Below are 56,362 nucleotides of genomic sequence, written 5' to 3'. Positions count from 1 at the left end.
GTCGAACTCGTGACGGAGAACATGACCCGGGCGCGGGACTTATGGTCGTGTTTCTCCCCCGAGGAGTCCGGTATCGGCGACGACAGCCTGAGCTACGACACGGACCGATTCGCAAACATCCGTATTCAGGTCGGCCCTGTGGAGGTCTTCGTCCACACGCCCCGCTCGGGCGACAGCCCGTCGGCGGAGGACTGGGCGCGCGTACTGGAGCAGCGCATCCGCTCGGTGCTCGCGGGCCAGGCCCCAACCGCCCGAATCGCGGCGAAGTAGCCGCCGGATCAGGGATTTTCGGCCGGGCCGCATCCCGCTTGGCTCGTCACCTTCGGCTGGTCAGCCGTTGCGAGATTCAAGGGCGGCGATGCGAGCCTTGATTTCGAGCGGACTGCCCCGGATACGAGTCGCACCAGGAAACGAACAAGTTTTCTCATTCAGGTCTGACGTACCCCGTCCTCGACGACCTGGTCCGGGCCCAGCGCGACTGGCTCGCCACCTGCCGGCAGCTCGCCTGTTCTGTCCTCCCGGCAGATCGGCGCCCGGGTCGGTCTGTCCAGCACCGGCTCCGTCGCCTAGCAGCTCGGCCGCCTCGAAGCCCGGGGACTGATCAGCCGCACTGGCCAACACCGCTGGCGTTCCTGCCGCCTGAGCACCTGACCGATTCAGGGGCTGGTGAAGATGTCGTGGGTGCCGATGCGGCGCCAGACGATGTGTGCGCCGCGTTTCCGTTCCGGCCCGTACGACCAGGTGGCACGCCCGGCGGGTCCGGTGCCCATGGACCAGGTGAGCTCGTGTATGCCGGGGAACCCGCTGAGGTGCTTGACGCGGAGGCCGGCGCGGAAGCGTCCCTCGGCGCGCGGATCGTGGACGAAGGCGGTGACGGTTTGGCGGAGTCGGCGGCGCTGTTCTGGGGTGAGGCGGTGACGCTCGGCGGTGGAGCGGGGCAGGGACTCGTATGTAGGCACGGTGATTTCCTCCAGGAAGCACGAAGCCCCCGGCCGGTGGCCGAGGGCGGTGGTGGCTGTTCGTGTTGAAGGGCGTCGGTGATGTGGTGCTCAGTCGTGGCGGTTCGGGGGAGCGGTACGTAGGTACGCGGGTGGAGTCGCCTATGGGTCGAAGTCCGACGCTCTTGCAGGACGAGCTGCGCCGACTGAGCGCCGAGGTGGCTTCGTACTCGACAGTGAGCAGCGTTCTGACCGCAGTTCGGGAGGCGCTGCGGGGGGCCGCCCGCGTCGAATGTTCACGGCTTTGAGCAGCAGCCGGGGACAGGTGATTTCAGGGCGCCAGGTGCCCGCTGCACGTGCTGCCGTGACGGGTTGCCCAAGCCCCTCACGGCCTGACGTCTCCGAACCTGGTGAGCGGACCAGAACGGGTACCCGCGCTTCGGGCGGGTCCACAGCTCGCCTCCTGCACTCAGCGGGTCAACTTCGATAGGCACACGGATGCTGCGGGACCAAGACCGATTCTCGGCAGTTGGTTGAGTACGGCGAAGGACCGGATACTCAGCGATGGATCAGCCACCAGGTGATCCAACTCCCGACGGTCGTGCCGGCGCCGGCCGCGGCTCCGCGCACAAGACCATTGGCGAGTAGCCGCCCGGTCCGGGTGAGCCTGGCCCGGAAACGGTTGACTGCAGCGGGTCCGGTGGTTTCGTCGATGTTCACGATGTCCCTCTCAGGGATGAGCCGCTGCTTCGTTGGTGCGGCTCCGGGGTGGTTGCAGTTCCACGATTCCCCAACCAGGGCAGGTCCGGACGCGTTGGATGGTGTCCGGCGGACATCCGGCGGACATCCGCCGGACACCATTCAACGAGAGCGGGGGCATTGTGGAACTACACGAGCGACGACCGGGCAAGAACCGCTTCGGAACTCCGCGCGGAGACAGCCGGGAGATCAATGACCTCGCGCTCCTGTTACAGGGATGGCTCACGAGTGAGGGTCTCTCCGGACGGACCCTCCTTGCACGGCTGACCCCCGACCATTTCCCCGACCGACGCGTGCCCTCGCGCGATGCTGTCTACAGCGCACTCAACGGAATCGGCCTGGGCTGGCCCTTGATCGCCGCCATCGCCGACATCTGCTCCAGCGATACAGCCACCGAGCAACGCCTTCTCGATCAGGCTCGGCCCTTGTGGGACGCGGACCAGCATCGCCCCACCCCCGTGGTGAATATCCCGGCTGCGTCAACCGCCTCCGATGTCGAGGCGATCTTGGCCGCAAAAGAGAACATCATTGCTCTCCAGCGCGAACTCCTTGGCTGCCAGAAGGTCCTCATGGTCAGCGAACAAGCCCGCCGTGACGCCCACCAGGTCATCCTCGGGCTTCTGGACACCATCCGGCATCAGACCACCGTCATCCAACGCCTCTCCAGCATCGCTACTACCGAAGGCGGCGCACATCTGCGTCCCCAGCTCATCCAGGCTCGGGACACACACGCAGCAGCACACGTCGAACTTGCTCGCGCCGAACAGGACCGAGCGATCTTCGGACACGTGGCCGAAGCCGCCCACCACACCATTGATCAACTACGCGTTGAGCTCAACCGAATCCAGGGAACCGCCCATACCCCCGCGTACGACACCGTTGGATCCACCGCCCTAAAGTTCGACGACGCGTACCTGACGCCCCTTGCAGACGCCGTCGATCAAGCCCGGCGCATCCTCGACCAACGCGAAGAGGCCGTCCGAGCTGCCGTCGCCGACCTCGGCGGACCGGGACACTTCGCTCCGCCCCGGCAGACCCGAGAGACGAGATCGCCAGGCGCTTTCCTCCTGGGCGCCCGAGGGAGAACCACAGCCGCATTCCCCCCGCGTGGGCCGAGTCGCCGCCAGATTCTCATCGGCGGTGGCGCCGCATTGGCTGCGGTGGCAAGCACTCTCGTAACTTTGCACCTCACTGAGACCAACACCGCGGCGGAGCCCGAGGGTCAGCTAATTACTATCTACATGAATGATGAACCCGGCAAGAGTGTTCTGGAGGAGAATTCGAGGCCGCTGAGTGATTGGGGTGCCTTTAATGGTCTTGCAAGGTTTACGTCAGGGATTGACGCCGTAATGCAGGCGCCAGACAATAAGACTCACTATTGGGCATTCTCGGGAGATGAGTACATTCGCATCATGGTGAATGGAGACATTGACGTCAATGCTCGCCTGCTGGGGCCGAAGCCGCTGAGCAATTGGGTTGCTTTCAATGGTCTTGCAGGGTTTACGTCAAGGATTGATGCCGCAATGCAGGTGCCAGGCGACGTAAATCAGTATTGGGTGTTCTCGGGGAGCGAGTACATTCACATCGAAGTGGAGGATGAGACCAGCGCCGACACGCGATTGTCGCAGCCGGAGCCGCTGGGTAATTGGGGTGCTTTCAGTGGTCTCGCGAGGTTTTCGTCAAGGGTCGATGCTGTAATGCAGGTGCCAGGCGACGTGAATCAGTATTGGGTGTTCTCGGGGAGTGAGTACATTCGCATCGCGGTGAACGTAGATACTGCCACCAGTACCCGTCTGTTAGGCCCGAAGCCGCTGAGTGATTGGGGTGCTTTCGGTGGCCTTGAAAGGTTCGCATCGAGAATTGAATCTGTAATGCGGTCGGCAGTAGACCCCAATCGATATTGGGTTTTCTCAAGAGGTTGAGTGCACATGCAAGCTGCCCTCGGCGTTGTGGAGTTCGCGATCTACGCCGTTGATCGCCACTCGGGGCGAAGGGGCCGGGGCTCACCAGCTGTCGATCAATTCCACAAATTGCAGAGCAACGTCACAAAAATGCTGTGCAACCGCTGGCCCAACGCCGCGGCAAGGGCCCCTCGCGCGGGCAGAGCGCGAGGTTCTTCACCCGGCCCGTGCCGAAATCCACAAAGGCCCAGGTGAAATTCCTTCTCACTCGGGCGAAGGTTTCGACCGAGGCCCTGGTCAGGCTGCGGGAGAACGCAGCAGGTTCAGTCGAGCAGGTCGTACTCCCCGGGCGTCCAGTCGGCGACAGGGTGAGCGCCTTTCCCCTATCGACTCGTTCGGGCGTGGTGCCAGTGGCCGGCCACCAGTTCTCGACGTGGTGGGCGTCGACAAGGACGGATTCGCGGTACCCGCCGACGTCGCCGGGGTCTTCGGCGACCGATGTGGATGGGGGTGCCGTCGGGCAGGTCCTTGACGGCTTCGCGGAGTTGCGTGGTGTTCCATACCTGCGGTGTGTGGTCAAAGACGTCGGTCATGCGAACAGCGTGCCGGGCCGGGCGGCGTTGCTGATGGAGACACGGCCCTACCCCGGGCCAGAGCGCTGAGCCGGGGTACAAGGGGCTGGGTTGAAAAGCTGATCACCGGTGGTGACCCAGGCCCAGCCGGTGGACACCGTACCGGGCGGCCGCTGTCAGCCGGCCTCGGGGAGGGCCCAGCCGTCGGGGAGGTTGAACAGGCGTTGCGCCCGGCGTTCGTTCTCCTGCCGGAGCACGGTGGTCCAGGGCCAGGGGTCATCGCGCGGGAGGCAGGGGCAGACCACGCGGTGCGCGATGCGGCACCGGGCTCCGGGGAGCGGTTCGGCGTCCCACAGGTTCATCGCGGTCCCGTCCGTGGTGATGATCCAGCGCCGGCGCGGAGGGACCGTGTGCGCGGGGACGAGGATCCTCGGTTCGAGGAGTACCCAGTGACCGTCGTAGAGGGTGCGGTAGCGGTCCTGGGGCAGTGCACAGTGCGGGCAGTCCGGCGGTTCGGGTGGTGGTGGGGCGGACGCGCCCTCAAGGGCGGCCTGCAGCGTGCTCTCGGGGCGGTCCGGGCAGGGCGTGACGTTCTCGGTGTCCCCCATGCTTCACAGGGTCCGGACGGGCCGTCAGAACGGATAGGGCGCGATCCAGCCGTGCCGGGTGGGGCCATGCAGCCGCCGGCGAGCCCGCAGGCGTCCCACGGGGCTTGTGGCGACCCAGAGTTCACAGCTACGTGGGCCGGGACAAAGTACTCGTCTGACCGCACCTGATCGTCACCACCGACCGCACCAGCTACGGCCCGGACCTCTCCCGGCCTTCACCTCCCGGTTCCGAGAGACCAGTACGCGGCTGGTCGGTGGCGGCATGGTGCCAAGTGTTCGTCCGTTGCGGGACAGACGTCCACCAGCGTGTCCACCTCGACGAGGAGCTCGGAGAGCTGGCCAGGAGGCGGCTGGAGAGCGAGAAAGGCAGTCAGACAGTGGGCCGACCTGTCCCACTGGGACATCAGGCAATGGGCGAGGAAGATGTTGCCCAGTACCGACACGGCACGTCCCGATGACGCTTTCCGCCTTCGGTCGGCGGGGCCGCTGTGTGGCACCCGCCCCAGCAGGCTGGACATCGATCACGGCCAAGGCCTCACCACACCGGTGGGTGGCCGGCCGGGCCGCATTCCCGGTACTGCTCCGCAGGCCGGGAACGCCGTTCACACGGCATCTCTCTTCCGTCACCGGGAGAACACCGAACGGAAGCGCGGCGCCGCCCGCCGGGAGATTCACGAAGCGCCACTAGGGCGGCCCGGCCCGCGCCACGGTCGAAGGCCGCGACGGTGCCGGCCGCCGGGGCGTGTTCGACCTCTACCTCGTCAAGGAGTCCGAGCCGATCTCCGCGACCGCCGCCCGACCACACACCGCGTGTGCGGCGAATGCGGCGCGCGCCCCGACCAGCCCTGCACCCCGTGCGGCGACACCGGCCACGCACTGTGCCAGACCTGCACGCACATCGAGCGGTTCCGCTCCGCCCAGCGCCAGGCCACCGAACGTCGCGTCCATGTCCAGCAAAGGGCCGCCGAGCTCCTGGAACAGGACCTCGCCGTCCTCCACATCACCTACACCGACCGCGGCACCACCACCTCCGGCCGACGCCGCCCACCCTCCGCCCACACCTGTCTGCCACCACGACGGGGGTGTATCGCAAAAGGGCGGTCTTGTCTGTGTCCGGCGACTCCATCAAAGTTGGGGCTTGTTTGTTCCGAGGTGCGGGGCAGTACGAAATCGTCGTCACGCCCCGTCGTCGCGATGTTGTTGGCACGATCAGCTCCGGCCGTGGGCCGGACTGCTCTTCCTGGAAGGACGACTGTGGAAGCTCCGCGTCCCGAGTTGATGATCAATTCTTCTGAACGTCTTGAATCCGTGGTGGCCAAAGTAGTGCAGGAGTGCCAGAACGGGCTGCCGGAACAGGTGATCCATCTTTCGAGCGGCGTCGGGTGGCCGGAACTGCGGAAGCGTCTGAACACGTATGCGCGCCGGATCGAGGCATCCGTCGAGGAATGGGAGAGCGGCCTGCGGATGCGGCTCCCGCGAGCGGTGGTGACGATCGAGAAGGGGGCATCGTCCATCGTGGTCCATGGCCATCGCGCCGGACCGGGCGTTGCTCGCGGTGGCCCGTTGTTACCGGCGCCGGAGCAGGCCGCGGAAGTCTGGCAGCTAGCCGAGTACCTCACGGGTCCGCCGGCCGAGGCCAGCTCCGTACTCACCGGTGACGAGGAACGGCTCAGGACCGCGCTGAAGCACGAGAGCTGGCTGGTGGCCACGCTCGCGTGTGATGTGCTGAACCGGTCCGGGATCCCGGCGGTGCCGCGATTCGTGCGTGACCACGATCCCCACCAAAGCGTCGGAACGGGTGACGCCGACCACGGAGACGGTACGTTCACCGAGGTGTGGGAGGCCCGCATCAGCGTCGACGAGTACGCGCTCTTCGAAGCGGTACACCCGGGCTATGCGGTGCAGATGGTGGAATTGGGCCGCATGGTGCGGTCCCATTGCCGTTCTCTGCCGGACGCGGTGCTCGATGTGGGAAGCGGGCCCGGCCTGCCGACGGTGATGCTGGCCGAGATGTTCCCGGGCGCGCGGATCGACGCGGTGGAGCCCAGCCCGGCGGCCATCCCTCATCTGGTGAAGAACACCGCAGGTCATGCGGTGGCCGTGCACAGGACAGGGATCACCGACTTCGCCGGGCCTCGCGACTACCCGGTGACGGTTTCGGTCGGTGCCTCCCATCACATGGACACCCGTATGTTCCTGCGCGGCCTGAAGCGGCATACGGCGCCCGGGGGGCTGATTGTTGTCGCGGACGAGATGGTCGCTCCGTATGCGTCGGAATCCGAGCGGTCGCGGGCCATCATCGACCACCATTTCGTCTATATGGACCAGGCGCTCGCACACGTTCCGGACTCCCATCTCCCGCCTGCGGAGCAGCGCCGCATCCGGGCCCTGCGCGATACGGACCGACGGGCACCGGAGCGTGTGGCGGACCTCCTTGAAGAAGTGCGTCAGGACCGGTGGCTCCATATCGGGGATGACAGCCCGTGGCAGCGCGTGCGCTTCTGCGTTCTGGAGCTCGAAGCCCTGGTGGCTGGAGTCGACTACGACGTAGAGCGCAAAACCTGGGTGGAGAATTTCATGACCCTGGCTCAGGACGAGGGGCTGGAACCCGTCGAACACCGCCGTGTCCACGCCACGGTGGGAGGCCGTGACCTCGATGCGGGTACCCATGTTGTTGCTTTACGCAATCCCCACCTGCCGCCCATAGCTTCGAGGACATTGTGACTGAACCGCGTCGACGCCCCACGGCCCGTATCCACATCGAGAGCCGTGAGTGCAGCCCGCAACTGCTGGAGCGGCTGACCGGCGCAACGTACTTTCCCGAACGGCTGCTGGGGCCCGCGATCATCAACACAGTGTGCCGTCGCGACGGTCACCTGCTGTATGTGACAGCCCCAGACCTGATCGACGCCGACCAGCAGGTGGACTACTACCTGGGTCTTCTGTCGGGCGACGCTTACGCGGCCGGTACGGGCGAGCTGCGGCGGAAGCGCACCCTGGTCCGCATCGTGCCCCTTGACGATGTCTCACCCCGCTGGCTGAGCAGCAAAGTTCTCGATCCCGTCAGCACGCAGGCGGCCTCTGCGCGAGAGGTGCTGCGGGAGTTCTCGGACACGCACCGGCGCACCGGCGCAGATGTGCGGCTGAGCTATTTCGAGCCGTCCCGACTGCTGGAACAACTGGCCCGCGACCTGGAGGTGCCGGGCACTCAGGCTTCCGCTTCCCATATCCCACTGGGAACCAAGCACGCCGGCCGCCAGATCTTTGCCGCCGCCGGCATCCCGGTACCCGCGGGCAGCAGTGTGTGCCGTGACACTGCGGCACTCGCCGCCGAGGTGGCCAAACTGGTCAGGGCCGGGAAACACAAACTGGTGTTGAAACTCAACAGCACCGCGTACGGCGGGGGCTTGGGCAATGCTCTGCTCGAACTGGATGACGGGATCGCCTCGGCACCCGATGACAGCGTCGAGGAACAGATCTGCCGGGCGCTGCCCCATTCATCCCTGATGGACCCGAAGATCACATGGGACGACTATGTCACCCTGATGAAGGATTCCGGGGTGATCGCCGAAGAGATGATCACGGATGTCCCACTGCCCAGCCCGAGCTTCCAAGGGCGCCTGACCGACAACGGCACCGTGGAAGCCGTGTCCACTCACGACCAGGTCCTCGGTGCCAACGGCCAGAACTACCACGGCTGCACCTTCCCGGCCCACGCCGACTACCGGCAGCTGATCATCGAGTACGGTCTGAGGGTGGGCGAGGTACTGCTGGAGCACGGCGTCAACGGCGGAGACTACGGAGTGGACTTCCTCGCCACGCGATCAGGGCCCGGGTGGCGCCTGCTCGGCTGTGAGATCAACCTCCGTGCCACAGCGACCAAACACCCCTTCACCATGGCTCTGGGCCTACTCGGCGCAGAACCGACAGCGGACGGACGTCTCTTCGTGAACAACACCGAGTACGTCTATGAGGCCTCGGACGCCATCATGGACCAGCGCTACAAGGGGCTGCGCCCGGGCCAGCTCATCGAGGCCGTCACCGGTTCGCCGATCAACTTCGACCCGGTACAGAAGACCGGCGTGGTACTGCACATGATGAGCCCCGTCACGGAGTACGGGAAGTTCGGCGCCCTCTGCATCGGCCGAAGCCGCGCTCAAGCGGCAGCGCTCATGCGAGAACTGCAGGACCTCGCACAGCAGTTGGCTCCGTCGCAGTAGCCACCTGGGCACAGGCAAACCAGGCGTTCGTAGAGGGCGCGGGAGAATGCGGGCGCGGTTATGGACGCAGCTCACGGCGCCTCACAGCGTCGCGGACAGCTGGCGTTCCGCCTCATTGAGGACGAGGCCGGAGAGCGCTTCGGGTCCGCTGATCAGAGTGCGCAGGCCCGGCGGCCCGCCCTGCACGCGCAGGCCCGCGCCGCTCGGTGCGTACGGAGGCGTTCGACGCGATGGCGAGGGGGAGTGGGAGCACGCGGCCGGGGTGTGGCAGGAGACGGACCTGCTGCTGTGGAAGCCGCCCCACGTGCGGCGCGGCGGCAGCAGCCCGCGCCCTGTACTCCGAGACGCCGGTGGGGCCCGGGCTTGGACTGCCGTAGGACGATCCCCGCGACCGCCTGCGCCGCTACACCCTGCGCCACTGACCCCGGCCCGAGAACTGCGTGCTGACAGCGGGGCGGCCGACGACGGCCGTATCCTGTGCCGAGCGATGCGGGAGCCGTCGGCGACGAGGGATGACCGCAGGCGAGGGGACGGGGCGGCCGGCCGCGCGCAGCTCCTCGTTCTCCCGTGCCCTGCGGGCTGTGGCCCTCGCGTTCTTCGCCCATACCCCGATCGGATGCCTTTCCCACGTTGTGGTTGTCGGTGGGAGGAAGTGCCCGTGGACCGCGGCGTACGCGCGGGCGACGGCGATCCCATCCGCCCAGGCCGGGTTCTGCTCGGACCACACCATGCCGAGCTTCTCCAGCTCGGCGACCCGCCCGGCCCCCAGCATCCCTGCCGCGTAAGCGCGGCGCTGCTCGGCGAGCCACTGCCCGAGCGGATACCCACCGACCTCGCCCCAGTCCTCCGGCGTGATGACCGTGTACGGCACCCGCAGCACGGTGTTTCCGGTCTCGCGCAGCCACCGGCCGGCTGCCTGGATCCCGCGCCGCCAGTAGGCGCCTTCCCGGTCGATGACCCGCAACCGCACGAACCGGGCCAGCACGGCGAGGGCGCGGTCCTCACCGAACCGCAGCACCCGGCCGCTGCCCCGTCCCTCACCCCCGTCCCGTCCTCCAGGGCATCCTCGGCACTCTCGCCGTCGTGCTCCTGGTCCTCGTCGTGAGCGTCCTCCCGGCCGCTGCGGACACGGGGATCGGCGAGTGCCTCGATGGTGTCCGTGTCGTGCGCCCGCAGGACCCCGGGGACCTTCGAGAGGTCTTGTAGGCGTCCGACGTCACCATTTCATCGCCGCTTTCGCCCGGACCGAGGAATACCGGCACGATCAAAGTGGCGAGTCTCCCGCGCCCGGGACGGGGCCACAGGGCACGCCCGACCATTTGCACGATGTCGACCATCGTGGGAGCTCTCGCTTCCGTGTCCGGGATGGTTCTCAGTCTGGTGTCCGGTCTTGGGTGCCCTGGGTCGGGCCGATCGGGGGTGTTCTATGGGGTGATGAGCAGTGACGGCCCGGCGCTGGTGCTGGACAAGCAGTGAGGATCACTGGGTCAGGGATGTGAGAGCTCCCATGAAGTTCCGCAATTTCCCGCAATCTCGTTGAGGAACGACCGTCGGTCTCCGTAGCGTCGAACGACACGACGCACCCAGCACACGGAGGCGGCGCGCCACGAGCGCACCCACACCTGCCGGCCCTCAGCCGGAAGACCGCGGTCTCCGGCCGCCCGCCTTCGGTCGGCCCTCCCCGGCGCTGATCGCCCCCGCCGACCACGGCTACGCCCGCTTCCTCGACGTCCAGGCCCCGGACGCCGACACCGGCGACCACGACCAGGACGACGACGCGGCGGGTGCCCGTTGAGTGACACCCACGCCGTGCTCTACGACCCGCGCGGCCTGGTCGAGGCCGAACTGCCCCTGGACCGCGCTCTGCACGAGGCACTCATTACCGCCGTCCTCGCGTGGAAGAACCCGGACCTCGCACCCCGCGACTACGAGCAGATCGCCCTCCGGCTCGCCGGGCACGCCCGCGCGCTGGCCGCCGACGTCCAGCGCCACGCCGCCGCCCTGCCCAAAAGCGACGACCGAGGCGCCCTCGCCGAAGTCGTCCTCCGCGAAGCCGACGGACGCCTGTCCGCACCCCTCAAGGACAGCGCACACTGCGTCCAGAATCGCGCCCGCCTCGTACGGCCCCTCTACACGCGACTGGACCGCCTCACCGAACCCGTCCCGGCCGCACCGTAGTTGGCGGAGGGGGAGCGGCCCGAAGATCCCCAGGGCCTACACGCACGTCAGTGCGATGCCCCTGTTCAGGAGCCCACAGCATCGCACTCAAGTGTGTGTAGGGCCTGGGGGGCGGCGCCGCTGGCCCTGGACAGCGAGGGACCCCGGGCCGCCATGCGCCCCGGGTTCCTGTCCGCCGCGCACGCTCAGGAGGCCGACGGTTCGATCTCCCCCGCGAAGACGATGACCTGGTCGATGAGGCTCCGTCTCAGATGGACGATGTCCGTTCCCGCCAGGCGGGGGCCTCCATCCGGCGTGGTGAAGACCCACTGGTACCGGGCCCATTCGTCAGGCATGTCCACCGCTGAGCAGCGCACCATCGTGCCGGTCCCCGCCGGGTGGTGCCGGATGTCCAGCACGAACCGCTCGACCGCCGCGATTCCTTCGCTGCGGCCCAACGGCCCCCAGAAGACTACGTCTGAGGTCAGGGCCTGGGAGAGCAGGGCAGTCACATAGTTGTCGTCCGAGGCGTTGAACGCGGAAATGAACATGTCGATCGCGGAGCGTGCCGTCTTTTCCTGCATGCCCCAGTAATATCAGCCGTTACGCGTGCGCTCGTCCCGCGAGCCGCCTTCCGATCACAGTGGACCATCCCGGTCACAGGACTAGGGTCTGTCTCCTTGTTGAGCCGATCCACTGACCGGCGCCCCTGAATGCTGATGGCATCGCGAATGGAACCCTGCGCACATGGGCGCATTCGAGGACCGACTCGGCGGCCCTGTTTTGTCCAGGTCTGAGATTTCGGGCACGGCTACACCGCCGGTCCGTCGGCCGCTGCGACGACGGTGAGCCACCCACCGGGGCGAGGGCGGGGCGGAAGACTGCTGGAGAGGCGTACCCAGACATACCGATAATGATGCGTCTGTTCGAATTGGTGAGGTGGGCGGGCAGCTCCGGCGGACGGTTCTATCTGCTGGCGGCCCGTACGGAAAGACGTCCAGCTTGACCACCACAAGCCTGTCAGTGCCGCTCTGACGGCCTGTCGGGCCGTCTTCCGCTCCCAGGGGTGTTCGACGTGCTTGCGGGGGACTCGTAGGTGCCCTTCGCGGGCGTGGAACTGCTGTGCCGCCGCGAGGTTGGCCGCCCACTTCGTGTCCTGCGTCTGTTTCACCGGCCGTTCGTTCTCCTCGGCCGGTATGAGCTTGAGGGTGTTCTCCAGGATCCACTGCTGTACGGGTAGCAGCTGCTCCCACCCGTACCGCTGCGCGTTGACCCAGCGTCCGAGGTCTTCGCCCTGGACGACGACGTCGCCCACGGTCTCCGGCTGGGGGGCGCCGGCCCGGACGTGGTTCTGGACGAGCCGGTAGCCGCGCTGCCACCCCGTGTCCCAGACCGGGCACCACCCCGGATCGATCGCGTCCAACTCATCCCGCCGGGCCTCGGTCATCGCGCCGGGCCTCGGTCATCGCGCCGGGCCTCGGTCATCGCGCCGGCAGGCGAGGGGACGGGGCGGCCGGCCCGCGCGCAGCTCCTCGTTCTCCCGTGCCCTGCGGGCTGTGGCCCTCGCGTTCTTCGCCCATACCCCGATCGGATGCCTTTCCCACGTTGTGGTGTCGGGGGGAGGAAGTGCCCGTGGACCGCGGCGTACGCGCGGGCGACGGCGATCCCGTCCGCCCAGGCCGGGTTCTGCTCGGACCACACCATGCCGAGCTTCTCCAGCTCGGCGACCCGCCCGGCCCCCAGCATCCCTGCCGCGTAAGCGCGGCGCTGCTCGGCGAGCCACTGCCCGAGCGGATACCCACCGACCCCGCTCCAGTCCTCCGGCGTGATGACCGTGTACGGCACCCGCAGCACGGTGTTTCCGGTCTCGCGCAGCCACCGGCCGGCTGCCTGGATCCCGCGCCGCCAGTAGGCGCCTTCCGGGTCGATGACCCGCAACCGCACGAACCGGGCCAGCACGGCGAGGGCGCGGTCCTCACCGAACCTCAGCACCCCGGCCGCCGCCCCGCTCACCGCACCCCTACCCCGTCCCCGTTCTCCAGGACGTCCACGGCGTCGTCGTCGCCGTCGTGCTCCTGCCGGGCGACCATCGGCTCCACCGACTTGCGCTGCCCATCCGTGAGCAGGCCCCGCAGGTAGACCTGCCCCGACCGACGCTGGTCGTTCCTCGCGAACGGCTCGAATACCTCCGCCGCGAAGTCCTCCAACTCACCACATACAGTAGCGATCTCGTCCGGAGCCACACAATCGCTCACCACAACCGACCTGACCAAGCCCTACTAGGGTTCCGGCCAATGGCTTCGGGTCAGGTCCGCTTGCGGCTCGCGATCTCGTCAGAGAGCTGCTGCACGTGGGCGGGGTCCGCGTCCCGGGCAAGGGCGACGTAGTGGTCCATGACGGCCGGCCGGTAGCGCACGGGCAATGTCTGTCCTGGGGCGAGTCGGGTGAGCTCGGTGATCGTGAGGCCTTCGTCTGCGATACCGCGGAACGAGATGCCGTCGGCGGTCTCCACGTCGAATATCAGGACCACGCGTGGATTGCTGTTGACCTCCCGCCAGTCGACGAGAACGCCGAGCGCAAGCGCCCCCGTACGCAGTTCCGCATTGCGCTTCCGTGCATCACTGCTCAGGAGCGGGTTCGGGGCGACGCCCGGGAAGTCGGGCCCGACGCCGAGCGATTCCCGACTCAGGTCGGGCCTGAGCTGCGCCATCAGATCGTTGAGCTTCTTCTTTGAACCGAACATCCTGACCCCTCCCTCACACCGGTGCCGGAACCTCGGCCTGGCGCTTCGCCCTCGCTGCGATTGTACGTCGCGGCTATTCCCGACCTCTGTCGCATCGCCCCGTCCCGATGGGGTCGCCGTCTGCGGTCGCGGACGGGCTCGGTCGGTGCACCTGTCTGTCGGACGAGCCACGTCCGCACGCTGGCAGGAGGACCAAGCCGGCAGGTCGAAGAAGAACGAGCACAGCGGCTCGTGTCCACACCAACCCACTTGTGAGACAAATGGGAGAGCTGGAATCTAACAGCCCAAAGCCCTCTGAACTGACTGGGAGTTCTCGCTTCCGTGTCCGGGATGGTTCTCAGTCTGGTGTCCGGTCTTGGGTGCCGTGGGCCGGGTCGATCGGGGGTGTTCTATGGGGTGATGAGCAGTGATGGCCCGGCGCCGGTGCTGGACAAGCAGTGAGGATTGCCTGGTCACTGGGTGAGGATTACCGGGTCAGGGAAGTGAGAGCTCCCAGTGACTGAGCGCTTCACTTGGCGGGTGAGCGGTTCACTTGGCGGACGTGAGCGAAGGGCAATGGCCGGTCTTCGCTGACGAACCGGCGGGCGGCAATGCGCGCCCGCTGCAAGGCCGCCGTCTACAGGCCAAGGGCCAGCAGGATTGTGACCGTCGGCGGGACCGTCGCGACCCACCCCGCCCAGCGGCCCGCCATGGCCAGGGCGGGGTGGCGTCGGCACAGCCAGAAGGCCACCACGAGCAGTGGAGTAACTGTCCAGGACCCAAACCAACAGACCGTGAGGACCGCCACGGTATGAGGATGAACCTCCGCGGCCATCCCGGCCAAGGCCCCGAAGACGAACGCCACCGGAATCAGGGCCACCGCCAAGGTCGTGACCCACCGCAACGCCGCGTCCGTTGCAGCGGTTTCGGCGGCGCGGTCGGTGGTCAGGGAGGGTGTTGTCTCGCGCATGAGTACAGCCAATCGGCCCCGGCGCCGGTTCGCTTGCGCGGGTGTACTCAGGGTCGGTAGGTCTTCGTGCTCATCATGCCCAGGCAGCTGCTCAGGGCCGTAACACGGAGCTGCGGCGACTTTCCCCAAGACCTGCGCGATGCCCAGCTAGCCCTTCACGAGACCCGTGCCGCCAGCGAGCAGTACGCCGAGACCCTGCCGTGGTCGGCCGAGCCGATGCCCGGCTGGGAGAGCGACAAGCAGCTCCACAGCAACTACATCTCCGCGAAGCCGGACAGCCCCGGATACACCGAGGACCAGCACGCCGAGGTCGCACGCTTCCGCGCCCGGCTCCTGGAGCTCAGCACCACCGTGTCCACGTACCCCTTCTGGGACTCCGTCGAAGCCGGCGACCGCGTCGCGGCCCGCATGACGCTCAAGCACGCCCACGAGCCAGCCGAGGACGAGGCATAGCCATGCTCGGCCCCGACGGGATATCCGACCTGGACAACAACCGGGCCCTGGCTTTATCGAGCAGTAGGTTCTGGCTCAACTTCCGTGATCGGTAACGGTGAGCTACTGGGCTCGGCCCGCCTGTTCGATCACACCGCCTGGCTGCACGCAGCTAGCGTGTCCGGATGCCGTCTGTGAATCTGCGTCATTCAGTCCGCGCAATCATCCTCGACGAGGACGAGCGAGTCCTTCTCTGCCGGTTCACGATTCCAGAGCCAGCAGGAACCGTGGTGTGGGCAACTCCCGGCGGAGGGATCGAGCCGGGTGAGACGCCGCTTGCCGCGCTGAGCCGCGAACTGCAGGAAGAGGTTGGGCTTGCCGTCACAGCCGATCCGCCGCACGTCTGGCACCAGGAAGTTGTGGCCCCTGGACATGCCGAGGGCTACGACGGCGTCATCAACGACTACTTCCTCGTACGCACTGCCACATTCAAGCCGCGCGGAACCCTGTCCGACGACCAGCTTGCCGCGGAGTGCATCAGCGGTCTGAAGTGGTGGCACCCTCGCGAGATCGCGTCCTATGCCGGCTCGGACCTGTTCTCCCCGCGTGACCTCGCGTCTTCCTTGACGACATTGATCACCGCCGGTGCTCCGTCTAGACCCATCCGGCTCGGCCTGTGAACAGGCACTCTCTTCATGGCGCGAGCAGGACTCGCTTCCGCAGGAGGGCAAAGCCTGCGCGGCCGAACATCTGACGCTTGAGCATCTTGATCCGGTTCACGTGGCCCTCGACGGCGCCCGAGTTCCAGGGCAAGGTGAGTCCGGTGATGACGGCGTCGCGATCGCGGTCGATGCCGGCCGCAAGGGTGTGAAGGCTGGGCAGGTCGTCGCTGCGGACGGCGTCGAGCCATTGCGGGAGACGGTGGCCTTGGCGCTCGGTGAGCATTTCGGCGAAGGGCCGGACGTGGCCGGTGAGGGCTTCGAGTTCAGGGCAGTTGGCCAGGACTTCCTTCAGCCGGATGTGTTCGGTGTCGGTGAGAGTCTCTGGCCGGCGGAGAATCCACCGGGTGACAGCGCGAGGTGTTGGCGACTGGGCGGTGACAGGGCGGGGTGAAGTGCGCTTCTTCCTGATGTAGGCGTTGACGATGCCGTAGCTGCTGGTGTAGCCGAGCGGGATGATCTCCTCCCACAGCTTCCAGGCGTTCGCGCATCCCTCATCCCAGCGTTTGTCGAGGTAGGGCTTGTACTCGTCAACGGCCGTGGCTCGGTTGAACTGGTACTGGCCGGTGAAGAGGTCTTCCGGTCTGGCGGCGTCAGCCAGGCTCTTGACGGTTCGGTGTGTCATATGGAGCTGACGACCGATGGAACGGCGGCTGTGGCCTGCTTCGAGCATTGCGTGGACGGTGGCGTGTCTGGCCCGGATGCGGTTGGCGAACCGGACACTCTTCCACGGGGAGGCCGGGGTCTCCCCGGACAGCACAGGCTCGTCCGCTTCCTCCTTCCCGACCGATTCGGGCAGGATGACGCGCAGACACTGGCGATGGCGGGCGACAGCACGCTGGGCGGCATCACCGAGGTTGTTCCACAAGTGCCACCGGTCAGCGACCTGGATGGCTTGTGGTGCCCCGGCCCTGGTGCCGTCCGCGAAGAACGGCGCACGGTCGCGGCAGACGACCTCGATCCCGGGACGAGCGGCGAGCCACCCGGCCACGCTGGACGCCTCCCGGTCGGGCAGCAGGTTCACCGGTCGTCGGGTCTCGACGTCGACCAGCACGGTGCCGTGGGCATGGCCCCTGCGGGTGGCGTACTCATCAACGCCGACCACCCGAGGAGACGGGATATCCGGCTCGGGCAGGGTCCTGATCAGGCGCAGGACCGTGCTCCGGCTGACGGACACGCCCAGAACCGCGGACAGTCGGGCACCGGCCCGGCCCGCCAGGGCGAGACCTACCGAAGCGAGCGTGGAGCGCAGCCGCTCGGTGCGCTGGCCGTGCTTCCGGGTCAAGCCGGGTATCTGTTCGACGAAGGTCCGCCGCGGACACACTCTGTCCAGACACCGGAAGCGCAGGACGCGCAGGCGGAGTACGACTCTTCGCCCACCACTCGGGACATCGGCGGGAAACCGCAGGTAGGAGCTGTGAACCCGAGCCGACCAGATGCCGCACTGCGGGCAGGCGGCGCCCCGCGAAGTGCTGTGCGCGTCAACACGGACTATCGCGATATCGACGTCTACCGACAGCACCGCGACGTCCGCGATCGACGGGAACAACAGCTCCTGCAACCGGAGCACAACTTCTCTCACGGGCGAGACTGCCAGCCCCACCACGGTGATCATGATCTCTTTTCGGTCTGCTTCTCGCGCCACCCAGCAGCCGCCAACCGTCACTCAGAGTCGCCCTTGCACGGAAGTTGAGCCAGAACCGCAGTAGTGACGTCACTTGTCGATGGGTTTGGGAGGCGCCCAAAACCACGGTCGGGTGATGTTGATGAGTTTGGGAGGCATGGCGGCTCTTGCCAGGGCAGCATCGGGGTGCTCTTGGTGAAAGGTGCTGGTCATGCCGCGGGTGTCTCAATCGAGCACGGCGGCGACGGCCTCGATCTCGACGAGTTGGTCCTGGTAACCGAGCACGGTGACGCCCATCAACGTGCTGGGGACGTCATGGTCAGCGAACGAGTCCCGGACAACCTGCCAGGCGGCCACCAGGTTCTCCCGCCGGGCCGATGCGACGAGAACCCGTGTGCTAATGACGTCCTGGAGTGACGCGCCTGAGGCAGTAAGAGCGGCCTGCATGTTCTCGATGGCTTTCGCCGCTTGGCCCGCGTAGTCCCCGATCGCTGCTGTGGATCCGTCATTGTTCAGCGGACACGCTCCTGCAAGGAAGATCAGGCGTGACTCGGCGGGCGCCGTGGCCGCGTAGGCGTACTCGGCGACGTCGGACAGGGCAGTGGAGCGGATCAAAGTGATGGCACGAGCCACGGTCGTGGGGGCCTTTCCCCTCGAGGGTTCAGCGCGGACATCCTGTCAACGGCCAGTTGGCTTCCGCCTTCCCTTTTCTCGCCGCCCCGCGAGAACGCCGTCACTTCCGCTCGACATTCACGAACCGCGTGATCACCAACTGACTCCGGAACCAGTCGACAAATGCTGTTCCCAGTACTCCAGCCGTAGATCGTGATCTTGCTGGTGGGCGGCCTGCCGTTGGTAGTGGCAGGCCCGGGCCTGATGGCGGCGTCGCCAGTCGGACCAGTGGAGCCGGCGCGATTGTGTGGATGGGCTGGGTGACGAGCGTGGTGAACAGGTGCTGGATCTCGTCGCAGGTCAGCGGGAGCAGGTCGTCCGGGGCTGGTGCGTTCGTGGGCGGTGGCTGCGGCGAGGAATGCATGGGCGAGCATCGCGAGGGTGACCCAACGGTGCCAGGACGTCCAGGGTCTGACCTGGTGTTCGTCCAGTCCGGCGAGGCCCTTGCCGGACTGGAACATCTCTTCGGCCGTCCATCTGAGTCCGGCCACTTTTACCAGGGTGGACAGCGGCACCTGGGTCGCCGAGTAGCAGCGGTAGTAGGCGAGTTCACCGGTGCTGCGGTTGCGGCGGACAAGTAGATGGTGGTGGCCGGGCTCCTCGTCGATGATGTCGGCCAGGGCCCAGTCGTAAGTAGCGATGCCCCTTGGCTCTGGCGCCTGCGGAAAGTTTCTGCCAGGCCCGTTTCGGGAGCCTCTCGACCAGGGCGTCAGCGCGGATTTTGCCCGCGCGGGTGGTGATCTGATGGTCGCAGGCAACGGCGAGGACGTAGCCGAGCTGCCGTTGCTCCAGCGCGGCCCGCAGGTGCGGGTTGTTCCCGTAGACCTCGCCGCCCGCCACCCAGGAGACGAGGATGCCGGCGTCCAGGGCGCGGGCGATCATGCGGGCGGCGAGATCGGGTTTCGTGGCGAAGTGCACGGTGTCGGGTATCCCGGCGGCCTGGCAACGGGACGCGTCCTGGGTCCAGGAGCGCGGTACATAGAGCTCCCGGTCGATCGCTGCGTGGCCGCGCGGGGTGGAGTAGGCGAGGTAGACGGCGACCTGGCTGTTCTTAATGCGTCCGACGGTGCCGGTGTACTGGCGCTGAGCTCCGACCGTGGCAGTGCCCTTCTTGAGATCGCCGTCTCATCGACGACCAGCACCGCGTCATCGTCCTGCAGTTGCTCGATGACGAAGCCGCGGAGGTCGTCGCGGACCGCGTCGGCGTCCCACCTGGCCCTGGACAGCAGATGCTGCAAGCCGTCCGGGGTCGCGTGCCCGGCGTGCTCGGAGAGCGTCCAGCAGTTCTTGCGCGGAAGGTCAGACAACAGGCCAAGGACGAACTCCCGTGCCCGGCGCCGCGGTTCCGCCGCGCGAACCGTGGCGCGATGCGGCCCATCAGGGCCTCGAACATGTCCTGCCAGCGGGCAGGATCTATGCTGTGACCTCCGGCCACCGACTGATCTTTTGTCTTCACACACTGATGATCACCGGTGGCCGTGTCCGTTCCCGGACCAGCCCGCCAACACGGTCATGATCTGCGGTCGGAGCGAGTCCCGGCCCAACCGGTGGCGGCCACTACCTCCCACGCGATGTCCACGACAGGCCGTCCGTCCGTCGGCACTCGCACGGTCTCTGCGGGGGCCCGCTGATCCAGGAGCCGTGCCTTGCGGACACTTCCTTCCAGTTCCTGTTCCAGCTCTGAGCCGAGTTCCCGGCCCACCAGCCTCTCGCGGGCGGTGGCGTCGGAGGAGGTGAGCAGGACTCGTATGATCCCCACCCTGGCCCCCATGGCACGCTCGAACATGCCCGTCGCCTCAGGCAGCACACTCATGGTGTTCGTATAGATCAGGCGTCGGTAGCCACGCTGAACGAAGTTCGCCCACACCGCAGTCAGATTGCTCTCGGTGATCTCCGCGCGGTGAGGGTCCCCCTGTGGTGCCGGATGCACCTGCCCCATGAAGTCACCATCGATGATCGCGTGAGAGACCGCCTCGCCGCGCAGCAGCGCCGAAACTTCCCACCCCACCGTCGTCTTGCCGACACCAGATCGTCCTCCGATGAGCAGTACTTCTGCGTGATCCATGGGAGCAGCGTGTCAGCCGGCGACCACCTCACGCGATCCGATATCGATCCGACCGCAGCCCCGCCAACAAGATCACGATCTACGGCTGCAGTATTAGTCACTCGAATTCGCTACAATCGTCAGCCTGACGAGCCAACAGAAGACCAGGGAGTTTCGTTGTCCTCTACACCGCCAGCTCCGGATAGCGAACCGGACTTAACTCCCGGATCGGGTTCCGGACCAGCGCCTTCGCCCCCACGGCGATCGCGCATGCGTAGGGCGCGGGAGTGGTTCAGCGGTCTGACCGAGGCCGGCAAAGTCGCCCTTGTAGTAGCTGTGATCACGACCGTTGGTGGAGGGACCTTCGGTGTCGTTGGCGCCGCCACTTCTGTGCTGGGTGGCGGGGGCGACCCGGTCGGCAATGCAGCGCCGCAGAAGTCGGGCAGCGGTCTGCCCTCCTCAACCCCTGAATGCAAGGTCGTCCGTCACGACCAACTGAGTTGCAAGCAAACGCAAGGGATCAGGGCTTACAGAGACCGTGACACCAAGAAAGTTGCCTCTGTGCTTGGCGCTAGTATCGACTTCGCCTGCTGGGTGAAAGACGGCGATGAAGTCTGGTACTGGGCGAGAGTAGAGAACGACGGGGAAAATTGGGGGAATGTTCCGGCGTCGAGTTTGACCAGCCGCAGGCACCCTTTCAGCGGCCTGGATAAATGCTGATCAGGTTGAAATCGTGGTGTCGTGGGGTCTGACGGCAGCCCACTGCTCGTCCGTGAGATCTCCCCGCGCCAGGGATCAATGATCATGAGTTAAGCGGTGTCGGGCGTCCTGCGTTGTGTCGCGGACTGTGTCCCTGAACGTGCACTCGTGAAATCACGTCAGAACCGGGGCCGCATTGATTCTCGGTGTGGGTTGGGGTGTGGGAACGGGGCTGGGCTGGGGTGTTGCAGGTTGGGTGAGAACCGGTCGAGGTGCTTTCGGGCCGGGTGGTAGGCGGCCTCCGGCCGACGAGGCGGACGACTCCGCAGTACTGACCGGGCCTCGACGAACTCCACGGCCGGGCCGTAGACCGCGACGAGCAACTGCCGCCCGTCGGTGCGGGCAATGCCGCGGTGTAGGGAAGACTGGCCGGGCGCCCCGGCAGTGCGTGCCCGCGTCCGGCCGATGCTGCCCGCTGCCGGGGCCTGGCCGGACTTCGCCGCGACCGCACTGCCGCAGCCGACGACGACCAGGCCGTCACTCCACTGACCTCGATCCGCCAGCAGCCGCAGCGCGGATCCGGCCGGCCAGTCGGCTGCAGCCTGGGACCGGCTGAAAAGGAGACTGGCCGCCTCAGTCCGTCAACCGCCTTTCAGCCCGCGCGGGGCCAGGAAGTGGGGGCTGGCCCCCGTGGCCCGTCTGTGAAAGTGCGGGGCGTAGAGGGTCAGTTGCTGCGGCGCGGGGCGTGGTCGGACTGTGGCGCTTCCCAGCCGCCGTGTGATGACTCAGTGAGCGAGGGTGACGGTGATCTCGGTGTCGTCGCAGCCTGCTGCGATTTGCTCGATCGCGGCGTGCTCGGCAGGGTCTGTGGTCAGGGTCCAGCGGGTTTTGACGGTGACTCAGTCCCTCAGGTAGCGGCAGGTTGCGGCTTTGGCCGGGGGCATCCATTCGGCCGGGTCACGGTCGGCTTTGGACTGGTTGGCGCTGTCGTGGACTGCGAGAAGGGAGCGTTCGTCGTCGAGGTCGTTGGCATAGGCCTGGCGTTCGGCGGAGGTCCAGGCCGCGGCGCCGAGTGGCGGGGAGCGTCATTCCAACTGAGTCGTATTCGAAGCTGTTGGTGGTGTCGGCCTGGCGTCAGGAGCGAGCGCTATGGTGCTTGGCTGTGGACGCTACTGATCTTGAATACCGAGCCCGGACACGGTCCGGGTGCATCCCGCCGGAGCTGGTCTCGCGGCTGCTCGAACGAGGCCATGCCGACGTGGTGGAGTCGCAGGCCGGACGCGGGGAGTGGTTCTGCGCGCTGGCGTGGGCTCGGCGGCTGGGTGATCAGGGTCGAGAGGCCGACGCGTTGAAGGCGCTTGCCCCGTACGTGGCGACGGGCTGGTGGACGGCTGTTGTTGCCGCGGCGGAGTTGCTGGAGGTCTGGGGCCGCATCGACGAGGCGATCGAAATCACCCGGACCCGCATGGAAGTCGGGCACCCGATGGCTTTGGAGGCCTACACGAGGCTGCTCGCCCGGCACGGCCGCGCCGAGGAGGCGTTCGGTCTGCTCGTGCCGCACGTCGACGACTGGTTGCTCGCCACCGCCCTGGTCGATGTCGCCTCTGTCGCCGGCCGTGACGAGGAGGCGGCCGCGCTGCTCGCCGGCCGGATCCGGGCCGACCACTGCTGCGACGGCCCGTGGTGCTGCCGCGGCCTCGATTCCGACATGGCGCTCGGCCTACTCGCGACGATCCGCGAGCGCCAAGGCTACATCGATGAGGCCATCGCTCTGCTCCGCCGCCGACAGATCACCTCAATCAACAGCCGAGACCAACTTGCCGAACTGTTGGCCCGGCGCGACCGAATTGAGGAACTGCGCGCCTACGCCGCGCTGGACGGACATGAGGAGGTCGTACAGCAGCTGGCGGAGCTGCTGGAGAAGGGTGACGACGTGGAGGGCGCGATCGCCGTATACGGGCAGGCCGACGGCCCCGCGACCCGGAACCCGAACTCGGCTTACGGACTCGCGCAGCTCCTGGCCCGACACGGACGGGGCGGAGAGGCGATCGCTGTGATGCGCGCCCAGGCCGACGTCCATCCTGGCGACGACTGGATTCTCCACGCCTTGTCCGAGCTGTGCCTCGACCAGGGCCGCCCCGCCGACGGCCTGGCCCACCTCGACGCCCTCGACGTCCAGCGCGGGGGTGAGGACGAGTGGGAGTTGTACTGGATGCGGTTGCCGCTGATCGCCGCCTGCAGTGGGGTCGACGAGGCGGTTGAACGGGCCCGTGCCCACCCCGAAGGCGCCACCTGGTACGCGGCGGAGCACATCGCCCGCCTCCTTGCCGATGCTGGGCGCACCGAGGAAGCCGTTACCGTCCTCCAGCAGCACGACCACAGGAACAGCCACGACCTCGCTGGCTACCTCGTCGACCTCGGCCGCGTTGAGGAGGCCCTGGCCATCCTGCTGCGCAGAAGCCCCCAGCCACCGCTCGTGCCGACGACACACCTGTGGTCCGACGAGCCACCATTCTGAAGTCCTGACCGAGTGCTGGCGATGACGGTCCATCATCCGATGGTTGGTGGGGCGTCGCGGTTGACGACAGCCAGCACCGGTGCGCCACCGTCCCAGGTGGACATACGGGCTTCGACGTAGGCGGTCCAGTCGGTGGCCGCGCGGCGCCGCCAGTGCTGGGCGGTGACGGCGTGGAGTCCGAGCAGGGGTGCGAGGACGGCTGGCGGCAGATCCTCGGCGAGCTGGACCAGTGCGGTGGTGCGGGCCGGCCGGATGGGGATGTGGTGGGCGGCCAGGCGCCGGGCGAGGGTGGCGGAGGAGATGTGCTGGCCGGGGCGGGTGCCGGGGTAGAGCCAGTGGCGCGGTGAGTTCGTCGCCCAGCCGGAGGGCGGCGACTGGGCGGCGAGGTCGGCCAGGAGGAGCGCGACGGGTTCGGGCAGGCGGATGGGGGTTTCGGCGAGGACGAGCACCGGGTGGGAGTCGACTTCGCTCAGGGAGGTGGTGGGCAGGGCCGCGATGCGGGCGAGGTGTTGGCCGAACAGGAGGAGTACCGCGCCGGCGGCCCGGACATCGAGGGGGATGGCGGTGTCGGTCAGGCACTGGTGAAGGAGCTCCCAGTGGGAGTCCTCGTCGAGGCCGACCGGGTCCTTCTTGGGACGGTGGGGCACCAGAAGCGGGTGGCTGTGGCCGCGACGCGCGGCCCAGACCACGAAGTCACGGACCTCGTAGCGCGTGCTCGGAGCGCCGGCGAGCCAGGCGTCGACCTGGTGCTGGGTGACATCCGCGAGACCGAGTCCTTGCTCACGCATGGCGGTGAGGAAGGCCACAGCAGTGTTGATCCGGGTGTAGGCCCAGCGGATGCGGTGCTTCGAGCCCGCGGGCCGCGGGCTCGCCCTGCGGGCTCGGGGAAGCAGCGACCAGCGGACGTAGGGGGACAGGAGCAGGGCGTGTTCGGGGTGGCGCTTGATGCGGGCCACGAGTTCGTTCCGCTCGGGCAGTACTTGGTAGGTGACCAGGATGCCGCGCAGGTAGTCGATGGTCTGGGCGTCGCCGCGGCCCACGTCGCGGGCAAGGCCGTCCAGGTCCTCGTGGGTCGGTGTTCGTTCGGCGGCGGCGAGGTCGGCCAGGAGGCGGGCAGAGTGGGAGTTACGGACCCAGTTCAGTACGGTCCTCGGTTGGTCGCATTCGGCCAGCGCGGCCCGCATGGGCTCGAACCGGCTGCGCGCCGCTGCGGGCACGGAGTCGAGGAGGGCGTCGAGCTGGTCGTGGAGGGTGCAGCGGTCACACAGCCCTCGCACCATGTAGGAGCGCGGATTTCCGCAGCGCGGGCAGGCGTACGGGTCGGTGTGTCCCGCGCACGGGCCGCAGACGCGGCGGCTGTTCCACTGGGCGATCAGCACCCGGGTCCGCTCGCACTCCGGGCAGGTGCCGGGGGTGGTTCGGGCATGGCGGTAGCAGGACTTGCAGACCGGGCCGAGCGGCCAGCGGGCGCACACCTCCGCGTGGATGGCGCACAAGGCGCAGGGCGCCTGCGGCCGGGGCCTGCACGAGGAGCACGGGTCCAGGTGGGACGGCCTGTCGCACGTAGAGCAGGATCGGGTTGTGGCAACTTGGCGGCGCCGGCACGGCGCACACGTCTGATGCGAGGGTCTCGCGCGGGTCTTGCCACAGGCCATGCATGGCCCCACGTTGCCGCGATTCGCGAGCGCACGTATGCGGCGGTGGCTGCCGATCTCGGTATCACCGCCGAGTCACTGCGAACGTGGGTCCGCAAGGACGAGTCCCCTGCGGCGACCGGACACCACGATGCCGGCGGGAGTGCGGCCGAGGAGCTGGCCCGGTTGAGGGCCGAGAACGCCCGGCTGCGACACGCGGAGAAAGAATGGCAGCTGGAGCGCGAGATCCTGCGCCGGGCAGCCGCCTATCTCGCTCGGGAGGTGAAGTGAGCCCCCGCCGCTGGGACTTCATCCCCGACAACCGCGCCGACTTCGGCGTCAAGCGGATCTGCCGGGTGCTCGGTGCGTCCCGGGCCGGCTACTACCGGCACCTGGCCACCAAGCAGACCCGCGCCGAGCACCAGGCCGAGGAGAAGCGGACCGTGAGCGAGATCCGCGCCATCCACGCCAAGCACCATGGCGCCTACGGTGCCCCGCGCGTCCATGCCGAGCTGCGGGCGAGAGGGCGCACGATCAACCGCAAGCGCGTCACCCGGCTGATGCGACGCCGCCCGCGCCGGACCTGGTGATGCGCGACTTCACCGCGGACGCCCTGAACACCAGGTGGTGCGGCGACATCACCTTCATAGCCGTCGGCCCGTCCTGGCTCTACCTCGCCACGGTGATCGACATCTACTCGAGGAAGGTCGTGGGCTGGTCGATCGCGGACCACATGCGTACCTCGCTGGTCACCGACGCGATCGAGATGGCCGTGGCCGCCCGCGGCGGCCGGGTTCACGGCGTCGTTTTCCACACAGACAGGGGCGCTCAGCACAACGCGGCCGCCCTCACCGACGTCTGCCGCCGCTACGGCATCCGCCGCAGCATGGGCCGGGTCGGCTCGAGCTACGACAACGCCCTCGCCGAGTCCTTCTTCCAGGGCCTCAAGCGCGAGCTGCTCCACGGACGCTGCTGGACCTCGAAGGCACAGACCCGGCTCGAGCTGTTCCGCTGGCTTTCGTACTACAACCGGCGCCGTCGCCACTCCGCGCTCGGCTACCTCACACCAGCCGAGTTCGAACAACAACTGACCACCACGACACGTACGCTGTCACTCGTCGCATGAAACCCGGTGTCCACTCCCCGGGATCAACCTCACAGGACTGGCTCGCCCTGAAACGATTACCCGCCTACGCTCCCGAGCTGAACCCGGTGGAACTGCTGTGGTCCTCGCTCAAGGAGCGCGAACTCGCCAACCTCGCCGACGACCACCTCGCCGATGTCGCCGACGCTACCGAGCAAGGCATCCACCGCATCGACGCCACCCCCCGACTGCCATGGTCATTCCTCGCCCATACGGGCCTGACCATCCACCACCACACCCACCGAACTTACGAAAAGGTCAGTAGTGCGGTGCGTCGCCTGCCCGGTCGATGGTGTGCATCCTCAATCGTTTGGGACGCAGGGTGCTGCTGAGCTGGGGACGGCTGTCGGTTCCGGCGGCAGGGCGGAGTTTCCAGCGTGTGGCGATGGTGGCCAGAGCGAGAACGGCCTGGGCGAGGCCGAACTGATCACCCATGCATTTGCGGGCACCGCCGCCGAAGGCGAAAAAGGCGTCTCGTTCTGGTGACCTGCCTGCGGTGGCGGCCCACCTGCCGGGGTCGAAGCGCCCGGGGTCCGAGTATGTGTCCGGCCGATGGTGGATGAGATAGAGGCTGTAGGCGATCGTGGTGCCGATGGGGATGCAACAGCCGCCGAGGCGGGTGTCACGGGTGGTGGTCCGGGTGATGAGCGGCACCGGCGGGTAGAGGCGGAGCGTTTCCCTCACGATGCCTCCGGCCAGTGGAAGCTTGGGGATGTCCTGGTAGGTGGCGGGACGTCCGCCCACAACCGCGTCGACTTCCGCGTGCAGACGTTCTTCAACGCCTCGATTGCGCGACAGGAGGTGCAGGGACCAAGCCAGCGTGGTGGCAGCCGTCTCGACGCCGGCCATGAAGAAGGTGACGGCCTGGTCGGCCAGCTCGATGTCCGACAGGCCCGGTTCATCGCCTTCGGGATCGCGGGCGTTGAGCAGGATCGACAGGAGGTCATCGCCGCCGCCGTCGTGGGCGACGGCACCCAGACGGCCGCCGACGGCACTGGTGACCGTGTGGCGAAGCCGGCCGTTCGCACGGTGGTAACGGCGGTTGGCAGTGGTCGGCAGCCCGTCCAGGACAGCGGGTAAGAACATGCGGCGGTAGATTCCGGCGAGTACGACCGTCAGATCGTCCGAGGTGTGCGCCATGGTTTCCGGGCTCAGCATGGTGCTGAACATGGTTGCGAGCAGGACCCTGCTGGTGATTTTCTCCATGTCGGCCGGTACGTCGATGACCTGCCCGTCGTTCCAGCACGCGGTGACCGCGTTGACGTGTTCCAGCATGACTTCGGCCTGGCCGGCGAGGCGGACGTGATGGAAGGCGGGCTGCGTCAGTCGCCTCTGCCGCCGATGCTGCGAGTGCGGGCACGTCAGAACGCTGTTGCCGAGGACTTCCCTGGCCCGGTCAAAGAGGACTCCGCCCTTGTCGAAGACACGATCACTGACCAGCACGTACCGGGTGAGTTCGGGAGTGCAGAGCACAATCGCCCGCTGAGGACCGATCCGGATCTGCACCAGATCACCGTAGGCAGGCAAAGATCTGAGGAAGCCGAGCGGGTTGCGGAACAGCGGGAGGGCATGGCCGACGAGCGGCAGCGCTCCGGGTGCCTCGGGAACGGAAGCCGTTGTTGTCACGGGCTCCCTCTCTAGTCGCTGCGGGTGGGCCGAAGCGATTCCGCGATCAGTGCTGCGACAGTCTGGCGGCCGGCGACGACACACAGGCCGTGGGCATCCCAGCTGCACGAGGTGATACCCAGCCAGTCCGGGCTACAAGCCGCACGCGTGACTGAATCACTGCTGCGCCCCTGGCCCCTGTGCGACATCCCCATGGGTGTTGAAGTCCATTCGAGCGTCAGGAGGCCCTGTGCCTCAGTCTTCCGTGCTGGTGTCCGTGGAGTCCAACCCGGATACCCCGTCGTGTGACTGTCTCGCCCATGTGTACGGGAACGCGGCCGACCATGGTGAGCGGACGCTTCGTTACCCCTCGGACATGACAAGTGGGCCGAGGTCCGTGCCGCGATGCCGGTGCGGCTGGCTGGAGGGCCGTGGCGGGCAGCCGGAAAGCTACTGCCACTGGCAGATGGTCGACGCGATCCGCTTTCTCGTCGACAACGGAATCAAGTGGCGGGCGATGCCGGTGGACTTCCCCGGCTGGGACCGGGTCTACACATTCTTCCGCCGCTGGAGGGACAAGGGCCTGGTCAAGGAATTCCACGAGCGGCTGCGTGGGAAGGCCCGCGAGCCGGCCGGCCGGGACCCGGAGCCGACCTCGGGCATCATCGACGCCCAGTCGGTCAAGGCCGCCGCGTCCGTGCCCGCGTCCTCACGCGGCTTTGACGGCGGGAAGAAGATCAATGGCCGTAGGCGGCACATCGTGGTCGACACGACGGGGCTGCTGCTGACGGTCATGGTCACTGCGGCGAACGTAACCGACCGGGAGGCGGGTCAGGTTCTGCTGGCCCGGCTGACCGAGCGGTTCTTCCTGCTGAGGCTGGTCTGGGCTGACGGCGGATACACCGGACCCCTGGTCGACTTCGCCGCGAAGGTGCTGCGTCTCGCACTGACGGTCGTCAAACGCAATGCGGACGCTTCGGGCTTTGTGGTGCTGCCCCGCAGGTGGGTGGTGGAGCGGACGTTCGGGTGGCTGATGCCATCGCGCCGCCTGGTCCGCGACTACGAGGGGCGGGCCGACACGTCCGAGGCGATGGTGCTGTGGTCGATGACCATGGTCATGAGTCGCCGCCTTGCGAAGCGGCGACGCTGAAAGAGCCCGGGGTGTTCTCGACGAGCCAGCCCCGCGCGGCCAGTCGCTTCGCCTTGGACCGCACCCCTTCGATCTTCGCCGGGACCAGTTCGAGGCCCAGCGCGTCGGCAAGTTGCCAGCAGATCGCTGGCCCTTCGCCGGACCGCTCACGATCGACTAGGACGTGCATGATCCGCTGGTAATCCGGCGACAGCACCGTCGTGTCAAGCCCCTCCCGTCGCACCGGCACCACTGAATGGGGCGCCGCCCCGGGCGCCGCCGGTCGCGGAACAATCGGCCGGGCACCCCCGGAAACTTCCACGTCCTTGGGCTCGCGGGACTCGGACAGCACCTGGCTCACCGTCTCCTTCGCGATCACAGGGCGATGCTGCGAGGCTTCCGCCTCCTCCAGCTCGGCAACGAGCCGGTCCAGCTCGTCTCGCAGCGTCTCCACTCGCTGCCGGACGGCGACCTCCCGCTCCTCGAGCAACCCCATCACAGAGGGCATCCGGCACCTCCACCGAAGAGAGAACACGACGTGTCATCTCTACTGCAGAGAACGCGACTTTGCGCCTGACCAGCGGATACCTGGCGATTACCCTCGGAAAGACAACAGCTTCTTATTGCCCTGTCGGTTGGGATGGGTGGGCTGGTCGGGGCCGTCTGCCGGGTGGCTACGGCTGTGGTTGGGGGAACAATCCCTGCTCGGTCTCGACCGGGATGCCGCGCTCGGTCAGCCGTCTGAGTTGCAGGCAGGTGTTGTTGATGTTGTTGGGCGCGATTTCGATGTCTATCGCCTCGCACGGCGCAGCACAGCGTCTGTGTGCTGTACGTCAGGACAGGGGGCACGAACATGCCTGCCGCTGCCGCTGAGGTGTGCCCGTCGGTGCTTCTGCGCACACCTCTGCGCTACTCCAATGGGCTTAAAGCGGCGAGCCATCCGTGTACAGCTGCCCGCGAATCTTCCTGGAGGGCGAGCCGGTGAAATTGCCGGCCACTTCGAAGGGGGAACCTACCGTCAATGCAGTTCATCAACGGAGCATGAGACCGACAAGTGGAGGCACCAGATGGCCGATCTCCCGCCACCGCCAGAGGGGATTGTCCTGGCCCACTTCATCGTCTCGGACGATGTCGAACGCTCTCGACGCTTCTACACCGAAGTGCTCGGCGGCCGGCTGGCCTACTCCGGCCCTGGAGGCCTGACCTATGTCGCACTCGCCAACAGCTGGATCATCATCAACAGCGGCGGAGGCCCGACGGACGACAAGCCCTCGGTCACTCTGGAGGTGCCGCGCGATTCCAGCCGCGTCAGCAGCTTCCTCAATATCCGCGTCAAGGACATCTACCCCTTGTACGAGGAGTGGAGCGCCCGAGGTGCCCAGTTCCTGACGCCGCCAAAACAACACGCGTACGAGATCCGCTGCTACATCCGCGACCCTGACGGCCATCTGATCGAAGTCGGCCAGACCACCGACCCGGAGGGAGACTGGACACCGGCTCACTGGCCCCCGAGTTCCCGCACCGGCGATTCCGAGTGAGCCTGGCTCGGCACACGAGAGCACTACTGGACAACAGACGGCGCTGCCAAGTTGTTGAGTATGTCGGTGTCTGACGGCGCGTTGGGGCATGGTGGGGCTCCCGCCATCCACCTGTACGAGGAAGCCGGGTTCGTCAGGATCACCCGCGAGGGTCTCCCGGTGGCCGACTATTACGCCCGCGCCGACATCCTCATGGAACTGAAGTGACGCTCCGTCCGGAGCTCGCAATCTGATCGAGGCTGAACTCGCGCTCGACCGCGGACCGTGAGCGAGCTCGTCGAAATGGCGGCGCCGATCCACACACGCACCCGGACGCCGTGCCAAAGTGATCAGCCCTCCGGACGGCGCTGTCCCTGCAGACCCCCGCGCACCAGTTCCCGACGGGCCTGCCGTTCCACCCCGACCGGCGGGCGGCGGTCGGCTGGGCGGGCGGCACTGGCGGGCTGATGCTGGAGGACGACTACGAGGGGAGTTCCGCTACGACCGGCAGCCGGTCGGCGTGCTCAGGGGCTCGACCCAGAAGGCGTCGTCCACCTGGGGCGACGAGCAAATCCCTGGCGCCGGGCTGCGGCTGGGGTGGATGGTGCTGCCGGAGAGCCTGGTGGAGGAGGTGATCGAGGCGAAAGGGCTGAGCGACGGGTCGTCGAGCGCGCTGGAGCACCTGACGATCACGGACTTCATCGCGTCGGGCGCGTACGACCGCCATGTGCGGGCGATGCGGCTGCGCTACCGCCGCCGACGCGACCAACTCGTCGCGGTACTCGCGGAACGGGCCCCCGGTGTCCGGGTCAGCGGTATCGCCGCCGGCCTGCATGCCGTGCTCGAACTCCGGAGGGCGGCGAGGAAGCCGCGCTCCGGGCGGCGGCCTGGCAGGGGCTCGCGCTGGACAGGATCTCGGGCTTCCGGCACCCGCAGGCGCCGCCGGGGCGCGACGCACTGGTCGTCGGCTACGGGACACCGACCGACAGCGCGTGGGCGGGAGCGCTGGAGGCTCTCTGCCGGGCGCTCTCCTGAGGCCGGGTACCGCGGAACCCCGGGAACGGATCACTTCTCCGAGAGGGGGCGTCCGGCCGCTCCGTCCCGCGTCTGCGGCCTCCCGGTGGCCGCGGTGGCTGGACGGGAACGAGTGATGGTGCGGCCAAAAGAGCGGGCCGTCATGTGCGGCGCCCGTAGCCTTCCGATCCGCAGACCGGACCGGAAGAGCCGGCTCAAGGATCCGACGGTGATACCGGAAGCGGCGGCCGGCAGGGGGCGCCGGCGCCCGGTACGGGCGTCCGGCGAGGGTTCCGGATGATCACGTGTCCGTCGGCGACGGTGCGCCGGGGGAGTCTGCCGCGGAGCGCTGGGGGACGCCACCGATGCGGACCGCGCGGGCGCTGTCGGGAGGGACGGGCCGGCTGCAGGCGTCGCAGACGGTGCGCGGATGGAGGACCGCGCCGCAGTTGTGCCGGAACACCGTCGGGGCCTCTCCCTCGGTCACGTAGTGGTCGCCCCACTCCTTGAGGGCGAGCAGGACCGGGTGCAGCGCGAGTCCGGCCTCGGTCAGCGTGTACTCGTAGCGCGGCGGGTGGGCCTGGTAGAGCTCCTTGGCCAGGACGCCGTTCTCCACGAGCTTCTTCAGCCGGGCGGTGAGGATGTCCCGGCTGGCGCCGGTGTTCGCGGCGATCCGGTCGAAGCGGCGCACCCCGAAGAACACCTCCCGCAGCGCGAGCAGGCTCCAGCGCTCGCCGATGACGGCGAGCGAGTTCGCGATGGAACAGGGGCGGGGGCGGGCGACGGTCATGGGTGTGGACCTCCGGGGAGTGGGCGCCGTGCCGGGGCGGCACGGCGCATGCGGGCGTCGCTCCGGGTGCGGAGCTCGTCGGCCGCCGGGAGGTTCCGGGCTCACCTGCCGCCCCGCAGTACGTCGTCCATCGTCTGCCTCCCGGGCCGGTCGACCTCTCATCCTAGACCAGTGGGTTGGAAAAGAAGACCCATGAGGCGGAGCCTGGGGCGGTCCGGATCAGGGTGCATTTGTTTTTCAAACTTACTCCCTTATAGTGAGTCCTGTTTTCCAACTATCTGGCTCGGGCATTCCTCGGGCCCGACCGAACGAGGAGACCGGAATGAGGACTTCACCACCCGGCAGCACGTCTGTCACCGATGAGGCGGTGGCCCGGATCGACCCCCTGTGGAGGTCCTGGGCGGGCGCGCACGGGGGGCATGTCGCAGCGGCGGCGCTCACCGCCATGCGGGAACGGGGCGTCGGGCAAGGCCGCCCGCTCCGCGCCCTGACCGCGCACTTCCTCGCCCCTGTCGACGCCCGTCCGCTCGGCCTGTCCCTGACCGGACCCCGTGGGGGACGTCGGGCCTCCACCTGTCTCTTCACGGCCCATCAGGACGGAGCCGCGGTGCTCGCGGGGTCGGCGCTGTTCGGCTCCGGCCACCCGGGGCCCGGCTATGACGGGCGGGCCTTCCCCCAGGTACCGGGTCCGGCCGACTGCGTGCCCCTCGACCTGCCCGGCGGATTCGTGGCCTTCGCCCAGCAGGTGGAAGTGCGACCCGCCACCGAGGCGCTGCCCCTCGCCGGGGGCGAGCTGGCCGAGCTGGTGGCCTGGGTGCGATTCACCGACGGGCGGCCGCTGGACGAGGCCGCGATCGTCACCCTCACCGATGTCCTCCCGCCCGCCCTGTTCGCGTGCTGGCGCACCCCGCGTCCGGTGCCGACCGCCGAGCTGACCATCCACTTCGCCGACACGCCGGCCTCCGAGGTGCTCACGGACCGGGCCCTCGTCCGGATCCGTACCGAACAGGCCGGCGGCGGCTGGGCGGTCGACGACAGTGAGGTGTGGTCGGCCGACGGCCGACTGCTGGCCCTCGCCCGGCAGGCCCGCGTCGTCCAGGACGCCCCCTCGGAGAACGCCCCCTCGCCCTCGGCAGCCCCCCGGGAGACCTCGTGAACACCGGCGGAGCCATCGCGCTCGTCACCGAAGCAGGCCGCGGACCGGGCCGCGCCGTCGCCCCCGTCCCCGGAAGGAACGGTGGCGGGGCCCCGGCCGGCGTACTCCCCGTGCTTTCCCGGCACACGCTGCCGCAGACCGGCTCGTACGGCACCTTTGAGTCGGCGGCCCGGCCGATGACCAACGCGGTGCGCGAGGAGCTGCGTGCGCAGGGCACCCGCACCGTCGCCGTGCACCCGGAGTTCATCGACACCGACATGGCCGCCCACGTCGACCGGGCCGGGATCAGCCCTGCCGACGTGGTCGACCAGGTCCTCGACGCCGTCGAGGCCGCCCGCGAGGAACTCCTCGCCGACGGCGTCCCCCGCCAGGCCGGGGCCATGCTGTCCGGAGGAGCGAACCATGACCACTGAGCTGCGTGACACAACGGCCGAGGAGCGCGACGACGCCCGCGGCAACCGCCCCGGGCCGGTCCTCGTCGCCGCGTGCCTGGGACTGTTCACGGTGTTCCTCCAGACCACCCAGACCATCGGCACGCTCGGCGCCGTCCAGGCCGATCTGCGCCTCGCCCCGGCCGACATGGTGTGGGTGCCGAGCATGTACACCCTGGTCGTGGCATCCTGTGTACTCGGCGCGGGCGCCCTGGCCGACCGGTGGGGTCGCAAGCGCGTCTTCCTGACCGGGACCGCGGCGATGGCCGCAGGCGCTCTGGTGCTGGTCCTCGCCGACAACCTGGCCACCCTCCTCGTCGGCCAGGCGATCGCCGGTCTGGGCGGTGCCCTGATCACCCCCAGCTCTCTCGCGCTGATCACCCACGCCGTCCGCGACCCGCGCCGCCGTGCCGGGGCGATCGCCGCATGGGCGGCCACCTCCGGGCTGGGCCTGGCCGTCGGCCCCCTTGTCGCGGGCCTCGCACTGCGCTGGTGGACCTGGCACGCGGCCTTCTGGCTCAACCTCGTCATGGCGGGCCTCGCAGCGATCGTCGCGCTCGGCCGGGTCGCCGAGTCCCGCAATCCGGCCCAGCGCCTGGACTGGGCGGGACAGTTCACCGCGATCGCAGGTCTCGCGCTCCTGGTCTTCTGGCTGATCGACGGCGGTCACCACGGCTACGGCTCCGCACGGGCCCTGGCCGCCGTTGTGGCATCGGTCCTTCTGCTGGCCGCCTTCGCTCTGGTAGAACTGCGCCGTACCGCCCCCATGGTCGACCTGCGGCTGATGCGTGATCCCTCCTACAGCGTCTCCCTCCTGCTGGCCGGGACCGTCCTGTTCGGCTTCGTCGGTCTCAGCCTTCTCCAAGTGCTGTGGCTGCAGCGGGTACGGGGCCTGACCGCCCTGCAGGTGGGCGTTCAACTTCTTGCGGAATTCGGTGCGTTCATCGCCGCCTCGGTCCTGGCTGGCATACTGGTGCGCCGGCTCGGGCCGCGCGTCCTGATCACGGCGGGCCTGCTGTTCGCGGCCGTCGGCGCCGTCCTCTTCGCACAGGTCGGACCGGGCACCGCGTTCGCCGGGTACGCCGCTGCGTTTGTCCTGTTCGGCTTCGGCTGCGGTCTCGCCAACGCCCCGTCCACCGCCCTCGCCGTCGGCCACGTCCCACCGGGCCGCGAGGGCGAGGCGGGCGGCACCGTCAACGCCGCCCGTCAGATCGGCGCCGTCCTCGGCACCAGTATCCTCGGCACACTGGTCACCACCCGCTTCGAGGACCGCGTCGCCCACGTCCGCGACCCGCGCATCGCCTTCACCGACGCGGTCACCCACACCACCTGGGTCGCGGTCGCGGTCCTCGGCGCCGGCGCCGTATTGGCACTCGGACTGTCGGCCTGGTCCCGCCGCAGGGCAACCGCCGGGTGACCGGGGCGAACGAGGCAGGGCGGGAAGCTGAACGCCACCCGGGCCGACGAACCTGAACCGCCTGCCCGCCCGTTTGTCCGCCTGCCCGTCCGGCGCGGTTCGCGAGGGCGGGCGGGCGCGGGCGGGGCGGGTTCAGACCGGTTCGGGGGTGTCCTGCGGCGCCTCGCCGAACCGGGCCAGGGCCAGCCGCGCCCGCCACCGCCACCACGAAGCCGACGACGGGCCGCGCCGTCGCCAGCAGTCGTGCCACCCCGTCGGCACAACCCGACAATCTTGGCCTTGAACTCCGGCGTGAATGAACGGCGAGGGCGGCGAGGCTTTTCTTCCCCATGCTCTCCATGAACAGAGCCGAGCCCGCCAGTTAATCATGCTGCCCCGCCGGGGATCCCCAAGATCCCCGAGAGTCACCGCCACGACTTTACCGACGCCCTGAGGCTCAGACGTGTTCGCCATTACTATCTTCCGCATACCATTTACCACAGTGCTTCTTCTCGCGCGGGTAAAGAATGCAAACCCGTACGGAATGGTCTGCGTTATTGAAAAACCCGAAGCGGATGCCTATTCCGATGTCGGAGATTTTAGTCGGCCCACACGCCATGTTGGGTTTACTGTTCGGGAGTGCGTTGCCGAGCGTCCTCTCCAGGGAGATCTTTACGTCGGGGCGTTTGGTCGAAGTGATTTCCGCGTAGGTCTTGTCGGAGATCCTGTACTGCCAGAGGCGGACGTGGGTCGACTTGTAGGATGCGCCGTACCCCTTTAGGCGGGCGTTCAGGTCCGCCAGCGGGGGTGCGTCACAATGACGAGTCACTTCACGGATTGCTGCGGGATTAGCTGGGGCACTCGAGGCCGGGATGAGCAGCGTGGCAGAAACAGCTGCGACACTCAACACAGACTTGACGAACATTTATGACTCCTCTCGCTGTCTCCGGGGCTTGGGGACCGTGGGGTGCCGCCGTGACGGCCCCGGTGGTGGTGGTCTGCCTTCTGATCCGAGCGCCCCGGTTCTTCGGTCTCTGAAACGTCCGGAAGGCCCGGCCCGTATTAACGGGCCGGCCGACCCTTAAGACGTTAGGGCGTGCGGTTTTCTTGGGCCAGCGTGCATGGTGCTCAATGTCGGGTGCGGGTTGTGCACGGTGCTCAGACGGCCCGGATGTTGGCGATGCGGAGCATGTGGACGATGTCGTGAATGCCGGTGCCGGCGGTGAGGAGATCGAGGCCCAGGACGGACTCGGCCGTGCGCAGGTGGTGCGGATCGTGTTGCGGCTGATGCCCAGGGCGCAGGCAGCCTGCTGTGCGTCGGTGTTGGCGTCGATCCATGCCCGGAGAGTGCGGCGGTGCCGATCCTGAAAGGGGACGGAGGGTGGCTGCGGCCCAGGCAGCGGCGCGTTCGGTGCGCAGCAGGTCATCCAGGGTGGAGGGTGGTTGGTCGTAGTCGGGTTCGGGGGCGGTGTGGGAACTGCTGAGGACGAGGGCCAGGTGGACGGCGGCGCGGCAGCGGACGTCGGTGAGGTCCAGGCCGAGTGATGCTTCGGTGCGTTTGAGGTGTGCGTTGACGGTGTTGCGGCTGAGGCCGAGGAGCTTGGCCACGGCGGACCGGGGCATGTTCATGGCCAGGCGGGTGATGTCGGTGCTGGTCTTCGCGGCTGTGTCCAGCGGCTGCAGGAGTGTGCGGGCCCATTCCTGGGCGGCCTGGCGGGGAAGGACGCCTGCCAGCGGAGTCCGGCCGTGATAGGAGGCCACGCGGCCGGGAGCGGTGCAAGCAGCGGCCAGGGCGTGGGCCGCCTGGCTGTAGGCCTCGGCCGCCGCGTGAAGAGGATGGCTGCCGCTGACGCCCATCGCGTAGCGCGGGTTGTCGCGGACCAGACAGTGCAGGGTCTCGGCGTGACCGCGCGACTTCCCGCCAGGGACGTCTGGTTTCTCGTCGTCCGTAAATCGCCGGACGGGTCCTCCGCCGTCCGGAAACCCTCTCCGAGACCGAACACCTCAACCTGCAGAACGGCGGGGCCGACCGCCCCGAAATCGACGCACTCACCAGGCACGTCCGGTCCTTCGCGACCACGCTCACCGAGCGCCAGGGCGAGCGCCTGCCGAACTGGCTCACCGCCGTCAGACAGGACGACCTCCCCAGCCTCCACACTCTCGCCGCAGGCATCGACCGCGACCGCGAAGCCGTCATCGCCGGCCTCACCCTTTCCTGGAGTTCAGGTGTCGTCGAAGGGCATGTCAACCGGATCAAGATGCTCAAACGCCAAATGTCCGGCAGGGCCGGTTTCCAACTCCTCAGAAAAAGAGTCCTGTTGTCGTAGCAGCTGGTGACGGTGTCACGACACTACTAGTAAATAGATCCAGCCGAACAAGCTGTCGCCAACTGCGTTTCACGCACCGGTGACACCGTCGATGCGCTCTCGGATCAGGTCGGCATGGCCGTTGTGACGTGCGTACTCCTCGATCATGTGGACCATGATCCAGCGCAGCGAAACCCCTACGTCACCTACGTGGCTGGCTTCCTGCTCAGACAGCCGACCGAAGTCGTCCAGCGAGGCGGCAGCTATGAGCTCACGCCCTCGAACGATTTCTGTCTGCCAGACCGCCATGGCCTCGTCGAGTCCTCGGCCATCTTCAAGTGCAAAGCCGTCGGCGTTGCTCTCCCCGAAGACTGCGCGCACGTCCTGGCCTGCGAACACACGCTGGAACCAGTTGCGTTCCACCTCGGCCATGTGCTGGACGAGGCCCAGCAATGTCATCGACGACGGCGCAGCCGAGGCCAGTCGTAATTGATCGTCTTTGAGGCCCGAGCACTTCAGGGCGAGAGTGGCACGGTGAAAGTCGAGCCACGATTCCAGCATGGCACGCTCGCCAGCATGTGTGGGTGGGACAGGGCGTCCATCCGGTGTCGAAGTCATGCCAGCACCCTGGCACACGCCGCCACGTACTTCGCGGGCCTTCGCTGGCGACGAACACACGCGACCCCTCTCGCTCAGGCAGCCCAGTGGCAACATCTTGCCGAGCAATGTGAGACGACGTTTGAGATCTGCCGTGTCCCGGGGCGGAAGGGGGCGTTGAGCCATACGTGAGTGGCTCTGGGGGCGGGTATCCGTCGGATCTGGCGGATGAGCAGTGGGCTCTGGTCGAGCCGCTCTTGCCGGCGGCGAGGGTCGGGCCGAAGGGCGGGCGGCGAGAGAAGCACCCACGTCGGCGGATCGTGGATGCAATCTTTTATGTGGTGTGGACCGGGTGTGCCTGGCGTCAGCTGCCGAAGGACTTTCCGCCCTGGACCACGGTGTACTGGTACTTCACCTGGTGGCACGACGAAGGAACTATTGAGCGGGTCCACGACACGTTGCGCGGTCGGGTTCGTGAGGCTGACGGCCGTAGCGCGGAGACGAGCGCCGGGCTGATCGACTCGCAGTCCGTGCGCACGGCCGACACTGTTCCAGCCAACACCCGCGGCTTCGACGCGGGCAAGAAGGTGAAGGGACGCAAGCGGTTCATGGTCACGGACACCCTGGGCCTGCTGTTGGCGGTGCACGTGGTCGCGGCGAGCATCCAGGACCGCGACGGCGCGAAGCGTTCGTTGCTGTGGACCCGCCTGGACCATCCGGGCGTGCAGAAGATCTGGGCGGACCAGGGCTTCGCCGACCGCCTCGTGGAGTGATCACGCACGATCCTCGGCCGTGAGCTGGAGATCGTGCGCAAGGCCCCGGACCAGCGTGGATTCCAGGTCCAGCCCAAGAGATGGGCCGTCGAGCGCACCTTCTCGTGGCTCGCCTCCCACCGCCGCCTTGCGCGTGACTACGTGACTAGTGACCTAGTTCGGAGATCCTGTCGCAGTAGCGGCAGATGCGGTCGAGGATCTGATCGGCGGTCTTGGTCCACTTGAAGGGCCGGGCGTTGTCGTTCCAGACCGTGATCCAGTCTTCGAGTGCGGTCTTGAGGTCGTCGAGTGAGCAGAACACGCCGCGTTCGAGGCAGCGCCGTTCCAGCTCGGCGAACCACCGCTCGACCTGGTTGATCCACGACGAGTAGGTCGGGGTGAAGTGCAGCTCGAACCGGGGGTGCGCGAGCAGCCACTTGTGCACGGCCGGTGCTTTGTGGGCGGAGAGGTTGTCGCAGATCACGTGGACCGCCAGGCCGGGATCGGTCTGGCGGTCGATCTCGTCGAGGAAGTCACGGAAGTCGACCGCCCGGTGCTGTGCGGACAGTTTCCCGATCACCTTGCCGGTGGCGGTGTTCAGGGCGGCGAACAGGTCGACCGTGCCGTGCCGGACGTAGTCGAAACTGCGCCGCTCGGGGGTGCCCGGGACCATTGGCAGCACCGGAGCGGTCCGCTCCAGCGCCTGGATCTGCGGTTTCTCGTCCACCGCGAACACCACCGCGTTCGCCGGCGGCGCCAGATACAGGCCCACCACGTCACGGATCTTGTCGATCAGCAGTGGATCGGGCGAGATCTTGAAGGTCTCGGTCCGCCAGGGCTCCAGACCGAAAGCCCGCCAGATCCTCAGCACGCTCGACGGCGAGATGCCGACCCGTTTGGCCAGCTCCCGCTTCGACCAGTGCGTCGCCCCCTGGGGTGTCTCCTCAAGGGTGCGGACCACCACTTCTTCCACCTGGGCGTCGGCGATGGTCCGCGGGACCCCGGGCCGCGGCTCGTCCGACAGGCCTTCCAGCCGGTGCCGCAGGAACCGGGACCGCCATCTGCCCACCGTCTTGCGCTCGATGCCCAGCCGGGCGGCCACCGCGGTGTTGTTACCCCCTTGCGCGCACGACAGCACGATCTGCGCACGCTGGGCCAGGCCTTGCGCTGTCGAGCGCCGTCTGGCCCAGCTCTGCAACGTCAACCGCTCAGCTTCCGACAGCACCACCGGCGGCAGCCTGGTATCACCCATGACCCCAGGACAGCGGGCCCGGGCCAGCCCCGTCAGGCAAACCCCAAGATCTGAAACAGAACACGACTCATGAGGCGAGCCCAGAACTCAAAACCAGGTCACTAGCACGGCTCACTCAGAGACCGTGATCCGCTGGGGAATGATCGGCATCATGGTCCGCCGACTCACCAGTGGCCGACCAGCGACGCGTCCCGGCCCGCGCTTGCTCCTGCGAGACGTTCCGTAGATACGCCAGCAGTTCCTTCCATGGGGAACGTCCTGCGGCGGTGTTCTATGGAGCCAGGAAGTGCTCAACCTTCTGTTGCAGGTCAGGGGGCAGGTCAGCCAACTTCGAGACGATCTCGCTCAGTTCTCGGCTGAGTTCGGGAAACTCGGCCCGGACCGATGGGTTCCTGGTGAGGACCGCGGACAGCAGATCACCTTCGTACATGTGCCCCTCTGCCATCGGGTTCTCCCGCAGTACCTCCAGCGCCAGTGGCAGGAGGTAGGGCAGGCCTATGTGCTGTCCGATCAACAAGCGCATGTCCTCGACGGTCAGCTCGCCGATCGGCCGACGCCGCAAGGCGTGAGCAGTAGTGACAAGACGAGTGTCGTCGGCTGACGGATCCGGCCAGCAGGCGGGTTCAAGCTCTTCAAGGGACCGGGCGCGATCCAAGTGGTGCGTCACCGATCGATCGTCCCACGACCAGATCTCAAACGCGGTCTGAGGTAACTCCCGGAAGGGCATCGAAACGACATTCACAGAAGGTGGCACAACCATACGTGCCACCTGGACTTTGAAGGCGAAGCGGATCATTGAGAGTGGTCGCGTCACAGAAGTTGTGCCAGAACCTGAGAAGTGATGTCAGGGTGCCCACATTGCCGGGTGTCGGAAAGCAGTTGCGCAGGCAGTCTGCCGTGCCCGGCAGGTGAGGGGCCGCGTTCGGGCGGTCATCATGTGGTCCGGGGCCTGGCGTTGTGGGGTCCGCCCGGGAGCGAGAGAGGAAGGCGAGGTGCTCGGGACCGTGACGGAGGTGTTCGACAAGGCCTTGGACGTGCTCAACGTGGCTTTGGGACTGGGCTGCGTGTGGTTGGGATGGCGAGCCGCGCTCCGGCCGCGTCAGGCGCCGAGTTTTCGGAGACGACCTGTCTGGGCGGTCCGCGTCTGGGGGCTCGGCTTTGTGGTGCTGGGGATCTCCCTCACCATCAAGTCGGTGACTCTGATGGCCGGCGGGGAGCCGGGCTGGCCGACCGACGTGATCCGCTGGGTTGCCACACCGCTCGTGGTCGGCTCGATCCTGGCGGTGTTCCTGTCCCGGCGCTGGGAGCGCCGTCGGGCCCGGGCCATGAATGAGCAGTAGCAGGCGTGAACCGGGTCGTCCCCTGGAGTGAGGCGGCGTTCGTGGCCGTTGCCTGCTGGGCGGTCAGCGGTCTGGGATACGGTGTGCTCGCTGCCCTCTACGAGCCGCAACTGTCCGTTGCGCCCCTCATAGGCATGGCGCCCGTCCAGTGGTTCTGGGCGCGCCACCGCTTTTGGCCGGCCGCGGTCGCGGCGGGCCTCGCGGGGGCTGTCGTGCTGTTCGCGCTCGTCGGCGTCCAGCGTCCGGGGCCGGTCCGGTATCCGGGAACTGGAGATCAAGGAGCAGCAGGAGCGGCGGCGTCGGGAGCAGGCGCATGCCGCGCTGCGGTGGAAGATCCAGCCGCAGCGGTCGTCGTCGGCGGCTCTGGTGCACCGCGGCGACTGTGCCCTGTATCCGGTCGAGGGCGGATTCCTCAACCGGGAAGAGGCGTTGATCGCCCTGGCGGAGCCGGACATCGAGGTGTATCAGATCTGCAGGGCCGGTACGTGGCTCGTCGACAGGTAGGCCCGTACGATCCCCGACGCGCTTCGTGGGTTCCGGGCTCGCAAGATTGTCCAGGACGGCCTTTTTGGCCCCGGGGCAGCGGCTTCGTCCGGCCCCACCGAGGAACGGTTTGCAGTGGCTCCACCTGGCTGCAGATACGGCGCGGGTGCACTTGTCTGGAGTAATGCGGCATTGGGCCGGGAACGTCCTGTGTTGACGACTGCTGTACGGATTACGCTGACGCCATGTCACCGTCAGGCTGGACACGCCTCACAGAAGCGCGTGGAGTGCGACGCCGGCTGGTCATCGTGTGCGGTCACGTCATCAGGCGCCCCTTCCTGGTCCTCGCCCTCGCAGGTCTGGCGTTTCTCATCGCCAGGTTCGGCAAGGACTTCCCCGTGCTCTACGGCACGACCCCTCTGGGAGCCGTTCTGATCCTCGGCAGCATGGGGCGCTACCGTCCGGCCAGTTCTGCCGCAGAAAACGGTGAGAAACCCCTGCCGCAGGACACTGAGACGAACTGACCGACAGCCAGCGCTGCTGGAAGAGCTGACCAGCCGCGAACGCGAGGCCGTCGCCCTGGTCGCGCGGGGCCTGTCCAACGACCAGATCGCAGGCCTCATGGTGATCAGCCCGATGACCGTGAAAACCCACATCAACCGGGCCATGGCCAAGCTCCACGCCCGTGACCGCGCCCAACTCGTGGTATTCGCCTACGAATCCGGCCTGGTCGCCCCGCGCGACTCCTGACCCCACGAGCCACAGCCGCCGTCCGGCTCCGGCGCCGACCGGGCAAGAGCGGTCCGAAGCGTTCGGTACTGGCCGACGGTGGAGGCCCCCATTGGGGTGAGTCCTGGCCGGCGTGAACCGCATGGTCCTCGACTCCGCCCATGTGCGGGCCAGAAAAGGGGCGAACTCACAGGCCCCAGCCCCGTGGACCGGGGCAAACCGGGTTCCAGGATGCACGTCCTGTCGGACGCGAACGGACTGCCCCTGGTCGTCGGGCTCTCCGCCGCCAACACCCACGACAGCCAGGGCCTGAAGCCCATGGTGGCCGGTCTCCAGACGAGACACGACCCCCACCGCGGCTGGAACCACAAGCCCCGCAAGCTCCACGCCGACAAGGCATACGACATCCCTGACCTGCGCAGATGGCTCCGCGGCAAACGCATCGGCGTCCGCATCGCCCGCAAAGGAGCCGAATCCGGCGAACGGCTCGGACGCCGAAGATGGGTCATCGAGCGCACCATGTCGTGGCTGACCGGACACCACCGCCTCAACCACCGCTACGAACGCCACCCCCGCAACTACCTGGCATTCCTCGGCCTCGCCGCCGCACTCTGCTGCTACGAGCGACTCGTCCGACTCACCACATAGGACAGGGTCTAAGCACTTGATTTTGGGCCTCCAGGTCGTGTTTCCCAACTCTTGGGTGCAGAGGGACGAAGAGCTTCGCCGTGCTCGTAGACTTATGAGGTGGCATTCATGAGTACCCCGCACTGCTGCTTCCTGTGATCGGAAGGCGCTGAGGGCGATGCCGGTCGGCGTCGCCCCCTTTGGTGTGCCTGCTGCGTAAATCACGTCCCTATGCTGCCCGTTACTTCCTGAGGCAGTGACGCTCTGATCGCGCAGGCACGATCCCTTCCTTTCGCCCCTTGCCAGGAGTGCCTTGTGCCCGTGTCGCTTCCCCCTGCCCTCGATCTGTCCCTTGACCTTCTGCGCTGCCCGACGTGCCGTACGCGCCGCCTGCACCCCGGCCATGGCGCATTGCGTTGCCCGGTGGGTCACACCTTCGACATCGCCCGCCGCGGCTATGCCAGCCTGCTGACGGGTACCCGCGCCACCAGCGGTGACGATGCGGCCATGGTCCAGGCCCGGGACCGGTTCCTGTCCACCGGCGCCTACGCGCCCGTACGCGAAATCGGGGCCCGCCTGGCGGCCGATGCCGTGCCTGAGCAGGGCACGGTGGTGGACGTGGGGTGCGGCACGGGCTACTACCTGGCCGGCGTGCTCGACCGGATGCCCGGCGCCCGTGGTCTGGGGCTGGACACATCGGTGCGCGCGCTGCGCTCGGCAGCCCGTGCTCACGATCGAGCCGCTGCGGTGGCCTGGGACGTCTTCCGTCCCTTCCCGCTGGCCGGTGGGGCGGCCGATGTCGTGCTGGACGTGTTCGCCCCACGCAACCCGGCCGAGTTCCACCGCGTACTGCGCCCGACCGGCCGGCTGATCGTGGTCCGACCCACCGGGCGGCACTTGGCCGAGCTGCGTGGCCAGGTGCCTGCGATGGTCACGATCGACCCGGCCAAGGAACAGCGCCTGCACCGGACGCTCAACCCCTACTTCGAGGCCGTCGTCACTGAACAGGTGGAGTACTCCGCACCCCTGACCAGGCCCGATGTCCTGGACCTGGTAGCGATGACGCCGAGTGCACGCCATGTGAGTCGTGCAGACCTGAACGACGGCGGTGTCCTGCCGGATCAGGTCACTGTCTCTGTGCTGGCCACCGCCTACCAGCCTCGGTGACCACGAGCGGGCGCGCGCCTGCTGACCGATGAGCAATGGGCACGCCTGACGCCCTGCCTTCCCCGCAGCGCGGGAAAGGCAGGGCGTCCGTTCGCCGACCACCGTCGCATCATCGAAGGGATCATCTTTCGGTACCTAACGGGCATCCCCTGGAGAGATCCGACCCGCGAAGCATTCGGTCCGTAGCTTGGCATCGCGGTCAGGATCGCTGGACTGCTTTCAGGCCTTGGTGCGCTGGAAGGTGACGCAGCGACGGACGGGCAGGCACCGTAACGCCTCGTGGCCCATCCGGATCACACCGCTGTGCACGTGGCGCAGGTAGGCGGAGAGTTTGCGGACGGACCAGCGAGTGAAGGGCCGGCCGAGCTTGGTCGGGCGGGTGGTGGCCGGATGGACGACGGAGTCTTCGTCGTCAGGACTGAGAAGGCAGGGACGGCCTCCCGCCCACCGAGGGTCCAAGCGGGCCAGGCCGATTTCGTTGAACCGGTGGATCACGTCGCGGGCGGTGTCCTCGTCGGCCTGGACCAGCTTCGCGATCACCGGGGCCGGTTCCCGCCGGCCGAGGTCAACAGCATCATCGTGCGCCGGAACCGCACCGAACCAGTGCTGCCCCGACGCACGATCTTCTGCGGCTTCTGCCCCTCCGGGTCGGTCAACCTGCGCACACGGACAGGCTCGGTCATCGCGCCTCCAGTGGTCGGATCGGACGTCACCGCACACCTCCAACCGCCGCGGCTACGAGCCGGGCGAACCTTCCAGGCCGGAAGGCCACTTCTCGCGCAGATTCTCGACGTCGGCGGCCAGCACAGCCATATCGCGGACGTGCGTGTAGTACCTGGTCGCGTACTCGTCGTCGATCGCAGGGAGAACCTTCTCGAACACCGCCGTCAGCCGGATCAAGCCTTCACCGCGCTGTTCGTCGAGCGGGCCTTTGAGAACGCCCAGGGCGTGGCCGCAGGCGTCCGCATCAAGCATCACCATGTCCTGGACCTCGATGCCCAGGCCGCGGAAGCCTGGCGGGAACGGCACGGCATGCGGCGGACCGTAGCCATCACCCACTGGCGATCGAGGACCTTCTGCCGAACCCCGGTCCTGGAAGCCGTCCGGGAACATCTCGCGGGCGGCCGGGTCGGGCTGCGGCTCGCTGATGACGGAGGCCGTGCGTCCACTCCCATAGGACGTTTTCGGCACCGAGGTCGCCGTGCACCACTGCTCGGGTGAGGTGGGGAAGGCGCCGACGCTGGCCGAGTTGCGGCGGGTACTCCGGCCCGGCGGCCGGCTGATCTCATCGGTAAGCCACCCTTTCACGGCCCACGCGCACCGGGATCCCCGACCAGCGACGCGACCACGTCGTCGAACGTCCCGTCGTCGAACGGCAGAGGGTCGCGTAGGTCGACCACATGGAGGGTTGCGTCGTCGCCGAGCCGCCGCCTCGCCAGCGCCAGCATCCCGGCGCTGGCGTCGATGCCGGTGACGACGGCACCGCGGTCGCGTAGTGCGGAGGACAGGGGGCCTGAGCCGCAGACGGCTCAGCAGAGCGCGATGCGTCGAACGGATGCTCACGAGTGTCCTCTGGATCCTTCGATGGGTCGGAGGCGATGTGCACGAAGCGCTGTCAGGCCGCGCCGGCGAGCGGGCGGCTGCCCCAGCGAATGCCCTTCTCCCTGCGGATGCGGGCACGTTCTCGGCGTTGTGCGGCGAGGACGTCGGCGTGGCGGGCGTTGGCATTGCGCCATCGCAGAAAGGCGTGCAGGGCCTGGGTCTGCGCGGGGCGGCTGCGATGGTCTGAGTTGGTCAGGGTGAACTGCCGTAGCTGGCCAAAGTGGGCCTCGATCGGGTTGGCCCAGGAGGCGTAGGTCGGGGTGAAGCACAGCTCGACCTTGTTCTTCTTCGCCCAGTGGCGGATGTCCTGACCGGTGTGGGAGGAGAGGTTGTCCAGGATGATGTAGATCGGTGCGCCGTCGGGCCGGGCGGTGCGGATCGACTTCAGCGCGGTCAGGGTTTTGGCGGTGCCTTTGCGGCGGCGGTTGACGCCCCACAGCCGGTCGTCGCCGACGGAGTAGCAGCCGTGGAAGGAGGTCACACCGTGGATGCGGTGGTACGTCGCCGGCAGGCGGTCGGGCTTGCCCTGCTTCGCCCAGCAGGAGCCCGCGGTGGGCCGGATTCCCAAGGGCCCGAACTCGTCGAAGGCGAAGACCCTGTCCGGGAAGTGCTCCAGCACCTGCTCGATCCGGTCGAGCTTGGCCTCGCGCTCGGGGTCGGGAGACTCCTTCCATGTCTTGGTGCGCTGGAAGGTGATACCGCGGCGCAACAGCAGGCACCGTAACGCTTCACGACCGATACGGATGACGCGCTCGTGCACGCGGCGCAGGTAGGCAGCGAGTTTTCGGATCGACCAGCGGGTGAGGGGCTGGCCAAGCGCGGTGGGGCGAGTGGTGGCCGTCTGGACGACGAAGCCCTCGTCGTCACGACTGAGCAGGCGGGGACGGTCTCCCGCCCAGCGAGGGTCCACACAGTGCAGGCCGATCTCGTTGAACCGGTGGTTCACGTCCCGCACCGTGTCCTCGTCGGCCTGTACCAGCCGGGCAATCACCGGGACACGGTTCCCACCGGCGGACGCGAGCAGCATCATCACCCGCCCATAGCGCACCGAGCTTGTACTTCTCCGGCGCACGATCTGCTGCAGCTTCTGCCCCTCCTGGTCGGTCAGTTTGCGCACCCGCACAGCCTCAGCCACCGCACCTCCAGCGGTCGGAACGGACGTCCACCGCCCATCCAACCGCTCCAAGCGCGAACCCGGCGAACCTTCCCGGTCAGAGCACTGGAAGAGGGATTCCGACTCGGGCCACAAGCACTGGCACTAGTAGAAGTCGTGGGAAGCCCGATGATGACGGCAGGTGACGCGCTTGCAATTGGTCCCAGGGTTGTGTGGTTCTTCGAAGGAAGGGCAAGGAGGGTCGTAGCATCTCAAGCAGCGAAAGCCCTCGTCATCGTGTCCCCATAGCCGCCGGGCCTTCTTGTGCACCTCTCGCAGTCGAGCCTCAGCGTCATCCAACTCGGCGACGATCTCGGCGCGAGCTTTTCTCTGCGCGTCAGTTTCGTCAAGCATTGGTAGTACGCCCTTTCTGCTCCGGCCTCGACCCCCTCCAGCGAATTGGGGCATCGGGGTCACCGTGGTGCACCGCTGCGTGAACACGGTTTAGTGGCTTGCCCCTCAGCGTTGTGCTCGCGTGCTGTTTTCTCGACGTCCCCCTGAGTGTCAAATCCCGCGATTACGACAGCCACTTCTTCAGGGCAAACATCCCAGTTGGTTCCTGAGAGTGGCTGCTCCAGGGCCTTTGGCCCCTGCGGGCTCTCCAATAGCTACCCGTTTTCTAGTTTGCTCCGATGGTCGACCTGTGCAACTCCAGGAATATCCAGAGACGAAGTCCAGGGATTGAAATCTTTCCTGATTCCTGAAAAGAGCGGAGTGTTCTCGCCGGTTGCGCAGCATGGCCTCGGGGTCCTTGGAGCGATCACGACCAATTCGGGCGGGCCGGCGTGTGCGTCGAGCGAGGCGATGGGCTGACGGTGCGCTGCTCCTTTGTGCCGCCCAGCACTACATGGTTCGGTATGCCCGAAGAAAGGTCCGCACTCCCTCGATGACGAGTGGCCGGACCCGGGTGTCCTCCGCGGCATTCGCGGAACCGAGCCTGTCCAGCGCAACGCCGAAGGTCAGCGCGATGAACTGGTCGGCCGCGAGTCGGGGGTCGGGGACGTCGAGCAGCCCGGCTGTGGCGAAGGCGGCGAACCGCTCGGCAAGCGCCTCGTCGGGGGTGTCGGCCATGGAGTTGTAGCCCCGGTGCGGCAGGCTGCCGGATTCCGCCCGGACCAGTCGTTGCAGCGTTGCGTACTCCGCAGAGTCGAGCATGTCGGTCGAGATGCGCATCGAGAACGTGACCAGGGCGTCTTCGAGGTCGGCGGCCTCGGTGAGACCGCTGAGGGTGTCGTCGATGGTGCGCCGGATCGTGGTGATCATTGACTGGCCGATGGCGTCGACGACTGCTTGCAGCAGCGTCTGCTTGTCGCCGAAGTAGTCGTAGACCGTCCGCTTGGACACCTCGGCCCGGGCGGCGACGGCGTCGACACTGGACCTGTCGAAGCCGTCGGTGAGAAACAGTTCCCGGGCCGCCGAGAGGATGGCGGCCCGCTTCCGTGCGGATCCTTCGCGCAGTGTCTTCATGGTCGGCTTCTTCGTGGTCGGCATGGGCACATGCTACCCGTTCTGCACTGCACGGTGTAGTGTAATAATTGCTCGGCGGGTGCCGCACTCCTGCACCCGCTCCGCCCTGGGGAGTCGTGCGTGCGCCACCTCGGGTACCGCTTCCCCGGGCTCACCCCGCCGGACGACCTCGGACCTGTCCACAAAGCACCATGCGCACCGCGCCCCGGGTGAATCGCCGCCGCTTCCGCGCCGGGCCCGGCAAGGCGGCAGCGCCACGGGCACGGCCGCTCCTTCCCTGCCCGGCAATGACGGAAAGGACCTCCATGACCGCAACTCTGGTTTCCCCGGCCCGCATCGGTAAGGCCGCTGTCGGAGCCCTTGGCATGCTGGCAGTCGCCACCGGTGCCCTGGAGTCGGTGGTGACGCCGACGCTCCCGCTCCTCCAACGCGAGCTAGACATGAGTCCCGCCGAAGGGGCGTTACTCAGCATCATGCTCCTCATCACGGGCGCGCTCATCACACCGGTCGCGGGCAAGTTAGGCGACCGCTACGGCGGGAAACGGGTCCTGATCCGGCTGATGGCGGTGGTCTGTGCCGGTGGTCTGGTGTCGGCCCTGGCGCCGAACCTGCCGGTGCTGCTGCTCGGTCAGGTACTGCAGGGTGCGATGGTGGGCGCGCTGCCCCTGTCGTTCATCCTGGTGCGCGAACACCTTCCCGCGGGAGAGTCGAAGGTGGCCATCGGGGTGGTCAGCGGTCTGTTCGTGGGGGGCGGGATGGCCGGAACGCTGTCGGCCGGGCCCGTGGCCGAAGGACTGTCCCGACACTGGATGTTCGCGCTGCCGACGATCGCGGTCTTCGGGGCCACCATCCTGGTGGACAGGCTGATGCCGCCTGATCCGCCGAGCCGGTCGGACGGCGCCGGGGTCGACTGGCCCGGCCTGGTTCTCCTGAGCGGGACGCTGGTCACGCTCATGCTCGTGCTCGCGCTTGCACCCGACATCGGCTCGCAGCCACTCGTGCTCGGTGCCCTCATCGCGGTTCTGGCCGCTTTCATGATCGGATGGACAGCCGTTGAGCGTCGTGCGGCCTCGCCGATGGTCGATCTGCGCATGCTCACACAGCCTGCGGTGTGGAAGTCGTGCGTGCTGACGTTCGTGATCTGCGTCGGTACCTCGGTGGCTGTCTATCTGGTTCCGCAACTGTTCGCGGTACCCGCCACCGAGTACGGATTCGGGGCCGGCGCCACCGAGATCGGCTTCTTCCTGCTGCCCGGCGCCGTGGCCGCGTCGCTCGCCGGGCCGATCGGTGGGATCGGGGCGCGGCGTTTCGGCTCGCGGGCCGTGGTCACCGCCGGGATCGTCGTCATGGCCGCCACCCTGATCTCCCTGGCAGTCGTGCACACCGAAGTCTGGCACCTCATCATCGGCAAGATGTTGATCGCGCTTGCCAACGGCCTGTGCGTCACGGCGCTGGTGACCAGCACCGCCACATCCGTCCATCGAGGTGACACCGGCATCGCCACCAGCCTGGTCCTGGTGACACGCGTGCTCGGCTATGCAGTGGGTGTGCAGGCCAGTGGCGCGATCCTCACCGCCGGGACCCCTGCCGGTTCCGATGTCCCGGCCGAATCGTCCTTTGTCACAGGGTTCGTCATAGCCGGCGCCCTCACGGCGCTGTCCCTCCTTGTCACCCGCACGATGAGTAAAGGAGCCAAGGAATGCCCCGCATTGATCCGTTGACGGATATCCGCAGCACACCGAGGCGCAAAGTCCTGATATCCGGGGCCGGCATCGCGGGGGCCGCCCTCGCGTTCTGGCTGAACCGGTACGGATTCGAGGTCACGGTGGTCGAGAAGGCGGGCGTGCTTCGTAGCGGTGGTTACCCCATCGACGTACGCGGCACCGCACTTGAGGTCGTCCGAAGGATGGGAATCCTGCCTCGACTGAAAGAGGCGCACATCGAACTGCGGAGGCTGACCTTCCTCGGCGGGGACGGCAGCGAGGTGGCCTCGGTCGACCCACACACCGTCACAGGCGGCGTCGCGGGACGGGACATCGAGGTGCGGCGAGGGGACCTGATTGATGCTCTTCACACGGCGGTCCGTGACGACGTGGAGCTCGTGTTCGACGACTCCATCGACACCCTCGACCAGCCCGGCCACGAGGTCGACGTCACCTTCCGCGGGGGCAACAGGCGTACGTTCGACATGGTGTTCGGTGCGGACGGTCTGCACTCACGTACCCGCGAATTCCTGTTCGGCCCCGAAACACAATTCCACCGGTACCTCGGCTACTGCTTCGCCGGGTTCACCATGCGCAACACCTTCGGGCTCTCCCACGAGCTCATGATGTGGAACACCCCGGGCAGAGCCGCGGCACTCTACGCCGTGGAGGACAACGACGAAGTGCATGTCCTCCTGAACTTCACCCACCCGAAACCGCCACTCGACGCGTTCCGCAACCCGGAAGCCCAACGGGACCTGGTCGCCACGGTCTACGCCGACGCGGGATGGGAGGTCCCGGGCATGCTTGCCGCCATGCGCGACGCGGAAGACCTGTTCTTCGACGGGGTCAGCCAGATTCGCATGCCCCGCTGGTCCAGCGGCAGGGTCGCACTGGTGGGCGACGCCGCGTACGCGCCCTCGTTCCTTACCGGACAGGGCTCCAGCCTCGCGATCGTCGGCGCGTACATGCTTGCCGGTTCCCTGGCCGACCGGGGCCACGCCGCGGGCTTCGCTGCCTACGAACGCAACACCCGTGAGTTTGTGACCCTGAACCAGGAGCAGGTCGGCGAGGGCGACGCCGCACTCTTCCCGGCCACCGCCCGGGCCCTGGAGCAGCGCAATGCCATGCTGCGCAATCTCAGCGCCACGCCCTCCACGGAGGGACGACCGGCCCATTCGGCCCTTGCCCTGCCCGAATTCGTGCCCATGACGTGAGCTTGGGCACGCGCGCCGGTGACATGTTTCACCAGCGTTCGGGGCCAGCGGTTTCCCCGCCCTGCGTCCGCCGACCCCAGGTGAGCGACTCACTTCGAGACACCATTCGAGGCGGAGGACAAAGAACGAGAGGATGACCCTGCCCTCCAGCCTGGCTGCCACCGGGCGCGCATCAGCGGCCAGGCCTGTGCAGCGATATCGCTCACCTCCTCGCGTATCCGCGGCAACGCCTGGCGCAGGGCGCGCTGGACGGTCTGGAAGCGAGCGGCCTCCTGTTCGGTGCAGGGGCGGCGCCGCTCGGCAGCAAGCACCCGGGGCGCCCACCGGTCGCGGCCGAGTGCCTGGTGGGCGGTGTTGAGCACGGTGACGGTGGCGACGGCTGGGTCGGCGGCCTGCTCGCCGGACTCGGCCACCACGCGGAGGAGGCCCCGCCGTGGAGCGTGATGGCCGCGCCGCGGTGCCGATGCCCCCGCATCGCTCGCTTGGCTCTCGTGCCCCGTGCAAGGGCAGCCGGTTCAGCGGGCGGAGGCACCGGTCGGGGCCTGTAGGTTGGGTTGTATCGGACGATGCTCGCGTTCTCCTTGAACGAGATCCCCACGTTTACGAAGGCGCCGCTCCCTTCGTACTGCGACCAGCTGATGGCCTTGATGTCGTCGGGCCCCACCTGTTTGCCGAGCGACGTGATCACCGGACGCCCGGTGCATGGGAAGGAAGAACTGCCGCCGTCCGAGGGTGGGTTCGCATCGACCAGAGCTGAGCCGTCGACGGTGAAGTGCTGCCGGTCGACCGTTTCCACCGTGTAGCCTCGCTTCGGCTTCGCCCCCTCCGTGACGGTGGTGAAGGGGTACTGCTCCTGGCCGGTGGCCTGTCCGGCGTGGGCGCGCCGCATCAGCTGATCGAGGGCCTGGGCCAGGTCTGCCTCGTACCGGTCGTGGTCTTGGCGGCGTGTGGTGATCGTCTGCAAGTACTGCCAGGTGCGGCCGTTGAACGGCTGGTGGGCGTGGTCACGTTGGATCCACTGGATCTCGGTGAGCCCGAGGCCGGGAAGGCGTACCCAGATCTGGGGGACGTCGCTGGTGTGGACTTCCCATTTCCTGCCCCCGGGCCGCCACGCCGGAGTCCTGTCCCCGGCGCGGGCCGAGCAGGTCGCGGTCGTAGGTGCGGTGGTGCAACCGGATGCCGTGCTCGGTGATGGCATGCCACCGCAACGGCAGCAGCCCCAGATAGTCACTCCTGCTCAACGGAACCGGCACGTACCCGCAGACGCAGACGCAGACCAGCGCCGCCCACATCTCGTTCGGGGACAGCGCGACCTTCGGCAGCGTGGGATGCCGCAGCCCTTCATGGGGGGGAGTGGTGGTAGTGCACGAGCCACTCATCCAGGAGGTCTTGTAGCGGGGCGATGCTGTAATACGCTTCGCGTGCCACGTCCTGACCGCGGTGGGTGACGTCGGAGCTGTGCGCCCGCTGCGGTACGAAGTTCACCGATGAACGCTGGCAGTCGGTCCGGCAGACCTCATGGCGGAGCACCGGAGACGACCTGTGCGAGCCGTGCCGGCAGGAGAACGTCGACCGGGCGGAGGCTGAGCGCGCTGCGCGCCGCGAGGCGGAGGAGGCCGCGGTGCGGGAGGCGGCCGAAGCGGATGCGAAGAAGGGCCGCGGCCTGCTCGGGCGTCGCTGGTAGGCGTGGGCAGGCCCAAGGGCAGCCTGGGCAAGCCCGGCGGGAGCGTGGGCAAGCCACCCTCGGATGGCGGCTTGCCCACCCTGGCCGGGATGGGCTGAGGTGGGTAAGCCGGGCCGGACATCACGGCCTCGGACCGGAGAAGGGGACGATGTGCGCGGATTCGAGACGGGTCAGACGGTCGTACGGCGCGATGTCCACCGCTCCGGTCGGGTGTGGAGCGAACTGGCCCTGCGGGTTGTCGACGACACCGGCGAGGCGCTGGTGACTGCCTGCGCACCTGGTGCGCAGGCCCGGTGGCCCGCCCTGTACGCGCAGGCCCGCGCGCAGGGGGACCGCTCGGTGCGGACGGAGGCGTTCGACGCGATGGCGAGGGGGAAGTGGGAGCTCGTGGCCGGGGTGTGGCAGGAGACGGACCTGCTCCTGTGGAAGCCGCCCACGTGCTGGTTCAGCGTCAACGCCTTCTTCGTCCCCGACGGGGACGGGCGTCGGCTGCGGAACTGGTACGTGAACTTCGAGCACCCCACCTGCCGCACCGAGTCCGGGTTCGACACCCTCGACCTCACCGTGGACCTGGTCGTCGCGCCGGACCTGACGGACTGGGAGTGGAAGGACGAAGACGAGTACGCGCACGTGCGACGCCTCGGCATCGTCTCCGACACGGAGCACCGGGCCGTCGACGCCGCCCGCGGCGAGGTCCTGGCGATGCTCACGGAACGCTCCGGTGTTTTCGCGCAGGCGGAGCGGTGGGCGGCCTGGCGGTGGGAGTCGGCCTGGCCCACGCCGTGCCTGCCCCTGGCTGTGGCGGCCGCGCGGAGGGTTGCACCGGAAGGGGGCTGAACAGTTGCCTGGATAGTTGCTTGCGGCGGGGGACCGAAGGTGTGACCGGGAGTGGGAGCCCGGCGAATCGGACACCGTCCGTTGTCCCTGATCAGCACTGTTGGGCAAGCCTGTCCGCGCCGACGACACCTCTAATTCGTTGGTAATTGGAGGTTCTGGATCTCTGAGGGGTTGGGGCGGCGTTGCCCAGCCCGGGGCAGGACGTGTGTGGTCCGGTCGGTGCCGTGGTGACCCCTACGACACCTCCGACCGTGCGAGGTCTTTGTAAAGACTGGTGGCGCTGGGCGCCGACCGGTCCTCGCATGTTCTGCCCCCGCGGGCCCGTCGGGTTCGGGATCCTCGATGGATGAGCTGCCGCACGGTGACGCGTTATTCCTCACGAGCTCCGAGCTCTGGACACGGCGTGTGCCCGTGCGGTCCGGCGGTGCCGCGCACGGCTGATGAGGTGGCGGACCGCAGGGTCCTGGAATTGGTGCGCCGTGCGGACCCGCGTGCTCGCGTTCGAGAACAGCGCCGGAGAAGGGGCGGGATTCATGGACGTGTTCTGCGGGATCGACTGGGCGGAGGGGCACCACGACGTCGCGCTCGTCGACGACAGCGGCAAGCTGCTGGCCAAGTGCCGGATCGGCGACGACCTGGACGGCTACCGGGTGCTGCTGGACCTTCTGGGGGGGGGAACACGGCGACACCGCGGAGGCGCCGGTCCCGGTGGCCATCGAGACCAGCCGCGGCCTGCTTGTCGCCGCGCCGCGGCAGGGCCCCCGGAAGATCTACGCGGTCAACCCGATGGCTGCCTCCCGCTACCGAGACCGCCACGGAGTCAGCCGCAAGAAGTCCGACCCGGGCGACGCCCTGGTCCTCGCGAACATCATCCGCACTGACGCGCCGATGCATCGGTCGCTGCCCGCCGACGCCGACCTGGCCCAAGCCGTCGCCGTCCTGGCCCGCGCGCAGCGGGACGCGGTCTGGAACCGGCAGCAGGTCGCCAATCAGCTGCGGTCCCTGCTGAGGCAGTACTTTCCGGCGGTGATCGAGGAGTTCCGGGACAGGCCGGGGACCCTGACCCGCCCCGATGCCCGCCGCATCATGGCCGTCGCGCCCACACCTGGTGATCGGGGCCGAGCCGACGTACGGCTCCAGCCGGGTCGCCTCCGCCGGGGGCGCCGCTGCCTCCTCCGCCGTTCAAGGTGCCCCGGTAGCCGCCGTCGGCGATCACGAGGCCTTGCCAACGGCAGCCTTGGCGCCGGATTCCTCCCACGCCTGCAGTCGTTTCGGTTCCCGGCGAGCGGCCGGCCGGCAACGACGACGCGCCGGGTGTCGGCGTCGATGACGACCTGGTGGTCGGTGGATTACCGGTAGTTCTTCGACCGCTCGGCGATGGTGTGATCCCGGGTGGGAACCAGCGTCCCGTCCACGATGAGCACGGTGTCCTTTGCGAAACGCTGACGGGGCTGGAGCGCAAGCATCGGCCCGAGGTGGTCGGTGATCCGGTCCGCGGCACACTTGGACACCCCGAACAGCGGCGCGAGCTGACGAATGATCAGGTTTGTGCGCCAGTACGCGGCCACCAGCAGGGCCCGGTCCTCCAGCGGGAGGCTCCATGGCCGGCCTCTGCGAGCCACATCCGCACCTTCACGTCGCAAGTACGGTCATCTGCTTCCCGGAGGCGCGAGGGCTCAGCCCGGAGAACGGGGCTATCCAGGACGGCTCCGACGCCGTGATCACACCAGCCGCGCCGTGATCGTTCCACCCAGGGGAGGCCGAGCAAGTCTCTTCCGCCCAAGTACCAAAGACCATCGGGCTTGGGCGTGCCGACCCGGGCAGTCCAGAATGCTGCCGTGGCCGAAGACGAGCAGAGCGGCATGGAACCGCGTTCATTCCTGACATGCGTGACAGAGGTGGCCCGGCTGCTGGACGTCGGAGACGTCCCCATGGAGCCGAAGGACCGACATGCCCGCCACCTCGCCCACGCGGTGCGTAAGAGGTCCTAACAGAAGCTGTTGATCATGTGACTGTCGGCTTGGTTGCTCGTTGGTCCGTTCGTGGCAAAGAGGAACTCCCGACCGTGGCTCGTC

Annotated in this window: 50 protein-coding genes and 12 pseudogenes (1 of these 62 cut by a window edge); 31 read left to right on the top strand and 31 right to left on the bottom strand. The window is 67.7% G+C overall.

Features of this window, described 5'->3' with window-relative positions; genetic code table 11:
• Positions 1-270, top strand: the 3' portion of a protein-coding gene (locus ACGF8B_RS37860) for a hypothetical protein (RefSeq protein ID WP_392747028.1). Its footprint begins 474 nt before the window's first position; 270 of the gene's 744 nt are visible here — the last part of the coding sequence; the start codon falls outside the window, past its left edge; it ends in the stop codon at positions 268-270.
• A 386-nt stretch (positions 271-656) separates the two neighbouring features.
• Here the strand turns inward: ACGF8B_RS37860 and ACGF8B_RS37855 are convergent, their stop codons facing one another.
• Complete coding sequence (locus ACGF8B_RS37855) at positions 657-959, bottom strand: hypothetical protein (RefSeq protein WP_392747027.1); 303 nt, start codon at positions 957-959, stop codon at positions 657-659.
• Positions 960-1,819: 860 nt separating this feature from the next.
• Here ACGF8B_RS37855 and ACGF8B_RS37850 point away from each other — a divergent pair.
• The gene (locus ACGF8B_RS37850) at positions 1,820-3,619 is read left to right on the top strand and encodes a hypothetical protein (protein ID WP_392747026.1); all 1,800 of its coding nucleotides are present in this window, start codon (positions 1,820-1,822) and stop codon (positions 3,617-3,619) included.
• 121 nt (positions 3,620-3,740) lie between these two features.
• Here the strand turns inward: ACGF8B_RS37850 and ACGF8B_RS37845 are convergent.
• The 3 genes and pseudogenes from ACGF8B_RS37845 to ACGF8B_RS37835 all read right to left on the bottom strand — a co-directional run bounded on the left by ACGF8B_RS37845 (position 3,741) and on the right by ACGF8B_RS37835 (position 5,777).
• Positions 3,741-4,191, bottom strand: a pseudogene (locus tag ACGF8B_RS37845) (DUF6225 family protein).
• A gap of 155 nt (positions 4,192-4,346) precedes the next feature.
• Positions 4,347-4,778: a DUF6083 domain-containing protein gene (locus ACGF8B_RS37840; protein WP_392747025.1), complete on the bottom strand. Its 432-nt coding sequence runs from the start codon at positions 4,776-4,778 to the stop codon at positions 4,347-4,349.
• A 753-nt stretch (positions 4,779-5,531) separates the two neighbouring features.
• The gene (locus tag ACGF8B_RS37835) at positions 5,532-5,777 is read right to left on the bottom strand and encodes a hypothetical protein (RefSeq protein ID WP_392747024.1); all 246 of its coding nucleotides are present in this window, start codon (positions 5,775-5,777) and stop codon (positions 5,532-5,534) included.
• Between the two features lie 255 nt (positions 5,778-6,032).
• Here ACGF8B_RS37835 and ACGF8B_RS37830 point away from each other — a divergent pair, with 255 nt between their 5' ends.
• Positions 6,033-7,502, top strand: coding sequence for a class I SAM-dependent methyltransferase (locus tag ACGF8B_RS37830; protein ID WP_392747022.1), 1,470 nt, complete (start codon positions 6,033-6,035; stop codon positions 7,500-7,502).
• Entirely contained in the window at positions 7,499-8,998 is a 1,500-nt protein-coding gene (locus tag ACGF8B_RS37825; protein ID WP_392747020.1) for a peptide ligase PGM1-related protein, read from the top strand. The genes ACGF8B_RS37830 and ACGF8B_RS37825 overlap by 4 nt, the downstream gene beginning before the upstream one ends.
• Positions 8,999-9,401: 403 nt before the next feature.
• Here ACGF8B_RS37825 and ACGF8B_RS37820 read toward each other — a convergent pair whose 3' ends face one another.
• Positions 9,402-10,016: a helicase associated domain-containing protein gene (locus ACGF8B_RS37820; protein ID WP_392747019.1), complete on the bottom strand. Its 615-nt coding sequence runs from the start codon at positions 10,014-10,016 to the stop codon at positions 9,402-9,404.
• Between the two features lie 773 nt (positions 10,017-10,789).
• Here ACGF8B_RS37820 and ACGF8B_RS37815 point away from each other — a divergent pair.
• A complete protein-coding gene (locus ACGF8B_RS37815) occupies positions 10,790-11,176 on the top strand; it encodes a DUF6415 family natural product biosynthesis protein (protein WP_392747017.1) in 387 nt (128 codons plus the stop codon).
• 185 nt (positions 11,177-11,361) lie between these two features.
• On the opposite strand, the gene ACGF8B_RS37810 is transcribed toward ACGF8B_RS37815, so the two are convergent.
• From ACGF8B_RS37810 to ACGF8B_RS37785, 6 genes are all read right to left on the bottom strand, one after another.
• Positions 11,362-11,739 carry a nuclear transport factor 2 family protein gene (locus tag ACGF8B_RS37810; RefSeq protein WP_392747015.1) on the bottom strand — a complete coding sequence of 126 codons (378 nt, stop codon included), beginning with the start codon at positions 11,737-11,739 and terminating at the stop codon, positions 11,362-11,364.
• Between the two features lie 227 nt (positions 11,740-11,966).
• Positions 11,967-12,602, bottom strand: a complete 636-nt coding sequence (locus ACGF8B_RS37805) for a helicase associated domain-containing protein (RefSeq protein ID WP_392747014.1) — start codon at positions 12,600-12,602, stop codon at positions 11,967-11,969.
• Positions 12,599-13,168, bottom strand: a complete 570-nt coding sequence (locus tag ACGF8B_RS37800; protein ID WP_392747012.1) for a helicase associated domain-containing protein — start codon at positions 13,166-13,168, stop codon at positions 12,599-12,601. The genes ACGF8B_RS37805 and ACGF8B_RS37800 overlap by 4 nt, the downstream gene beginning before the upstream one ends.
• The gene (locus ACGF8B_RS37795; RefSeq protein ID WP_392747010.1) at positions 13,165-13,410 is read right to left on the bottom strand and encodes a transposase; all 246 of its coding nucleotides are present in this window, start codon (positions 13,408-13,410) and stop codon (positions 13,165-13,167) included. Before ACGF8B_RS37795 ends, ACGF8B_RS37800 begins: the two co-directional genes overlap by 4 nt.
• 50 nt (positions 13,411-13,460) lie before the next feature.
• Positions 13,461-13,898: a hypothetical protein gene (locus ACGF8B_RS37790; protein WP_392747008.1), complete on the bottom strand. Its 438-nt coding sequence runs from the start codon at positions 13,896-13,898 to the stop codon at positions 13,461-13,463.
• 616 nt (positions 13,899-14,514) lie between these two features.
• Positions 14,515-14,847, bottom strand: a complete 333-nt coding sequence (locus tag ACGF8B_RS37785) for a hypothetical protein (protein WP_392747007.1) — start codon at positions 14,845-14,847, stop codon at positions 14,515-14,517.
• Between the two features lie 75 nt (positions 14,848-14,922).
• On the opposite strand from ACGF8B_RS37785, the gene ACGF8B_RS37780 reads away from it, so the two are divergent.
• The gene (locus ACGF8B_RS37780; protein ID WP_392747006.1) at positions 14,923-15,300 is read left to right on the top strand and encodes a hypothetical protein; all 378 of its coding nucleotides are present in this window, start codon (positions 14,923-14,925) and stop codon (positions 15,298-15,300) included.
• 164 nt (positions 15,301-15,464) lie between these two features.
• Entirely contained in the window at positions 15,465-15,959 is a 495-nt protein-coding gene (locus ACGF8B_RS37775; protein ID WP_392747005.1) for an NUDIX hydrolase, read from the top strand.
• Between the two features lie 13 nt (positions 15,960-15,972).
• On the opposite strand, the gene ACGF8B_RS37770 is transcribed toward ACGF8B_RS37775, so the two are convergent.
• The 4 genes and pseudogenes from ACGF8B_RS37770 to ACGF8B_RS37755 form a co-directional block, all read right to left on the bottom strand.
• The gene (locus tag ACGF8B_RS37770; RefSeq protein ID WP_392747004.1) at positions 15,973-17,613 is read right to left on the bottom strand and encodes an ISL3 family transposase; all 1,641 of its coding nucleotides are present in this window, start codon (positions 17,611-17,613) and stop codon (positions 15,973-15,975) included.
• Between the two features lie 234 nt (positions 17,614-17,847).
• Entirely contained in the window at positions 17,848-18,255 is a 408-nt protein-coding gene (locus tag ACGF8B_RS37765) for a RidA family protein (protein ID WP_392747002.1), read from the bottom strand.
• A 207-nt stretch (positions 18,256-18,462) separates the two neighbouring features.
• A pseudogene (locus ACGF8B_RS37760) lies at positions 18,463-19,672 on the bottom strand (IS701 family transposase); the annotation flags it as partial.
• A 132-nt stretch (positions 19,673-19,804) separates the two neighbouring features.
• On the bottom strand, positions 19,805-20,359 hold the full coding sequence (locus tag ACGF8B_RS37755; RefSeq protein ID WP_392747001.1) for a hypothetical protein: 555 nt from the start codon (positions 20,357-20,359) through the stop codon (positions 19,805-19,807).
• 1,939 nt (positions 20,360-22,298) lie between these two features.
• Between ACGF8B_RS37755 and ACGF8B_RS37750 the strand changes: the two genes are divergently transcribed.
• Positions 22,299-23,555 (top strand): tetratricopeptide repeat protein, encoded by a 1,257-nt coding sequence (locus ACGF8B_RS37750; protein WP_392746999.1) that lies wholly within the window; start codon positions 22,299-22,301, stop codon positions 23,553-23,555.
• A gap of 32 nt (positions 23,556-23,587) precedes the next feature.
• On the opposite strand, the gene ACGF8B_RS37745 is transcribed toward ACGF8B_RS37750, so the two are convergent.
• On the bottom strand, positions 23,588-25,051 hold the full coding sequence (locus tag ACGF8B_RS37745; RefSeq protein ID WP_392746998.1) for a hypothetical protein: 1,464 nt from the start codon (positions 25,049-25,051) through the stop codon (positions 23,588-23,590).
• Between the two features lie 123 nt (positions 25,052-25,174).
• Between ACGF8B_RS37745 and ACGF8B_RS37740 the strand changes: the two are divergent.
• Together ACGF8B_RS37740 and ACGF8B_RS37735 are read left to right on the top strand one after the other, a co-directional pair.
• A pseudogene (locus tag ACGF8B_RS37740) lies at positions 25,175-26,315 on the top strand (IS3 family transposase).
• A complete protein-coding gene (locus ACGF8B_RS37735; RefSeq protein ID WP_392746997.1) occupies positions 26,312-26,665 on the top strand; it encodes a transposase in 354 nt (117 codons plus the stop codon). Before ACGF8B_RS37740 ends, ACGF8B_RS37735 begins: the two are co-directional and overlap by 4 nt.
• On the opposite strand, the gene ACGF8B_RS37730 is transcribed toward ACGF8B_RS37735, so the two are convergent.
• Entirely contained in the window at positions 26,592-27,959 is a 1,368-nt protein-coding gene (locus ACGF8B_RS37730) for a cytochrome P450 (RefSeq protein WP_392747148.1), read from the bottom strand. The genes ACGF8B_RS37735 and ACGF8B_RS37730 overlap by 74 nt on opposite strands.
• 355 nt (positions 27,960-28,314) lie before the next feature.
• Between ACGF8B_RS37730 and ACGF8B_RS37725 the strand changes: the two genes are divergently transcribed.
• The gene (locus tag ACGF8B_RS37725; protein WP_392746996.1) at positions 28,315-29,088 is read left to right on the top strand and encodes an IS5 family transposase; all 774 of its coding nucleotides are present in this window, start codon (positions 28,315-28,317) and stop codon (positions 29,086-29,088) included.
• Here the strand turns inward: ACGF8B_RS37725 and ACGF8B_RS37720 are convergent.
• Positions 29,054-29,575, bottom strand: a complete 522-nt coding sequence (locus ACGF8B_RS37720) for a hypothetical protein (RefSeq protein WP_392746994.1) — start codon at positions 29,573-29,575, stop codon at positions 29,054-29,056. The genes ACGF8B_RS37725 and ACGF8B_RS37720 overlap by 35 nt on opposite strands.
• A 559-nt stretch (positions 29,576-30,134) precedes the next feature.
• Here ACGF8B_RS37720 and ACGF8B_RS37715 point away from each other — a divergent pair.
• From ACGF8B_RS37715 to ACGF8B_RS37705, 3 genes and pseudogenes are all read left to right on the top strand, one after another.
• Positions 30,135-30,605, top strand: a complete 471-nt coding sequence (locus ACGF8B_RS37715) for a VOC family protein (protein WP_392746992.1) — start codon at positions 30,135-30,137, stop codon at positions 30,603-30,605.
• 60 nt (positions 30,606-30,665) lie between these two features.
• Positions 30,666-30,812: a hypothetical protein gene (locus ACGF8B_RS37710; RefSeq protein ID WP_392746990.1), complete on the top strand. Its 147-nt coding sequence runs from the start codon at positions 30,666-30,668 to the stop codon at positions 30,810-30,812.
• Positions 30,813-30,958: 146 nt separating this feature from the next.
• Positions 30,959-31,619, top strand: a pseudogene (locus ACGF8B_RS37705) (aminotransferase class I/II-fold pyridoxal phosphate-dependent enzyme); the annotation flags it as partial.
• Between the two features lie 280 nt (positions 31,620-31,899).
• On the opposite strand, the gene ACGF8B_RS37700 reads toward ACGF8B_RS37705, so the two are convergent.
• A complete protein-coding gene (locus ACGF8B_RS37700) occupies positions 31,900-32,388 on the bottom strand; it encodes a winged helix-turn-helix transcriptional regulator (protein WP_392746989.1) in 489 nt (162 codons plus the stop codon).
• A 322-nt stretch (positions 32,389-32,710) separates the two neighbouring features.
• On the opposite strand from ACGF8B_RS37700, the gene ACGF8B_RS37695 reads away from it, so the two are divergent.
• From ACGF8B_RS37695 to ACGF8B_RS37685, 3 genes are read left to right on the top strand one after another with little or no spacing between them, the layout of a single operon-like run.
• On the top strand, positions 32,711-33,544 hold the full coding sequence (locus ACGF8B_RS37695; RefSeq protein ID WP_392746988.1) for an acyl-CoA thioesterase: 834 nt from the start codon (positions 32,711-32,713) through the stop codon (positions 33,542-33,544).
• Positions 33,541-33,957: a hypothetical protein gene (locus ACGF8B_RS37690; RefSeq protein WP_392746986.1), complete on the top strand. Its 417-nt coding sequence runs from the start codon at positions 33,541-33,543 to the stop codon at positions 33,955-33,957. The genes ACGF8B_RS37695 and ACGF8B_RS37690 overlap by 4 nt, the downstream gene beginning before the upstream one ends.
• A complete protein-coding gene (locus tag ACGF8B_RS37685; protein WP_392746985.1) occupies positions 33,947-35,392 on the top strand; it encodes an MFS transporter in 1,446 nt (481 codons plus the stop codon). The genes ACGF8B_RS37690 and ACGF8B_RS37685 overlap by 11 nt, the downstream gene beginning before the upstream one ends.
• Before the next feature lie 436 nt (positions 35,393-35,828).
• Here ACGF8B_RS37685 and ACGF8B_RS37680 read toward each other — a convergent pair whose 3' ends face one another.
• Together ACGF8B_RS37680 and ACGF8B_RS37675 are read right to left on the bottom strand one after the other, a co-directional pair.
• On the bottom strand, positions 35,829-36,296 hold the full coding sequence (locus ACGF8B_RS37680; protein WP_392746983.1) for a hypothetical protein: 468 nt from the start codon (positions 36,294-36,296) through the stop codon (positions 35,829-35,831).
• A gap of 233 nt (positions 36,297-36,529) precedes the next feature.
• Entirely contained in the window at positions 36,530-37,132 is a 603-nt protein-coding gene (locus tag ACGF8B_RS37675; protein ID WP_392746982.1) for a helix-turn-helix domain-containing protein, read from the bottom strand.
• A gap of 191 nt (positions 37,133-37,323) precedes the next feature.
• Here ACGF8B_RS37675 and ACGF8B_RS37670 point away from each other — a divergent pair.
• Positions 37,324-37,698: pseudogene (locus ACGF8B_RS37670) on the top strand (transposase); the annotation flags it as partial.
• Between the two features lie 69 nt (positions 37,699-37,767).
• On the opposite strand, the gene ACGF8B_RS37665 reads toward ACGF8B_RS37670, so the two are convergent.
• On the bottom strand, positions 37,768-38,295 hold the full coding sequence (locus ACGF8B_RS37665; protein WP_392746980.1) for a DinB family protein: 528 nt from the start codon (positions 38,293-38,295) through the stop codon (positions 37,768-37,770).
• A gap of 167 nt (positions 38,296-38,462) precedes the next feature.
• Between ACGF8B_RS37665 and ACGF8B_RS37660 the strand changes: the two genes are divergently transcribed.
• Entirely contained in the window at positions 38,463-39,047 is a 585-nt protein-coding gene (locus tag ACGF8B_RS37660) for an IS5 family transposase (protein ID WP_392746979.1), read from the top strand.
• A gap of 145 nt (positions 39,048-39,192) precedes the next feature.
• On the opposite strand, the gene ACGF8B_RS37655 is transcribed toward ACGF8B_RS37660, so the two are convergent.
• Positions 39,193-40,278: an IS630 family transposase gene (locus tag ACGF8B_RS37655; RefSeq protein WP_392746977.1), complete on the bottom strand. Its 1,086-nt coding sequence runs from the start codon at positions 40,276-40,278 to the stop codon at positions 39,193-39,195.
• A gap of 271 nt (positions 40,279-40,549) precedes the next feature.
• Positions 40,550-41,074, bottom strand: a complete 525-nt coding sequence (locus tag ACGF8B_RS37650) for a contact-dependent growth inhibition system immunity protein (RefSeq protein ID WP_392746975.1) — start codon at positions 41,072-41,074, stop codon at positions 40,550-40,552.
• Positions 41,075-41,282: 208 nt separating this feature from the next.
• Here ACGF8B_RS37650 and ACGF8B_RS37645 point away from each other — a divergent pair, with 208 nt between their 5' ends.
• From ACGF8B_RS37645 to ACGF8B_RS37615, 7 genes and pseudogenes are all read left to right on the top strand, one after another.
• Complete coding sequence (locus ACGF8B_RS37645) at positions 41,283-41,618, top strand: hypothetical protein (protein WP_392746974.1); 336 nt, start codon at positions 41,283-41,285, stop codon at positions 41,616-41,618.
• A 366-nt stretch (positions 41,619-41,984) separates the two neighbouring features.
• Complete coding sequence (locus ACGF8B_RS37640; RefSeq protein ID WP_392746972.1) at positions 41,985-42,122, top strand: DUF6233 domain-containing protein; 138 nt, start codon at positions 41,985-41,987, stop codon at positions 42,120-42,122.
• A gap of 224 nt (positions 42,123-42,346) precedes the next feature.
• On the top strand, positions 42,347-42,625 hold the full coding sequence (locus tag ACGF8B_RS37635) for a hypothetical protein (protein WP_392746970.1): 279 nt from the start codon (positions 42,347-42,349) through the stop codon (positions 42,623-42,625).
• A 16-nt stretch (positions 42,626-42,641) separates the two neighbouring features.
• A pseudogene (locus ACGF8B_RS37630) lies at positions 42,642-42,851 on the top strand (response regulator transcription factor); the annotation flags it as partial.
• 103 nt (positions 42,852-42,954) lie between these two features.
• Positions 42,955-43,478 (top strand): annotated as a pseudogene (locus ACGF8B_RS37625) (IS5 family transposase); the annotation flags it as partial.
• Positions 43,479-43,772: 294 nt separating this feature from the next.
• Positions 43,773-44,624 carry a methyltransferase domain-containing protein gene (locus ACGF8B_RS37620; RefSeq protein WP_392746968.1) on the top strand — a complete coding sequence of 284 codons (852 nt, stop codon included), beginning with the start codon at positions 43,773-43,775 and terminating at the stop codon, positions 44,622-44,624.
• 18 nt (positions 44,625-44,642) lie between these two features.
• Positions 44,643-44,807 (top strand): annotated as a pseudogene (locus ACGF8B_RS37615) (transposase); the annotation flags it as partial.
• 39 nt (positions 44,808-44,846) lie between these two features.
• Here the strand turns inward: ACGF8B_RS37615 and ACGF8B_RS37610 are convergent.
• From ACGF8B_RS37610 to ACGF8B_RS37590, 5 genes and pseudogenes are all read right to left on the bottom strand, one after another.
• A pseudogene (locus tag ACGF8B_RS37610) lies at positions 44,847-45,307 on the bottom strand (transposase); the annotation flags it as partial.
• 52 nt (positions 45,308-45,359) lie between these two features.
• On the bottom strand, positions 45,360-45,932 hold the full coding sequence (locus ACGF8B_RS37605; RefSeq protein ID WP_392747154.1) for a hypothetical protein: 573 nt from the start codon (positions 45,930-45,932) through the stop codon (positions 45,360-45,362).
• Between the two features lie 20 nt (positions 45,933-45,952).
• Positions 45,953-46,153, bottom strand: a pseudogene (locus tag ACGF8B_RS37600) (methyltransferase domain-containing protein); the annotation flags it as partial.
• Positions 46,154-46,239: 86 nt separating this feature from the next.
• Complete coding sequence (locus ACGF8B_RS37595) at positions 46,240-47,361, bottom strand: IS630 family transposase (protein WP_392747147.1); 1,122 nt, start codon at positions 47,359-47,361, stop codon at positions 46,240-46,242.
• A gap of 861 nt (positions 47,362-48,222) precedes the next feature.
• Positions 48,223-48,870, bottom strand: coding sequence for a TetR/AcrR family transcriptional regulator (locus tag ACGF8B_RS37590; protein ID WP_392746966.1), 648 nt, complete (start codon positions 48,868-48,870; stop codon positions 48,223-48,225).
• Between the two features lie 281 nt (positions 48,871-49,151).
• Between ACGF8B_RS37590 and ACGF8B_RS37585 the strand changes: the two genes are divergently transcribed.
• Entirely contained in the window at positions 49,152-50,567 is a 1,416-nt protein-coding gene (locus tag ACGF8B_RS37585) for an MFS transporter (protein WP_392746964.1), read from the top strand.
• A complete protein-coding gene (locus tag ACGF8B_RS37580) occupies positions 50,546-51,766 on the top strand; it encodes an FAD-dependent monooxygenase (RefSeq protein WP_392746963.1) in 1,221 nt (406 codons plus the stop codon). The genes ACGF8B_RS37585 and ACGF8B_RS37580 overlap by 22 nt, the downstream gene beginning before the upstream one ends.
• Before the next feature lie 89 nt (positions 51,767-51,855).
• On the opposite strand, the gene ACGF8B_RS37575 is transcribed toward ACGF8B_RS37580, so the two are convergent.
• Positions 51,856-52,182, bottom strand: coding sequence for a hypothetical protein (locus tag ACGF8B_RS37575; protein WP_392746961.1), 327 nt, complete (start codon positions 52,180-52,182; stop codon positions 51,856-51,858).
• 1,028 nt (positions 52,183-53,210) lie between these two features.
• Between ACGF8B_RS37575 and ACGF8B_RS37570 the strand changes: the two genes are divergently transcribed.
• From ACGF8B_RS37570 to ACGF8B_RS37560, 3 genes and pseudogenes are all read left to right on the top strand, one after another.
• The gene (locus ACGF8B_RS37570) at positions 53,211-53,450 is read left to right on the top strand and encodes a hypothetical protein (RefSeq protein ID WP_392746960.1); all 240 of its coding nucleotides are present in this window, start codon (positions 53,211-53,213) and stop codon (positions 53,448-53,450) included.
• A gap of 150 nt (positions 53,451-53,600) precedes the next feature.
• Positions 53,601-54,287, top strand: coding sequence for a DUF402 domain-containing protein (locus tag ACGF8B_RS37565; protein ID WP_392746958.1), 687 nt, complete (start codon positions 53,601-53,603; stop codon positions 54,285-54,287).
• A gap of 533 nt (positions 54,288-54,820) precedes the next feature.
• Positions 54,821-55,451, top strand: a pseudogene (locus ACGF8B_RS37560) (IS110 family transposase); the annotation flags it as partial.
• Positions 55,452-55,473: 22 nt separating this feature from the next.
• Here the strand turns inward: ACGF8B_RS37560 and ACGF8B_RS37555 are convergent.
• Positions 55,474-56,012: pseudogene (locus tag ACGF8B_RS37555) on the bottom strand (transposase family protein); the annotation flags it as partial.
• Between the last annotated feature and the right edge of the window lie 350 nt (positions 56,013-56,362).

Source organism: Streptomyces sp. NPDC047917 (assembly GCF_043204345.1).
GTDB lineage: Bacteria > Actinomycetota > Actinomycetes > Streptomycetales > Streptomycetaceae > Streptomyces > Streptomyces sanglieri.
The sequence above is the reverse complement of the archived record's forward strand: the minus strand, read 5'-3'. Positions and strand labels throughout refer to the sequence as shown.

Excerpts from the sequence above, each read along its gene's own strand:
- ACGF8B_RS37840 (WP_392747025.1), bottom strand. The coding sequence starts at position 4,778 with ATGGGGGACACCGAGAACGTCACGCCCTGCCCGGACCGCCCCGAGAGC.
- ACGF8B_RS37810 (WP_392747015.1), bottom strand. The coding sequence starts at position 11,739 with ATGCAGGAAAAGACGGCACGCTCCGCGATCGACATGTTCATTTCCGCG.
- ACGF8B_RS37805 (WP_392747014.1), bottom strand. The coding sequence starts at position 12,602 with ATGACCGAGGCCCGGCGGGATGAGTTGGACGCGATCGATCCGGGGTGG.
- ACGF8B_RS37790 (WP_392747008.1), bottom strand. The coding sequence starts at position 13,898 with ATGTTCGGTTCAAAGAAGAAGCTCAACGATCTGATGGCGCAGCTCAGG.
- ACGF8B_RS37785 (WP_392747007.1), bottom strand. The coding sequence starts at position 14,847 with ATGCGCGAGACAACACCCTCCCTGACCACCGACCGCGCCGCCGAAACC.
- ACGF8B_RS37780 (WP_392747006.1), top strand. The coding sequence starts at position 14,923 with ATGCCCAGGCAGCTGCTCAGGGCCGTAACACGGAGCTGCGGCGACTTT.
- ACGF8B_RS37775 (WP_392747005.1), top strand. The coding sequence starts at position 15,465 with ATGCCGTCTGTGAATCTGCGTCATTCAGTCCGCGCAATCATCCTCGAC.
- ACGF8B_RS37770 (WP_392747004.1), bottom strand. The coding sequence starts at position 17,613 with ATGATCACCGTGGTGGGGCTGGCAGTCTCGCCCGTGAGAGAAGTTGTG.
- ACGF8B_RS37755 (WP_392747001.1), bottom strand. The coding sequence starts at position 20,359 with ATGGATCACGCAGAAGTACTGCTCATCGGAGGACGATCTGGTGTCGGC.
- ACGF8B_RS37735 (WP_392746997.1), top strand. The coding sequence starts at position 26,312 with ATGAAACCCGGTGTCCACTCCCCGGGATCAACCTCACAGGACTGGCTC.
- ACGF8B_RS37725 (WP_392746996.1), top strand. The coding sequence starts at position 28,315 with ATGACAAGTGGGCCGAGGTCCGTGCCGCGATGCCGGTGCGGCTGGCTG.
- ACGF8B_RS37720 (WP_392746994.1), bottom strand. The coding sequence starts at position 29,575 with ATGCCCTCTGTGATGGGGTTGCTCGAGGAGCGGGAGGTCGCCGTCCGG.
- ACGF8B_RS37715 (WP_392746992.1), top strand. The coding sequence starts at position 30,135 with ATGGCCGATCTCCCGCCACCGCCAGAGGGGATTGTCCTGGCCCACTTC.
- ACGF8B_RS37710 (WP_392746990.1), top strand. The coding sequence starts at position 30,666 with ATGTCGGTGTCTGACGGCGCGTTGGGGCATGGTGGGGCTCCCGCCATC.
- ACGF8B_RS37700 (WP_392746989.1), bottom strand. The coding sequence starts at position 32,388 with ATGACCGTCGCCCGCCCCCGCCCCTGTTCCATCGCGAACTCGCTCGCC.
- ACGF8B_RS37695 (WP_392746988.1), top strand. The coding sequence starts at position 32,711 with ATGAGGACTTCACCACCCGGCAGCACGTCTGTCACCGATGAGGCGGTG.
- ACGF8B_RS37685 (WP_392746985.1), top strand. The coding sequence starts at position 33,947 with ATGACCACTGAGCTGCGTGACACAACGGCCGAGGAGCGCGACGACGCC.
- ACGF8B_RS37680 (WP_392746983.1), bottom strand. The coding sequence starts at position 36,296 with ATGTTCGTCAAGTCTGTGTTGAGTGTCGCAGCTGTTTCTGCCACGCTG.
- ACGF8B_RS37665 (WP_392746980.1), bottom strand. The coding sequence starts at position 38,295 with ATGACTTCGACACCGGATGGACGCCCTGTCCCACCCACACATGCTGGC.
- ACGF8B_RS37655 (WP_392746977.1), bottom strand. The coding sequence starts at position 40,278 with ATGGGTGATACCAGGCTGCCGCCGGTGGTGCTGTCGGAAGCTGAGCGG.
- ACGF8B_RS37650 (WP_392746975.1), bottom strand. The coding sequence starts at position 41,074 with ATGATCCGCTTCGCCTTCAAAGTCCAGGTGGCACGTATGGTTGTGCCA.
- ACGF8B_RS37635 (WP_392746970.1), top strand. The coding sequence starts at position 42,347 with ATGTCACCGTCAGGCTGGACACGCCTCACAGAAGCGCGTGGAGTGCGA.
- ACGF8B_RS37590 (WP_392746966.1), bottom strand. The coding sequence starts at position 48,870 with ATGCCGACCACGAAGAAGCCGACCATGAAGACACTGCGCGAAGGATCC.
- ACGF8B_RS37585 (WP_392746964.1), top strand. The coding sequence starts at position 49,152 with ATGACCGCAACTCTGGTTTCCCCGGCCCGCATCGGTAAGGCCGCTGTC.
- ACGF8B_RS37580 (WP_392746963.1), top strand. The coding sequence starts at position 50,546 with ATGCCCCGCATTGATCCGTTGACGGATATCCGCAGCACACCGAGGCGC.